This window comes from Streptomyces sp. NPDC017943, assembly GCF_044328425.1.
GTDB classification, from domain to species: domain Bacteria; phylum Actinomycetota; class Actinomycetes; order Streptomycetales; family Streptomycetaceae; genus Streptomyces; species Streptomyces djakartensis_A.
Window position 1 is genome coordinate 115,344 of sequence record NZ_JBIRHH010000006.1, and the last position, 54,674, is coordinate 170,017.

At 70.6% G+C, this 54,674-nt stretch carries 59 protein-coding genes, 1 tRNA gene and 1 riboswitch (2 of these 61 cut by a window edge); of the genes, 35 read left to right on the top strand and 25 right to left on the bottom strand.

All coding sequences use genetic code 11. The features are described 5' to 3' along the window. The 3 genes from ACH4C6_RS20505 to ACH4C6_RS20515 form a co-directional block, all read left to right on the top strand. Positions 1-1,310: the 3' portion of a DEAD/DEAH box helicase gene (locus ACH4C6_RS20505; protein WP_398110017.1), read on the top strand. Its footprint begins 490 nt before the window's first position; only the last 1,310 of its 1,800 coding nucleotides appear in the window; the start codon falls outside the window, past its left edge; its stop codon occupies positions 1,308-1,310. A 302-nt stretch (positions 1,311-1,612) separates the two neighbouring features. Further along, positions 1,613-2,254 (top strand): IclR family transcriptional regulator, encoded by a 642-nt coding sequence (locus ACH4C6_RS20510; RefSeq protein WP_398110018.1) that lies wholly within the window; start codon positions 1,613-1,615, stop codon positions 2,252-2,254. Positions 2,255-2,298: 44 nt separating this feature from the next. Further along, complete coding sequence (locus ACH4C6_RS20515; protein ID WP_398110019.1) at positions 2,299-3,090, top strand: S16 family serine protease; 792 nt, start codon at positions 2,299-2,301, stop codon at positions 3,088-3,090. A gap of 22 nt (positions 3,091-3,112) precedes the next feature. On the opposite strand, the gene ACH4C6_RS20520 is transcribed toward ACH4C6_RS20515, so the two are convergent. The 5 genes from ACH4C6_RS20520 to ACH4C6_RS20540 all read right to left on the bottom strand — a co-directional run bounded on the left by ACH4C6_RS20520 (position 3,113) and on the right by ACH4C6_RS20540 (position 7,243). Next, complete coding sequence (locus ACH4C6_RS20520; protein ID WP_398110020.1) at positions 3,113-4,078, bottom strand: glycine betaine ABC transporter substrate-binding protein; 966 nt, start codon at positions 4,076-4,078, stop codon at positions 3,113-3,115. Further along, positions 4,075-4,803 (bottom strand): ABC transporter permease, encoded by a 729-nt coding sequence (locus ACH4C6_RS20525; RefSeq protein WP_398110427.1) that lies wholly within the window; start codon positions 4,801-4,803, stop codon positions 4,075-4,077. The genes ACH4C6_RS20520 and ACH4C6_RS20525 overlap by 4 nt, the downstream gene beginning before the upstream one ends. 68 nt (positions 4,804-4,871) lie before the next feature. Then, on the bottom strand, positions 4,872-6,113 hold the full coding sequence (locus tag ACH4C6_RS20530) for a betaine/proline/choline family ABC transporter ATP-binding protein (RefSeq protein ID WP_398110021.1): 1,242 nt from the start codon (positions 6,111-6,113) through the stop codon (positions 4,872-4,874). Further along, on the bottom strand, positions 6,106-6,753 hold the full coding sequence (locus ACH4C6_RS20535; protein WP_376333355.1) for an ABC transporter permease: 648 nt from the start codon (positions 6,751-6,753) through the stop codon (positions 6,106-6,108). Before ACH4C6_RS20535 ends, ACH4C6_RS20530 begins: the two co-directional genes overlap by 8 nt. Before the next feature lie 19 nt (positions 6,754-6,772). Continuing rightward, a complete protein-coding gene (locus tag ACH4C6_RS20540) occupies positions 6,773-7,243 on the bottom strand; it encodes an Lrp/AsnC family transcriptional regulator (RefSeq protein WP_398110022.1) in 471 nt (156 codons plus the stop codon). Positions 7,244-7,366: 123 nt separating this feature from the next. On the opposite strand from ACH4C6_RS20540, the gene hppD reads away from it, so the two are divergent. Further along, positions 7,367-8,512 (top strand): 4-hydroxyphenylpyruvate dioxygenase, encoded by a 1,146-nt coding sequence (hppD, locus tag ACH4C6_RS20545; RefSeq protein WP_398110023.1) that lies wholly within the window; start codon positions 7,367-7,369, stop codon positions 8,510-8,512. Positions 8,513-8,651: 139 nt separating this feature from the next. Here hppD and ACH4C6_RS20550 read toward each other — a convergent pair whose 3' ends face one another. After that, the gene (locus ACH4C6_RS20550) at positions 8,652-10,079 is read right to left on the bottom strand and encodes a tetratricopeptide repeat protein (protein WP_398110024.1); all 1,428 of its coding nucleotides are present in this window, start codon (positions 10,077-10,079) and stop codon (positions 8,652-8,654) included. Between the two features lie 98 nt (positions 10,080-10,177). Between ACH4C6_RS20550 and ACH4C6_RS20555 the strand changes: the two genes are divergently transcribed. After that, the gene (locus ACH4C6_RS20555) at positions 10,178-11,578 is read left to right on the top strand and encodes an FAD-binding oxidoreductase (protein WP_398110025.1); all 1,401 of its coding nucleotides are present in this window, start codon (positions 10,178-10,180) and stop codon (positions 11,576-11,578) included. A 7-nt stretch (positions 11,579-11,585) separates the two neighbouring features. On the opposite strand, the gene ACH4C6_RS20560 is transcribed toward ACH4C6_RS20555, so the two are convergent. Continuing rightward, positions 11,586-11,996, bottom strand: a complete 411-nt coding sequence (locus ACH4C6_RS20560; protein ID WP_398110026.1) for an SsgA family sporulation/cell division regulator — start codon at positions 11,994-11,996, stop codon at positions 11,586-11,588. A gap of 244 nt (positions 11,997-12,240) precedes the next feature. Between ACH4C6_RS20560 and ACH4C6_RS20565 the strand changes: the two genes are divergently transcribed. Both ACH4C6_RS20565 and ACH4C6_RS20570 read left to right on the top strand, forming a co-directional pair. Then, positions 12,241-14,046, top strand: coding sequence for an RDD family protein (locus ACH4C6_RS20565; RefSeq protein ID WP_398110027.1), 1,806 nt, complete (start codon positions 12,241-12,243; stop codon positions 14,044-14,046). A gap of 106 nt (positions 14,047-14,152) precedes the next feature. Next, complete coding sequence (locus ACH4C6_RS20570) at positions 14,153-14,932, top strand: RDD family protein (RefSeq protein WP_398110028.1); 780 nt, start codon at positions 14,153-14,155, stop codon at positions 14,930-14,932. A gap of 17 nt (positions 14,933-14,949) precedes the next feature. Here the strand turns inward: ACH4C6_RS20570 and ACH4C6_RS20575 are convergent, their stop codons facing one another. Then, on the bottom strand, positions 14,950-15,225 hold the full coding sequence (locus ACH4C6_RS20575; RefSeq protein WP_369196468.1) for a hypothetical protein: 276 nt from the start codon (positions 15,223-15,225) through the stop codon (positions 14,950-14,952). 413 nt (positions 15,226-15,638) lie between these two features. Here ACH4C6_RS20575 and ACH4C6_RS20580 point away from each other — a divergent pair, with 413 nt between their 5' ends. Together ACH4C6_RS20580 and ACH4C6_RS20585 are read left to right on the top strand one after the other, a co-directional pair. Next, positions 15,639-17,993, top strand: coding sequence for an immune inhibitor A domain-containing protein (locus ACH4C6_RS20580; RefSeq protein WP_398110029.1), 2,355 nt, complete (start codon positions 15,639-15,641; stop codon positions 17,991-17,993). Positions 17,994-18,115: 122 nt separating this feature from the next. Continuing rightward, complete coding sequence (locus ACH4C6_RS20585) at positions 18,116-18,460, top strand: hypothetical protein (RefSeq protein WP_398110030.1); 345 nt, start codon at positions 18,116-18,118, stop codon at positions 18,458-18,460. A 27-nt stretch (positions 18,461-18,487) separates the two neighbouring features. Here the strand turns inward: ACH4C6_RS20585 and ACH4C6_RS20590 are convergent, their stop codons facing one another. Both ACH4C6_RS20590 and ACH4C6_RS20595 read right to left on the bottom strand, forming a co-directional pair. Beyond that, positions 18,488-19,078, bottom strand: a complete 591-nt coding sequence (locus tag ACH4C6_RS20590) for a nicotinamidase (RefSeq protein WP_398110031.1) — start codon at positions 19,076-19,078, stop codon at positions 18,488-18,490. 112 nt (positions 19,079-19,190) lie between these two features. Further along, complete coding sequence (locus tag ACH4C6_RS20595; protein ID WP_398110032.1) at positions 19,191-20,540, bottom strand: nicotinate phosphoribosyltransferase; 1,350 nt, start codon at positions 20,538-20,540, stop codon at positions 19,191-19,193. A gap of 107 nt (positions 20,541-20,647) precedes the next feature. On the opposite strand from ACH4C6_RS20595, the gene clpS reads away from it, so the two are divergent. The 7 genes from clpS to ACH4C6_RS20630 all read left to right on the top strand — a co-directional run bounded on the left by clpS (position 20,648) and on the right by ACH4C6_RS20630 (position 25,504). Continuing rightward, complete coding sequence (gene clpS / locus ACH4C6_RS20600) at positions 20,648-20,965, top strand: ATP-dependent Clp protease adapter ClpS (RefSeq protein ID WP_020270284.1); 318 nt, start codon at positions 20,648-20,650, stop codon at positions 20,963-20,965. Between the two features lie 32 nt (positions 20,966-20,997). Next, on the top strand, positions 20,998-21,606 hold the full coding sequence (locus tag ACH4C6_RS20605; protein WP_398110033.1) for a DUF2017 domain-containing protein: 609 nt from the start codon (positions 20,998-21,000) through the stop codon (positions 21,604-21,606). Positions 21,607-21,971: 365 nt separating this feature from the next. Beyond that, complete coding sequence (locus tag ACH4C6_RS20610) at positions 21,972-23,396, top strand: amino acid permease (protein ID WP_398110034.1); 1,425 nt, start codon at positions 21,972-21,974, stop codon at positions 23,394-23,396. Between the two features lie 132 nt (positions 23,397-23,528). After that, positions 23,529-23,951 carry a Mov34/MPN/PAD-1 family protein gene (locus ACH4C6_RS20615; protein ID WP_398110035.1) on the top strand — a complete coding sequence of 141 codons (423 nt, stop codon included), beginning with the start codon at positions 23,529-23,531 and terminating at the stop codon, positions 23,949-23,951. 100 nt (positions 23,952-24,051) lie between these two features. Continuing rightward, positions 24,052-24,147, top strand: a complete 96-nt coding sequence (locus ACH4C6_RS20620) for a putative leader peptide (RefSeq protein ID WP_349362267.1) — start codon at positions 24,052-24,054, stop codon at positions 24,145-24,147. 121 nt (positions 24,148-24,268) lie between these two features. Continuing rightward, complete coding sequence (locus ACH4C6_RS20625) at positions 24,269-24,547, top strand: MoaD/ThiS family protein (RefSeq protein WP_398110036.1); 279 nt, start codon at positions 24,269-24,271, stop codon at positions 24,545-24,547. Between the two features lie 6 nt (positions 24,548-24,553). Next, on the top strand, positions 24,554-25,504 hold the full coding sequence (locus tag ACH4C6_RS20630) for a PLP-dependent cysteine synthase family protein (protein ID WP_398110037.1): 951 nt from the start codon (positions 24,554-24,556) through the stop codon (positions 25,502-25,504). 76 nt (positions 25,505-25,580) lie between these two features. Here ACH4C6_RS20630 and ACH4C6_RS20635 read toward each other — a convergent pair whose 3' ends face one another. After that, complete coding sequence (locus ACH4C6_RS20635; protein WP_398110038.1) at positions 25,581-26,030, bottom strand: type II toxin-antitoxin system PemK/MazF family toxin; 450 nt, start codon at positions 26,028-26,030, stop codon at positions 25,581-25,583. A gap of 212 nt (positions 26,031-26,242) precedes the next feature. Here ACH4C6_RS20635 and ACH4C6_RS20640 point away from each other — a divergent pair, with 212 nt between their 5' ends. Further along, the gene (locus tag ACH4C6_RS20640; protein WP_398110039.1) at positions 26,243-26,995 is read left to right on the top strand and encodes an MBL fold metallo-hydrolase; all 753 of its coding nucleotides are present in this window, start codon (positions 26,243-26,245) and stop codon (positions 26,993-26,995) included. 65 nt (positions 26,996-27,060) lie between these two features. Here the strand turns inward: ACH4C6_RS20640 and ACH4C6_RS20645 are convergent, their stop codons facing one another. Continuing rightward, positions 27,061-28,323: a PTS transporter subunit EIIC gene (locus tag ACH4C6_RS20645; protein WP_398110040.1), complete on the bottom strand. Its 1,263-nt coding sequence runs from the start codon at positions 28,321-28,323 to the stop codon at positions 27,061-27,063. Between the two features lie 176 nt (positions 28,324-28,499). Then, positions 28,500-29,813, bottom strand: a complete 1,314-nt coding sequence (locus ACH4C6_RS20650) for a PTS transporter subunit EIIC (protein WP_398110041.1) — start codon at positions 29,811-29,813, stop codon at positions 28,500-28,502. A 176-nt stretch (positions 29,814-29,989) separates the two neighbouring features. Between ACH4C6_RS20650 and ACH4C6_RS20655 the strand changes: the two genes are divergently transcribed. The 4 genes from ACH4C6_RS20655 (at position 29,990) to rdgB (ending at position 32,331) form a co-directional block, all read left to right on the top strand. Next, positions 29,990-30,223 carry a glucose PTS transporter subunit EIIB gene (locus ACH4C6_RS20655; RefSeq protein ID WP_398110042.1) on the top strand — a complete coding sequence of 78 codons (234 nt, stop codon included), beginning with the start codon at positions 29,990-29,992 and terminating at the stop codon, positions 30,221-30,223. A 102-nt stretch (positions 30,224-30,325) separates the two neighbouring features. Beyond that, positions 30,326-31,063, top strand: coding sequence for a ribonuclease PH (gene rph, locus ACH4C6_RS20660; RefSeq protein WP_398110043.1), 738 nt, complete (start codon positions 30,326-30,328; stop codon positions 31,061-31,063). 141 nt (positions 31,064-31,204) lie between these two features. Further along, complete coding sequence (locus ACH4C6_RS20665; protein ID WP_398110044.1) at positions 31,205-31,603, top strand: hypothetical protein; 399 nt, start codon at positions 31,205-31,207, stop codon at positions 31,601-31,603. A gap of 125 nt (positions 31,604-31,728) precedes the next feature. After that, positions 31,729-32,331 (top strand): RdgB/HAM1 family non-canonical purine NTP pyrophosphatase, encoded by a 603-nt coding sequence (rdgB, locus tag ACH4C6_RS20670; RefSeq protein WP_398110045.1) that lies wholly within the window; start codon positions 31,729-31,731, stop codon positions 32,329-32,331. Positions 32,332-32,374: 43 nt separating this feature from the next. Here the strand turns inward: rdgB and ACH4C6_RS20675 are convergent. The 4 genes from ACH4C6_RS20675 to bcp form a co-directional block, all read right to left on the bottom strand. Further along, positions 32,375-32,449, bottom strand: a tRNA-Leu gene (locus ACH4C6_RS20675). A gap of 15 nt (positions 32,450-32,464) precedes the next feature. Next, entirely contained in the window at positions 32,465-32,959 is a 495-nt protein-coding gene (locus tag ACH4C6_RS20680; RefSeq protein WP_398110046.1) for an HNH endonuclease, read from the bottom strand. Continuing rightward, the gene (locus ACH4C6_RS20685) at positions 32,956-33,618 is read right to left on the bottom strand and encodes an HNH endonuclease signature motif containing protein (RefSeq protein WP_398110047.1); all 663 of its coding nucleotides are present in this window, start codon (positions 33,616-33,618) and stop codon (positions 32,956-32,958) included. Before ACH4C6_RS20685 ends, ACH4C6_RS20680 begins: the two co-directional genes overlap by 4 nt. Before the next feature lie 143 nt (positions 33,619-33,761). Next, positions 33,762-34,229: a thioredoxin-dependent thiol peroxidase gene (bcp, locus tag ACH4C6_RS20690; protein ID WP_398110048.1), complete on the bottom strand. Its 468-nt coding sequence runs from the start codon at positions 34,227-34,229 to the stop codon at positions 33,762-33,764. A gap of 105 nt (positions 34,230-34,334) precedes the next feature. On the opposite strand from bcp, the gene ACH4C6_RS20695 reads away from it, so the two are divergent. From ACH4C6_RS20695 to ACH4C6_RS20705, 3 genes are all read left to right on the top strand, one after another. Next, the gene (locus ACH4C6_RS20695; protein WP_369196487.1) at positions 34,335-34,664 is read left to right on the top strand and encodes a DUF3618 domain-containing protein; all 330 of its coding nucleotides are present in this window, start codon (positions 34,335-34,337) and stop codon (positions 34,662-34,664) included. Positions 34,665-34,708: 44 nt separating this feature from the next. After that, positions 34,709-35,065: a co-chaperone GroES gene (locus tag ACH4C6_RS20700; RefSeq protein WP_369196488.1), complete on the top strand. Its 357-nt coding sequence runs from the start codon at positions 34,709-34,711 to the stop codon at positions 35,063-35,065. Positions 35,066-35,118: 53 nt separating this feature from the next. After that, positions 35,119-35,192, top strand: a riboswitch (guanidine-III (ykkC-III) riboswitch). A 35-nt stretch (positions 35,193-35,227) separates the two neighbouring features. Then, a complete protein-coding gene (locus tag ACH4C6_RS20705; RefSeq protein ID WP_333933570.1) occupies positions 35,228-35,548 on the top strand; it encodes a multidrug efflux SMR transporter in 321 nt (106 codons plus the stop codon). A gap of 34 nt (positions 35,549-35,582) precedes the next feature. Here ACH4C6_RS20705 and ACH4C6_RS20710 read toward each other — a convergent pair whose 3' ends face one another. Then, on the bottom strand, positions 35,583-37,973 hold the full coding sequence (locus ACH4C6_RS20710) for a transglycosylase domain-containing protein (protein WP_398110049.1): 2,391 nt from the start codon (positions 37,971-37,973) through the stop codon (positions 35,583-35,585). A 469-nt stretch (positions 37,974-38,442) separates the two neighbouring features. Between ACH4C6_RS20710 and ACH4C6_RS20715 the strand changes: the two genes are divergently transcribed. Genes ACH4C6_RS20715 through ACH4C6_RS20730 form a run of 4 tightly spaced genes read left to right on the top strand, consistent with a single transcriptional unit; the run spans position 38,443 to position 41,825 of the window. Then, positions 38,443-39,243 carry an ABC transporter permease gene (locus ACH4C6_RS20715; RefSeq protein WP_398110428.1) on the top strand — a complete coding sequence of 267 codons (801 nt, stop codon included), beginning with the start codon at positions 38,443-38,445 and terminating at the stop codon, positions 39,241-39,243. Next, positions 39,236-40,057 (top strand): ABC transporter permease, encoded by an 822-nt coding sequence (locus ACH4C6_RS20720; protein ID WP_398110050.1) that lies wholly within the window; start codon positions 39,236-39,238, stop codon positions 40,055-40,057. The genes ACH4C6_RS20715 and ACH4C6_RS20720 overlap by 8 nt, the downstream gene beginning before the upstream one ends. 1 nt (position 40,058) lies before the next feature. Then, on the top strand, positions 40,059-41,066 hold the full coding sequence (locus tag ACH4C6_RS20725) for an ATP-binding cassette domain-containing protein (protein WP_398110051.1): 1,008 nt from the start codon (positions 40,059-40,061) through the stop codon (positions 41,064-41,066). 33 nt (positions 41,067-41,099) lie between these two features. Continuing rightward, positions 41,100-41,825: a DUF1707 domain-containing protein gene (locus tag ACH4C6_RS20730; protein ID WP_398110052.1), complete on the top strand. Its 726-nt coding sequence runs from the start codon at positions 41,100-41,102 to the stop codon at positions 41,823-41,825. A gap of 120 nt (positions 41,826-41,945) precedes the next feature. On the opposite strand, the gene ACH4C6_RS20735 is transcribed toward ACH4C6_RS20730, so the two are convergent. Beyond that, positions 41,946-43,280, bottom strand: coding sequence for a GDSL-type esterase/lipase family protein (locus tag ACH4C6_RS20735; RefSeq protein ID WP_398110053.1), 1,335 nt, complete (start codon positions 43,278-43,280; stop codon positions 41,946-41,948). Positions 43,281-43,476: 196 nt separating this feature from the next. On the opposite strand from ACH4C6_RS20735, the gene ACH4C6_RS20740 reads away from it, so the two are divergent. Together ACH4C6_RS20740 and ACH4C6_RS20745 are read left to right on the top strand one after the other, a co-directional pair. Continuing rightward, positions 43,477-44,817, top strand: coding sequence for a DUF445 domain-containing protein (locus ACH4C6_RS20740; RefSeq protein ID WP_398110054.1), 1,341 nt, complete (start codon positions 43,477-43,479; stop codon positions 44,815-44,817). A 53-nt stretch (positions 44,818-44,870) separates the two neighbouring features. After that, positions 44,871-46,403 carry an MFS transporter gene (locus ACH4C6_RS20745; protein WP_398110055.1) on the top strand — a complete coding sequence of 511 codons (1,533 nt, stop codon included), beginning with the start codon at positions 44,871-44,873 and terminating at the stop codon, positions 46,401-46,403. An 801-nt stretch (positions 46,404-47,204) separates the two neighbouring features. On the opposite strand, the gene ACH4C6_RS20750 is transcribed toward ACH4C6_RS20745, so the two are convergent. Next, positions 47,205-47,519, bottom strand: coding sequence for a hypothetical protein (locus tag ACH4C6_RS20750; protein WP_398110056.1), 315 nt, complete (start codon positions 47,517-47,519; stop codon positions 47,205-47,207). A gap of 212 nt (positions 47,520-47,731) precedes the next feature. Here ACH4C6_RS20750 and ACH4C6_RS20755 point away from each other — a divergent pair, with 212 nt between their 5' ends. From ACH4C6_RS20755 to ACH4C6_RS20765, 3 genes are all read left to right on the top strand, one after another. Further along, complete coding sequence (locus tag ACH4C6_RS20755; protein WP_398110057.1) at positions 47,732-48,154, top strand: Hsp20/alpha crystallin family protein; 423 nt, start codon at positions 47,732-47,734, stop codon at positions 48,152-48,154. 193 nt (positions 48,155-48,347) lie between these two features. Then, positions 48,348-48,806, top strand: coding sequence for a DUF2267 domain-containing protein (locus tag ACH4C6_RS20760; protein WP_398110058.1), 459 nt, complete (start codon positions 48,348-48,350; stop codon positions 48,804-48,806). A 303-nt stretch (positions 48,807-49,109) separates the two neighbouring features. After that, complete coding sequence (locus ACH4C6_RS20765; protein WP_398110059.1) at positions 49,110-49,526, top strand: VOC family protein; 417 nt, start codon at positions 49,110-49,112, stop codon at positions 49,524-49,526. Positions 49,527-49,586: 60 nt separating this feature from the next. On the opposite strand, the gene ACH4C6_RS20770 is transcribed toward ACH4C6_RS20765, so the two are convergent. Then, a complete protein-coding gene (locus ACH4C6_RS20770; RefSeq protein ID WP_398110060.1) occupies positions 49,587-49,793 on the bottom strand; it encodes a DUF397 domain-containing protein in 207 nt (68 codons plus the stop codon). After that, positions 49,790-50,638, bottom strand: coding sequence for a helix-turn-helix domain-containing protein (locus tag ACH4C6_RS20775; RefSeq protein WP_398110061.1), 849 nt, complete (start codon positions 50,636-50,638; stop codon positions 49,790-49,792). Before ACH4C6_RS20775 ends, ACH4C6_RS20770 begins: the two co-directional genes overlap by 4 nt. A 205-nt stretch (positions 50,639-50,843) precedes the next feature. On the opposite strand from ACH4C6_RS20775, the gene ACH4C6_RS20780 reads away from it, so the two are divergent. After that, positions 50,844-51,494: an ATP-binding protein gene (locus ACH4C6_RS20780; protein WP_398110062.1), complete on the top strand. Its 651-nt coding sequence runs from the start codon at positions 50,844-50,846 to the stop codon at positions 51,492-51,494. Here the strand turns inward: ACH4C6_RS20780 and ACH4C6_RS20785 are convergent. After that, the gene (locus tag ACH4C6_RS20785; RefSeq protein ID WP_398110063.1) at positions 51,491-51,979 is read right to left on the bottom strand and encodes a very short patch repair endonuclease; all 489 of its coding nucleotides are present in this window, start codon (positions 51,977-51,979) and stop codon (positions 51,491-51,493) included. The genes ACH4C6_RS20780 and ACH4C6_RS20785 overlap by 4 nt on opposite strands. An 81-nt stretch (positions 51,980-52,060) precedes the next feature. Between ACH4C6_RS20785 and ACH4C6_RS20790 the strand changes: the two genes are divergently transcribed. Then, positions 52,061-53,323 carry a DNA cytosine methyltransferase gene (locus ACH4C6_RS20790; protein WP_398110064.1) on the top strand — a complete coding sequence of 421 codons (1,263 nt, stop codon included), beginning with the start codon at positions 52,061-52,063 and terminating at the stop codon, positions 53,321-53,323. Between the two features lie 34 nt (positions 53,324-53,357). Here the strand turns inward: ACH4C6_RS20790 and ACH4C6_RS20795 are convergent, their stop codons facing one another. Together ACH4C6_RS20795 and ACH4C6_RS20800 are read right to left on the bottom strand one after the other, a co-directional pair. Next, complete coding sequence (locus ACH4C6_RS20795; RefSeq protein ID WP_398110065.1) at positions 53,358-54,221, bottom strand: NgoMIV family type II restriction endonuclease; 864 nt, start codon at positions 54,219-54,221, stop codon at positions 53,358-53,360. 13 nt (positions 54,222-54,234) lie between these two features. Further along, positions 54,235-54,674: the 3' portion of an HNH endonuclease gene (locus tag ACH4C6_RS20800; RefSeq protein ID WP_398110066.1), read on the bottom strand. It continues 358 nt past the right edge of the window; the window shows 440 of its 798 coding nt (coding positions 359-798); its start codon lies off the right edge, out of view; it ends in the stop codon at positions 54,235-54,237.

A 54,674-nucleotide genomic window follows, 5' to 3' on the forward strand; every position in this document is an offset into this window, starting at 1 on the left:
AGGCGTTCGAGCCCGCCACCCGGCGGCTGGCCCTGACCGGTACGCCCTTCCGGTCGGACACCAATCCCATCCCCTTCGTCACGTACGAGGAGGGCGACGACGGCATCCGGCGCTCCGCCGCCGACTACACCTACGGCTACGGCAACGCCCTCGCCGACAACGTCGTCCGGCCCGTCATCTTCCTCTCCTACAGCGGCAACATGCGCTGGCGCACCAAGGCCGGTGACGAGGTCGCCGCCCGCCTCGGCGAGCCCATGACCAAGGACGCCATCAGCCAGGCCTGGCGGACGGCGCTGGACCCGCGCGGCGAGTGGATGCCGTCGGTGCTGCGCGCCGCCGACCAGCGGCTGACCGAGGTCAGGAAGGCCATCCCGGACGCGGGCGCGCTCGTCATCGCCTCCGACCAGGACTCGGCGCGCGCCTACGCCAAGCTCATCCGCGAGATCACCGGCACCGGTGCGACCCTCGTGCTGTCCGACGACTCCGGGGCCTCCGCGCGGATCGACGAGTTCAGCGCCGGCACCGACCGGTGGATGGTCGCGGTGCGCATGGTGTCCGAGGGCGTCGACGTGCCGCGTCTCGCGGTCGGGGTCTACGCCACCACCATCTCCACGCCGCTGTTCTTCGCCCAGGCCGTGGGGCGTTTCGTGCGGTCCCGGCGGCGCGGCGAGACCGCCTCGGTCTTCCTGCCGACCGTGCCCGACCTGCTCTCCTTCGCCAACGAGATGGAGCGCGAGCGCGACCACGTCCTCGACAAGCCGAAAAAGGCCGGCGAGGAGGACCCGTACGCCGAGTCCGAGAAGGAGATGGACGAGGCGAACCGGGAGCAGGACGAGGACACCGGCGAGCAGGACATGCTGCCCTTCGAGGCGCTGGAGTCCGACGCCGTCTTCGACCGGGTCATGTACAACGGCGCCGAGTTCGGCATGCAGGCGCACCCGGGCAGCGAGGAGGAGCAGGACTACCTGGGAATCCCGGGGCTCCTGGAGCCCGACCAGGTGCAGCTGCTGCTGCAGAAGCGGCAGGCCCGGCAGATCGCGCACAGCCGCAAGAAGCCGGACGAGGAGGCCGACCTGCTCGAACTGCCCGCCGAGCGCCGGCCGGTGGTCTCCCACAAGGAGATGATGGAGCTGCGGCGCCGGCTCAACACCATGGTCGGTGCGTACGTCCACCAGAGCGGCAAGCCGCACGGGGTCGTCCACACCGAGCTGCGGCGGGTGTGCGGGGGGCCTCCGGCGGCGGAGGCGACGGCGGGGCAGCTGCGGCAGCGCATCGCCAAGGTGCAGGAGTGGGCCACGCGCATGAAGTGACGGCCTCACGGGGCCTTCACCATCCTGGGGGGCGTGCATACCGGGCCAAACGACAGCAGGACACCCCGGGCCGTGACCGGATTCTGGACGGAGCCTTCCGCTCAGCGAACCGGCTTCGCTACTGTCCCGCTACGCACACGCCCCGTGGCAGCGCCGCCGCGGAGCGCAGCCGTGAAGCGACGCGGCCCGGACAGGCCGGGCCGCCGGCCGATCGGCGGCCTCTGTAGCGCGTCGCCGACGGGACCCGGTGACGCATCCGCCGACCGGAGGGCCGCCGACCTCACCACTAAGGAGTGGGCGTCGTGACCGCGGAGACCTCTCAGACGCTCGACCGGGGACTGCGCGTCCTCAAGCTGCTCGCCGACACGGACCACGGACTGACCGTGACCGAGCTCTCCCTGCGCCTGGGCGTGAACCGGACCGTCGTGTACCGGTTGCTCGCGACCCTCGAACAGCACGCGCTGATACGCCGTGACCTGGGCGGACGGGCCCGGGTGGGGCTCGGGGTGCTGCGGCTCGGGCGGCAGGTGCATCCCCTGGTGCGGGAGGCCGCGATGCCGGCGCTGCGGTCGCTGGCCGAGGACATCGGCGCGACGGCGCACCTGACGCTGGTCGACGGGGCGGACGCGCTCGCCGTGGCCGTGGTCGAGCCGACGTGGACGGACTACCACGTCGCCTACCGGGCCGGGTTCCGCCACCCCCTGGACCGGGGCGCCGCCGGCAAGGCGATCCTCTCGGCCCGGCAGCACCCGGCGGCCGGTCCGGGCTACACCCTGACCCACGGGGAGCTGGAGGCCGGTGCCTGCGGTGCGGCGGCCCCGCTGCTGGGCGTGACGGGCGTCGAGGGCAGTGTGGGCGTGGTGATGCTGGCGGACGTGGTCCCGGAGCGGGTGGGGCCGCGGGTGATGGAAGCGGCGCGCGAGGTCGCCGAGGCCCTGCGCTGACGCCCGCCCCGGGCGGACGGGGCGCCGCGCGTTAGATTGACCCCGTGCTCTCTCGCCTCACACGCCCCCGGGCCCTCGCCGTCTGCGCCCTGCCCGTCGTCGGCCTGCTCGCCACGGCGGTGTTCGCGCCGCTGCCGTTCTCGGTGGCGCAGCCGGGCATGACGGCGAACGTGCTCGGCGAGAACAAGGGCGCCGAGGTCATCACCATCTCGGGAGCGCCCGTCCGCACGACCAGCGGGCAGCTGCGGATGACCACCATCGAGGCCACCTCCCCGGACACCCGCGTGTCGCTCCCCGACGTCGTCGACAGCTGGTTCCGCACCGACCAGGCGGTCATGCCGCGCGACTCGGTCTACCCGGGCGGCGGCGACGTGCGGGAGATCGAGCGGCACAACGAGGAGCAGATGAAGCAGTCCCAGGACGCGGCGACCGAGGCCGCGCTGGACTACCTGGGCCTCGACGACGAGGACGTGCGCGTCACCCTGAAGCTCGCGGACGTCGGCGGGCCGAGCGCGGGGCTGCTGTTCTCCCTCGGCATCATCGACAAGCTCGACGGCGACGGCACGGGCGGGGACCTCACCGGCGGCCGGGTCATCGCCGGTACGGGCACGATCGACGCGGCCGGCAAGGTCGGTGCGGTGGGGGGCGTCGCCCTCAAGACGCAGGCCGCCCGGCGGGACGGTGCGACGGTGTTCCTGGTGCCGAAGGCGGAGTGCGGGGACGCCCGCGCCGAGCTGCCCGAGGGCCTGCGGCTGATCCCCGTGACCACGCTGAAGGGCACGGTGGCCGCCCTGGAGGCCCTGGAAACGGGCAAGGGATCCGTCCCCCGCTGCTAATGGGCGGGGACCGCCCGGGGCGTCATCCCTCCTTGACGAACCCCTCCTTCACCAGCCAGTCCAGGGCCACCTGGTGGGGGTCCTCGCCGTCGACGTCGACCTTCGCGTTCAGCTCCTGCGCCACCGCGTTGTTCAGCTTCGCCGTCACCGGGTTCAGGACCTCGGCGATCGCCGGCCACTCCTTGAGCGTCTTGGCGTTGACCATCGGCGCGGCGTTGTAGTTGGGGAAGAACTTCTTGTCGTCGTCCATCACCACCAGGTTCATCGACTTGATGCGCCCGTCCGTGGTGAACACCTCCCCGTACGTGCAACTCCCCTTCGCCGTCTGGGTGTAGATGATCCCGGTGTCCATCTGCGTGATGTCGCGCGCCGGTACGGCCATCCCGTACCGCTTCTGCATGCCCGGCAGGCCGTCCGCCCGGTTGGCGAACTCCACCTCCACGCACAGCTTCACCGCGCCCGGGTCGGACTTCGCCAGCTTCGCCACCTCGGACATGGTCCTCGTGCCGTACTTCTCGGCGTTCTGCTGGTTCATGGCGAGCGCGTACGTGTTGTCGAGCTTCGACGGCGGCAGCCACACCAGGCCGTTCCCGGCGTCCTCCTTCTTCACCGCCTCCCACTGCTCGGTCGGGTCGGTGATCGGCCGGTTGTGCCCGAGGTAGGTGATCCACGCGGTGCCCGTGTACTCGTACCCGGCGTCCGCGTCGCCCTTGCGGACCGCCTCGCGGCTGCCGATGGAGCCCTGGATGCCCGTGCGGTCGATGACGTCCGCGCCCGCCGCCTCGAACGCGATGCCCATGATCGAGCCCAGGATCAGCTGCTCGGTGAACGACTTCGACGTCACCGTCAGCTGTGCGCCCTTCAGCGGTTCGCCCTTGCCGATCGACCCGGGCTCCACGTCGTCGGTCAGGGGCGAGCCGCTGGTCAGGCCGCAGCCGGCCGCCGCCGTCAGCAGGCCCGCCGCCAGCAGGCACCCGCGCCGGGTCACGGCTGGAGCCCCTTCGGCCGCAGCAGCAGTTCCGCCAGCGAGGCCAGCCAGTCGACCAGCAGCGCCAGCACCACCGTGAGGACCGAGCCCAGCACCAGTACCGGCATCCGCTGGTTGGTGATGCCGGTGGTGATCAGCACGCCCAGGCCGCCGCCCCCGCCGAACACCGCCAGCGTCGCCGTGCCCACGTTGAGGACGAGGGCCGTCCGCACGCCCGCCAGGATCAGCGGGACGGCCAGCGGGAGTTCGACCCGGGTCAGCACGCCCGTCGGGGACATCCCGATGCCGCGGGCCGCCTCCAGCAGGGTCGGGTCGTTGGCCTTCAGCCCGGCGATGGTGTTCGACAGCACGGGCAGGATGGCGTAGATGATCATGCCGATCAGGGCGGCCCTGCGGCCGATGCCCAGCCAGATGACCAGCAGGGCCAGCAGGCCGATCGCCGGGGTCGCCTGGCCCGTGTTGGCGAACGCCATCGCCACCGGCGTGGCCCGGCGGGCCGGACCCCGGGTGAGCAGGATGCCCAGCGGGATCGCGATGATCAGCACGAAGAACGTGGAGATCGCGGTGAGCTGGATGTGCTGCCACAGCGCCTTGGTGACCTGGCCGCCGGAGAGCGCGTTGCGGGTCAGCGCGTCCAGGTCGGCCTGCTGGAACCACAGCCAGGTGGCCAGCAGCACGGCGATCAGGGCCACGGGCAGGAACGTCAGCTTCTGCCAGGTCACCAGGGACGGCCGGCGCGGCGGCGGCGGCGACTGCCCGGCCGTCCCGGAGGTCTCCTCGGCCTCGGTGACCGTCACCGCACCGCTCCCGGGCCGCCCGCGCCCTCTTGCTCGGCCTGGGTCTGCGAGGCCCGCGACGACTCCAGTTCGTGCTGGTGCTCCATCGCCTCCAGGCGGTCGGCCTCCAGCATCTCGTGCACGGAGTTCATCAGCGTCTCCATGTCGACGACGCCCGTGTACTCCCCGCGCCGCCCGGTGACCGCCACCCGCCCGGCGTTGTCGGTGAGCACCGCCTCCAGCGCGTCCCGCAGGGTCGCGTCCCGGGTGACCGTGTCGTGCACCAGCGTCCCGGCCCGGGCCAACGAGCCCTTCGCCCGCATCAGGTCCCCGCGCCGCAGCCACTTGTAGGGGCGGCCCCGCCGGTCGAGCAGCAGGATCTCGTTGGTGCCGCTGCCGCGCAGCCGGGTGAAGATCTGCTGGAGCGGGTCGTCCAGCGTGACCGTCGGGTAGTCGGTGATCTCCACGTCCCGCACCCGGGTCAGGTTCAGCCGCTTCAGCGCCGCCCCGGCGCCCACGAACCCCGAGACGAAGTCGTCGGCCGGGTTGGTCAGGATCGCCTCGGGGGTGTCGAACTGGGCGATGTGCGAACGCTCGCGCAGCACCGCGATGCGGTCGCCGATCTTGATGGCCTCGTCGAAGTCGTGGGTGACGAAGACGATCGTCTTGTGCAGCTCGTGCTGGAGCCGGATCAGCTCGTCCTGGAGGTGGTCCCGGGTGATCGGGTCGACCGCCCCGAACGGCTCGTCCATCAGCAGCACCGGGGGATCGGCCGCCAGCGCCCGGGCCACGCCCACGCGCTGCTGCTGACCGCCGGAGAGCTGGCGCGGGTAGCGGCCGTGGAACTCGCCCGGGTCCAGGCCGACCAGGTCGAGCAGCTCCTCCGTCCGCTCCTTGATGCGGGCCTTCGGCCAGCCGATCATCCTCGGCACCAGGGCGATGTTCTGCGCGACCGTCATGTGCGGGAAGAGGCCGGCGGACTGGATCGCGTACCCGACCTTGCGGCGCAGCTTCACCGGGTCGATGTCGGTGACGTCCTCGCCGCCCATGCGGATCCGGCCGCCGGTCGGCTCGATCAGCCGGTTGATCATCTTGAGCGTGGTCGACTTGCCGCAGCCCGAGGGCCCGACGAACACCACGACCTCGCCCGCCTTGATCTCCATGCTCACGTTGTCCACGGCGGGCTGCGCACTGCCCGGGAAGCGCTTGGTCAGGCTCTCCAGCTCGATCGAGGCACCGTGGTCGCCGGTCTCAGGCACGGATCCCCCTGGGAATGGTCAGCCGTCCGATCAGGACGTACGCGGCGTCGAAGAGCAGGGCGAGGACGATGATGCCGAGCGTGCCGGCCAGGACCTGGTTGAGCGCGTTGGCGCTGCCCAGGGAGGCCAGCCCGCGGAAGATGACGTTGCCCAGGCCCGGCCCCGAGGCGTACGCGGCGATGGCGGCGATGCCCATCAGCATCTGCGTGGAGACCCGGATGCCGGTCAGGATCGGCGGCCAGGCCAGCGGTAGCTCGATCCGCAGCAGCCGGGCCGGACGGGACATGCCGATGCCGGTGGCCGCGTCCACCAGGGACGGGTCGACCCCGCGCAGCCCCACGATGGCGTTGCGGACCACCGGCAGCAGCCCGTACAGGGTCAGCGCCACCACCGTCGGCGGCACGCCCAGCCCCACGACGGGGATGAGCAGACCGATCAGCGCGAGCGCCGGCACGGTCAGGATGGTGGCGGTGGTGGTGGTCGCGAGGTTGCCGGCCCACTCGCTGCGGTAGGTCGCGACGGCGATCAGCACCCCGAGCGCCGTCGCGACGACCATGCACTGGAAGACGGCGCTCGCATGCTGGTAGGCGTCCGTGAGCAACTGCTGGTGCCGGTTGACCAGGTACTCCCAGAAGTTCACACGTGCTCACCCCTCCACGTCAGGTCTCCTCCGCGGCCTGCTCCACGAGCGGGATGATCCGCGGCGGAACGGGGTTCTCCATGACGATCGCCGTGGAGGCCCGGACGATGCCATCAAAACCGACGACCCGGTCGATCACACGCTGGAGATCGGCGTTGGAGCGCGCCACCAGCCGGCACAGCATGTCCCCGCTGCCGGTCGTGGTGTGCAGCTCCAGCACCTCCGGCACCCCGGTCAAGTGGGCGCGCACATCCGCGCCTTGGCCCTGGCGGATCTGCAGCGTGGCGAACGCCGTGACCGGGTAGCCGAGGGCCGCCGGATCCACCTCGGGTCCGAAGCCGCGGATGACTCCGTTCGACTGAAGTCGGTCCAGCCGGGCCTGTGCCGTGCCCCGGGCCACGCCGAGGCGCCGGGACATCTCCAACACCCCGATGCGCGGCTCGCGCGCCAGCAGCAGCAGGATCCGGCCGTCCAGATGATCGATCGCCACAGCAGCCTCCCGGCATGGTCATCCTGTACAGAAATGCCGTCGATACGCCCGTATTGCTGAACAGATTGCCCAGTCGAAACGCAAACTATTGCGCACCTTGCCGACTGGGGAGACCCTGCGCCTATGACGCAGACCACACACCACACTCCCGACACCGCCCGGCAGGCCGACCCCTTCCCGGTCAAGGGAATGGACGCGGTCGTCTTCGCCGTGGGCAACGCCAAGCAGGCCGCGCACTACTACTCCACCGCCTTCGGCATGAAGCTCGTCGCCTACTCCGGACCGGAGAACGGCAGCCGCGAGACCGCGAGTTACGTCCTGGAGAACGGCTCCGCCCGGTTCGTCCTCACCTCGGTCGTCAAGCCCACCACCGACTGGGGCCACTTCCTCGCCCGGCACGTGGCCGAGCACGGCGACGGCGTGGTCGACCTCGCCATCGAGGTCCCGGACGCCCGCGCCGCGTACGCCTACGCGCTGGAGCACGGCGCCCGCTCCGTGGCCGAGCCGTACGAGCAGAAGGACGAGAACGGCACGGTCGTGCTGGCCGCCATCGCCACCTACGGCGAGACCCGCCACACCCTCGTCGAGCGCTCCGGCTACGACGGCCCCTACCTGCCCGGTTACGTGGCGGCCAAGCCGATCGTCGAGCCGCCCGCGCAGCGCACCTTCCAGGCGATCGACCACTGCGTCGGCAACGTCGAGCTCGGCAAGATGAACGAGTGGGTCGGGTTCTACAACAAGGTCATGGGCTTCACGAACATGAAGGAGTTCGTGGGCGACGACATCGCCACCGAGTACAGCGCGCTGATGTCGAAGGTCGTCGCGGACGGGACCCTCAAGGTCAAGTTCCCGATCAACGAGCCGGCCATCGCCAAGAAGAAGTCCCAGATCGACGAGTACCTGGAGTTCTACGGCGGCGCCGGTGTGCAGCACATCGCGCTCAACACCAACGACATCGTGCAGACGGTCCGCACGATGCGCGCGGCCGGCGTGGAGTTCCTCAACACGCCCGACTCCTACTACGACACGCTGGGGGAGTGGGTCGGCGAGACGCGCGTGCCGATCGACACCCTGCGCGAGCTGAAGATCCTCGCCGACCGCGACGAGGACGGCTACCTGCTGCAGATCTTCACCAAGCCGGTCCAGGACCGTCCGACGGTCTTCTTCGAGATCATCGAACGCCACGGCTCGATGGGCTTCGGCAAGGGCAACTTCAAGGCCCTGTTCGAGGCGATCGAGCGCGAGCAGGCGCGCCGCGGCAACCTGTAGCCCCCGGCGGCTCACGGACCGTGCGGGTGTCACGGGGCACCCGCACGGTCCAGCCGGCTCCGCCACCGCCACCTGCGCCTGGCGCCGGCTCCGCCACCGGCGCCGGCTCCCCGGTGGGGCCCGGCGCGGGTCCCGCTTCTCAGCCGGACAGCTCCGGCGGCCGCACGTCCGGTGGATCGCCCAGGGCCCGTGCCGCCGCGCGGGCCCTCGGCGCGTGCAGCGGGGAGAAGTGCGGGTTGACGCGCAGCGCTTCCGCCAGGTGCCGGCGGGCGGCGCCGTACCGCTTCAGCTCCCGCTCGATCATGCCCCGGTGGTACATGAACACGGCGCTGCGCACGCCGCCCCCGCGCTCCCCGTCCGTCGCCCGCACCGCGTACCGCAGGCCCTCACCGGAGCGCCCGGCCCGGTGCAGCGCCCAGCCGAGCGCGTCGGCCACCTCGGTGCCCGGCTGCCGGGCGAACTCCGCCCGCAACCGCCGCACCGCGTCCTCGGGATCGCCGTGGTCGGCCTCGTACCGCCCGAGAACCAGGTCCTCGTCCGCCCCGGCCGCGGCGGCGGCCCGCACCCGCTCGCGCAGCAGGTCGTACTGCTCCTTCGCCGCCTCGGGCATCCCCAGCGACTCGTACAACTCGCCCAGCTCCAGCGCGTGACCCGGCAGCGGCTGCCGGGCGAGCGCCGCCCGGTAAGCGTTCAGCGCCTCCGTCGTCCGGCCCAGCGCGGCGAGGGTCCGGCCCTGACCGATCTGCGCGGACGGCAGGTCCGCGTCCAGGCGCAGCGCCTCCCGGAAGTGCCGCAGCGCCACCCGAAGATCCCCGCGTTCCCAGGCCAGCTGCCCGGCCCGCTCCACATAGGCCGCCCGCTCGGCCGGCTGCCGCGCGCCCGCCGCCGCGTCCGCCAGCGAGGCCGCCGCGTCCTCGCGCCAGCCGCGGTCCCGGTAGACCCCCGCGGCCCGCGCCAGCACCGCGGGCCCGGAGCGCAACTCGCCGAGCCGGTCCAGCATCCGCTTCGCCGCCGCGTGCTCGCCCAGCCCGGTGCAGGCGTCGATGAGCAGCGGGTACGTCGTCCACCGCCGCGGCTCCAGCTCGCGCGCCTGCTCGGCCCAGCGCCGCGCGGCGGGGAAGTCCCGCCGCGCGTTGGCCAGCGCGGCCAGCCCGGTCAGCGCCCGCACGTTGCCCTGCGGCCGCACGGACAGCGACGTGCGCAGGGCCCGCTCGGCCCGCGGGTAGAACGCCGGGTCGCCCAGCCGCCGCGCCTGCTCCACGTACGCCGTCCCCAGCACCGCCCAGGACGTCGCGTCCCGCGGACGCGCCCGTACGTGCCTCTCCCGCTCGTCGATCAGCTCCGCCAGGCCCGCCGCGTCGGCCGGCACCCCGGCCCCGACCGCCGCCATCGCCAGCGCCCCGGGCGACGGCCCGGCCGGCTCGGCGGGCCGCCCCCACGGCAGCGCCCACAGCACCCCGCCGAGCACGGCGCACCCCGCCGCGGAGCCGATCAGCACCCGCCGCGCGCGGGCGCGGCGCCAGAGGCCGCGCTCCCGCCGCCGGGGACCCTCCTCCTGGTTCTCCATGGCGCTCACTGTGCGTCACCCCGGCGAGCGCGGCCGGGCAGGTGAAGGCTGCCGCCGACGGGGTTCACACCGATGGCCCCGGGTGCGAACCTGTGATCATGAGCCGTATCGAAGCGCCTCGCGACGACCGGACCGGCAACCTCGTCGACCTGCTGCTCGGCGGCCTGCCCGCCGAGGCGGTCCTCACCGACCCCGACGTCATGGCCTCCTACGCCCACGACATGGCGAGCTTCTGCCCGGCCGGCACCCCGGCCGCGGTCGTCCTGCCGCGCACGGTCGAAGAGGTCCAGCACGTGATGCGCACCGCCACCGCCCTGCGCGTCCCCGTCGTGCCGCAGGGCGCCCGCACCGGGCTGTCCGGCGCCGCCAACGCCTCCGAGGGCTGCATCGTGCTGTCCCTCGTGAAGATGGACCGGATCCTGGAGATCAGCCCGGTCGACCGGATCGCCGTCGTCGAGCCCGGGGTGGTCAACGCCGCCCTGTCCCGGGCCGTCGGCGAACACGGCCTCTCCTATCCGCCGGACCCCTCCAGCTGGGAGATGTGCACCATCGGCGGCAACATCGGCACCGCGTCCGGCGGCCTGTGCTGCGTGAAGTACGGCGTCACCGCCGAGTACGTCCTCGGCCTCGACGTGGTCCTCGCCGACGGCCGTCTGATGTCCACCGGCCGCCGCACCGCCAAGGGCGTCGCCGGCTACGACCTGACCCGCCTGTTCGTCGGCTCCGAGGGCTCCCTCGGCATCGTCGTCCGCGCCGTCCTCGCCCTGCGCCCCGCACCGCCCGCCCAGCTGGTGCTGGCCGCCGAGTTCGCCTCCGGCGCCGCCGCCTGCGACGCCGTCTGCCGGATCATGGAGGGCGGCCACGTGCCGTCCCTGCTCGAACTCATGGACCGCACGACGGTCAAGGCCGTCAACGACCTGGCGCGGATGGGCCTGCCCGAGTCCACCGAGGCCCTGCTCCTGGCCGCCTTCGACACCACCGACCCGGCGGCCGACCTGGGCGCCGTCGCCGCGCTGTGCCAGGCGGCCGGGGCCACCCAGGTGGTGCCCGCCGAGGACGCCGCCGAGTCCGAACTGCTCCTCCAGGCGCGCCGGCTGTCCCTCACCGCCCTGGAGGCGGTCAAGGGCGTGACGATGATCGACGACGTGTGCGTGCCGCGGTCCCGGCTCGCCGAGATGCTCGCCGGGGTCGACCGGATCTCGGCGAAGCACGGGCTCACCATCGGCGTCGTGGCCCACGCGGGAGACGGCAACACCCACCCGACGGTCTGCTTCGACCCCGCCGACCCCGAGGAGTCCCGGCGGGCCCGCGAGTCCTTCGACGAGATCATGGCGCTCGGTCTCGAACTGGGCGGCACCATCACCGGCGAACACGGCGTCGGCGTCCTGAAGAAGGAGTGGCTCGCCCGCGAGATCGGCCCCGTGGGGCTGGAGATGCAGCGGGCCGTCAAGCAGGCCTTCGACCCGCTGAACATCCTGAACCCCGGCAAGCTGTTCTGACCAGGCCTCACTGCGCGAGCAGTTCGGCCAGTTCGTCGTCGAGGCCGAGCCGCTCCGCCTCGGTCCCGGGCGGGACCACGCGCAGCGTGCGCTCCAGCCAGGCCGACACCTGCGCCGCCGGGGCCTCCAGCAGGGCGTCCCCGTCGGGTGAGCTCAGCGCCATCAGCACGACGCCGCGTCCCTCGGTCTTGGTCGGCCACACCCGCACGTCCCCCTGGCCACAGGGCCGGAACACGCCCTCCACCAGCAGGTCCCGGGCGAACGTCCAGTGCACCGGCTGCTCGCAGTCGACGTGGAAGGTGACGTGGACGGCGTAGGGATCGCCGGTCAGGTAGCCCAGCCGGGCCGGCACCGCGATCCGGTGTTCCGGCGACAGGACGAGGTTCAGTTCGAGTTCCCGCTCCACCACGCTGTGCATGACGTGTTCCCTTCCGTCCGACGGCCGGCCGCTAGGGCCGTTCACCCGGTGGAGAGCGGGGCAGGGGGGCGGCATTACGCGGGTCGCGGAAGTTTTTTCGCCGGGGGATCAGCCGAGTGGCGGGCGGCGTAGCACATCGGTGCTCGAAAGGGGCGGGTCCGGTGGGAGCGGCCGTGGGGGTGGCGCGGGTCTGATAGATGTGGAGGCCCCCCTTTGGCCCCCGAGCAGATACGGGACGACGGACATGAGCGCCCCAACCCCGGCCCCCGGTGACGACAGGCCCCGCGAAGGGTTCTACCCGGACCCGTCCATCCCCGGATACGTCCGGTACTGGAACGGAGCGTCCTGGGTGCCCGGCACCAGCCGCCCGGCGCCGCGGGACGGCGAGTCGCTCGCGCCGCCGCCCGGTGCGGGGGCGGCCCCCGCCGCCTCGGTCGAGGAGACCGGCCCGCACTTCTTCGACGAGGACCCGGTCGACGGGCCGTCCCCCGCCGACGCCCAGCACGGCAGCCGGCCCGAACCGGCCTCCGCCTGGGGCGCGGACCGTGCGCGCCAGTCCGGCTTCGGGGGCGAGCAGGACCGCCGGGTGTCGTGGGGGGCACCGCAGGGCGGGACCCCGCAGGGTGCGGCCGCCCGGCCGGGGGCCGATCCGAGGGTGGCGCGGGCCGACGGCGGTTCCGCGGGTGACGCGACCGCCCCGGCCGACGGCACGGCGTCCGCCGCGGACCGGAACGCCGCCGGTGACGGCACGTTCGTCTTCCGCCGCCCGGCGGCCGAGCCGGGCGCACCGTCCGCCGCCGGAGCGCCCGACGACGGAACGATGACGTTCCGCGCGGTCGGACCCCGGGCAGCCGGGTCCGCCGCCCCCGCCCCGGGCACGCCGTCCGGCGGGCAGTCCCCGTCCACACCCCCGGGTGGCGCCCCGTCAGGCCCCGCCTTCCGCGGGCAGGCCGGCTCCTCGCCCGCACCCGCCTTCGGTGGCGCCCCGGGCGGTTCTGCGGCGCCGGGTGGCGCTGTGTCAGGGCCTGCGTTCGGCGGGCAGGGCGGGGCCGCGGCATCCGGTGGTCCGGTCGGGGGAGTGGGCTCCGGTGCGCCGGGGCAGGGCGGTTCCTCGTCCGCGTCGGCCTTCGGTGGCGTCGCGGGCGGTTCTGCGGCGCCGGGTGGCGCTGTGTCAGGGCCTGCGTTCGGCGGGCAGGGCGGGGCCGCGGCATCCGGCGACCACGCCGGGGCGGCCGGGGGCGGCGGGGCCGGCAACGGGCCCGGTTTCGCCGCCGGGAAGGCCGCCGCCGCCCGGGCCGCCGCCGCGCAGGCCGGGGCCGCCGCTCCCGCTCCCACGGCCCTGTCCGGCCCTCAGGCGAGCCCCACCGTGCCACCGCAGTCCGCCGGCCCCGGCGGCAGCACCCCGCCCGCCGCCGCCCCGCTCAGCCCGGGCCCCGGCGGCGGCCAGTCCTCCTGGGCGCAGCAGGTGCACCGGCTCGCCGGCGGCGCGGCCGGGGACGAACAGCCCGTCGCCCCCTGGAAGCCCCCGGTCGAGGACGTGTTCCAGGCGGCCGCCCGGCGCCAGGCCTCCGCCCGCCCCGCGGGACTGGGCAAGCGGCTGGCCGCCCGGCTGCTGGACACCGTCGTCCTCGCCGCGCTCACCGCGGTCGCCGCCGTCCCGCTCGGCACGAGAGCCGTCGACCACGTCACCGGGAAGATCGACGCCGCCAGGCTCTCCGGCGAGACCGTCACGGTCTGGCTGCTCGACGGCACCACCTCCGTCTACCTCGGCATCGTCCTGGCCGTCCTGCTGCTCGCCGGCGTCGTGTGCGAGGTGCTGCCCACCGCCAAGTGGGGCCGCACGCTCGGCAAGAGACTGATGGGCCTGGAGGTGCGGGACATCGAGGGCCACGAGCCACCCGCGTTCGGCGCGGCCCTGCGGCGCTGGCTGGTCTACAGCGTGCCCGGGCTGCTGGGCATCGGGATCGTCGGGGTCGCCTGGTGCCTGTTCGACCGGCCCTGGCACCAGTGCTGGCACGACAAGGCGGCCCACACCTTCGTGGCGGGCTGACCGGCGGGACCCGGCGGCAGGCCCGCTCCACCAGCGCGGCGGAGCGGGTACCCCGGACGGCCGTCCGCCGGGTGCGGAGCGGGGACGTTCGCGGTCGACTCGGGCCATGAGCAGCGAACCGCCTCCCGGCTCCGGTCAGCAGCCCCCGGAAGACGACCCGTTCAGGAAGCGCCCGCCGGGCGAGCAGCCCGGCGGGGGGACGGGCTCGCCCTACGGCAGTGAGCCCCCGCCGTCCTACCCGGGTGGCGGGCCCGGCGGCCCGGGGAGCCCCGGCGGCGGCTCCGGGGGCCCGTACGGCGACCCTCCGGGCGGTGGCGGCGGCCCGTACGGCGGCGGCCCTCCCGGGGGCGGTGGCGGCCCCTACGGCGGCCCTCCGGGCGGTGGTGGCCCCTACGGCGGCGACCCCTACGGCGGTGGCCCCGCCGACCCCCTCGCCGGCATGCCGCCGCTCGCCGACAGCGGCAAACGCACCCTCGCCCGCATCATCGACATGATCCTGGTCGGGGTCGTCGTCTGGCTGCTCACCTGGGGCTTCGGGGTCAGCGAGTACGACGTGGACAGCGACCGCATCGAAGTCGGCAAGTCCTTCTGGCAGTCGGCGGTCGCCGCCGTGCTGTACATCGCCTACGACACCATCATGACCGTCCGGACCGGCCAGACGCTGGGCAAGAGGCTGCTGCACCTGCGTGTGGCCAACCTGGACAACGGCGCCACGCCCTCCGTGCAGAACGCGCTGATGCGCGCGGCGGTGCTGTGGATCCCCTTCGCCTTCTGCTGCGCCTGCGTGTGGACCGCCATCGCGGGCGGCTGGAGCTTCTTCGACCGGCCCTACAAGCAGGGCCTGCACGACAAGGCGGCCAAGACGGTCGTCGTCAGCACCAAGTGAGGTCGCGGGCGGGCCGCTCAGGCCGCCCGCTCGCGCACCGGCTCCTGGGCCGGCGCCGTCCTCGACGCCCGTACGGGTTCCCGCGGCGCGGGCTGCTCGACGGCGGCCTGGCGCCGCTGGGGCAGCGGTACCGTCATGGCGACCAGCAGCCCCAGGGCCAGGGCCGCGACGGCGATGACGGCGATCCAGGCACCCGAACTCGTCTGCGACAGCAGCAGCATGGCGAGGGTCGAGAAGATCACGGTGCACGCGCCGTAGGCGAGCTGTGCGGCAGTCGGACGGGGCATGGCCATCATGTCCTCGGAAGTGGGGGTCCACGGGGGTGTCGTCCTGGCATCGCGCCGGCTTCCGGGCGTCTGCCGACCGACATTCTCTCCCGCAGGGTGCCCGAGCGGAACGCGCGGTAAGCGTGACCTGCTCAACAAGGGCGGTGCACGGGGGGCGCACGGAGTCATGACGTCCACGGAGTGGACGGGGGCACGCGCCCGAGGGCCCGGCCCCGGAGCTTCGGGACAACCGTTTGGTTGTTCGTAAAACGAACGTCGACTCCGCATAGTGCACTTGACTTGTCCAAGTCAAGGTCTGTCTTTTCCGGTGAACCTCTAGTCAAATGTCGTCACTTGACTACACGCGTTGATCACGCGCGCTTGCGGACCGCACCTACCCCCTTCCCTTCCGCACGCGCGAACGCGGGGGAGGAAAGCAAGTGACCAGTAGACCCTGGACGTTCAGAGCAGCCGCCATCTCAGTGGCGCTCGCGGCGGCCACCGCCACCGTCACCGCCTCGACGTACGCGGTGGCCGACGACGCCTCCGCACCCCGGTCCACCACCGTGGACCGGCACGACCCGGCGGACCGTCACCACGACGGGCACGACCTCGAAGGCCCTCTGAGCAAGACCCAGGAGGCGCAGCGCCAGGAAGCCCTCAAGCAGGTCATATCCGGCAAGACCAAGGTCAAGAACCGCGAGGGTTCCAAGGTCGTCCAGCTCGCGAGCAAGAAGGGCGACGACAAGTACGTCGAGCTCGGCCGCGAGAAGACCGACAAGATATTCACGATCCTGGTCGAGTTCGGCGACCAGGTCGACAGCCGCTACGGCGGCACCCCGGGACCGCTGCACAACACGATCCCCAAGCCCGACCGCAAGAAGGACAACTCCACGGCCTGGCGGGCCGACTACGACCAGGAGTACTTCCAGGACCTGTACTTCGGGTCCGGCAAGGGCGTCGACTCCGTCAAGACGTACTACGAGAAGCAGTCCTCGGGCCGCTACTCGGTCGCCGGTGAGGTCTCCGACTGGGTCAAGGTGCCCTACAACGAGGCCCGTTACGGCAACAACGCCTGCGGCGACACCAACTGCCCGAGCGTGTGGAACGTCGTCAGCGACGGCCTGAACGCCTGGGTCGCCCAGCAGAAGGCGGCCGGCCGCACCGACGCCCAGATCAAGGCGGACGTGGCGCGGTTCGACGAGTGGGACCGCTACGACTTCGACGGCGACGGCGACTTCAACGAGCCCGACGGCTACATCGACCACTTCCAGATCGTGCACGCGGGCGAGGACGAGTCCGCGGGCGGCGGCGCCCAGGGCACCGACGCGATCTGGGCGCACCGCTGGTACGCCTTCGGCACCGACGCCGGCGCCACCGGCCCGGCGAACAACAAGCTCGGCGGCGCGAAGATCGGCGACACCGGCATCTGGGTCGGCGACTACACCGTCCAGCCGGAGAACGGCGGACTCGGCGTCTACGCCCACGAGTACGGCCACGACCTCGGTCTGCCGGACCACTACGACACCGCGGGCGGCGAGAACTCCACGGGCTTCTGGACGCTGATGTCGTCCGGTTCCTGGCTCGGCACCGGCAAGAACGAGATCGGCGACCTGCCCGGCGACATGACCGCCTGGGACAAGCTGCAGCTCGGCTGGCTGAACTACGACAAGGCCAAGGCCGGCGTCAACTCCTGGCACAAGCTGGGCGTGGCGGAGTACAACACCAAGCACAAGCAGGCCCTGGTCGTCGACCTGCCCAAGAAGGCGGTCACCACCGAGATCGTCACGCCCGCCGAGGGCAAGACGCAGTGGTGGAGCGGCAGCGGTGACAACCTCAAGAACACCCTGACGCGTCCGGTCGACCTCACCGGCAAGTCCAAGGCGCAGCTGACCCTCGACGGCTGGTACGACATCGAGGCCAACTACGACTACCTCTACACCGAGGTCTCGACCGACGGCGGCGCCAACTGGACCGCCCTCGACGGCACGGTGGACGGCCAGCCGATCCCGCGCGACGGCAGCGACAAGCCGGTCCTGACCGGCACGGTCGACGGCTACAAGAAGCTCGCCTTCTCGCTGGACGCCTACGCGGGCAAGAAGATCGACCTGCGCTTCCGCTACCAGACCGACGGCGGCGTGGCCCAGAAGGGCTTCGCGGCCGACTCGATCACGGTGACCGCCGACGGCACGCCGGTCTTCTCCGACAACGCCGAGAGCGCGGACGCCGCGTGGAAGGCCACCGGCTTCTCCCGCATCGGCGCGTCCTTCACCAAGGACTACGCGCAGTACTACATCGCCGAGAACCGCCAGTACGTGTCGTACGACAAGACGCTGAAGACGGGTCCGTACAACTTCGGCTTCACGGCGCGTCCCGACTGGGTGGAGCACTACGCGTACCAGAACGGCCTGCTGATCTGGAAGTGGGACACCTCCCAGGCGGACAACAACACCAGCCAGCACAAGGGCACCGGTCTGGTCCTGCCGATCGACTCGCACCCGGACGCGCTGAAGTGGGCCGACGGCACGCTGATGCGCAACCGCATCCAGGCCTACGACTCGCCGTTCAGCCTCTACCGCACCGACGGCATGACGCTGCACAAGGCGGACGTGGCGAAGTACATCCCGGGCTCGAAGGGCGTCTCGGTCTTCAACGACCGCAAGAACGACTACTACGACGAGTCGAACCCGACCGCGGGTGTCAAGATCACTGACACCAACACGAAGATCAAGATCCTCAAGGAGGCCAAGAACGGCTCGACCATCGAGCTGGAGGTCGGCCCCGCAGGTAGGTAATCCGCATCCTTGCAGGTCAGAACATGATCGGCGGTGACCCCCTGGCGGGTCACCGCCGATCCGTGTTTAGGTGCGTCCTGTGGCTCTCTTATTGACACCGACCGACACGGGGGGATGAGCGCATGGCCGCAGGAGGCTTCTGCAAGCTGCCGAACGGCACGGTGGTGGTGGCGCTGAACCTGCCCAGCCCCGCCGCCGACGGCCCCGGGGCCGTCCGCGTCCTCGTCCACTCCGTGAACCGCGCGCGGGCCCTGACCAGGCTCCGCAACCTCGGTCTGCGGTCGGTCTACCTGCGCGGCAACGCCGCCCCGCCCACCCCGGACGAGATCACGGCCGTGCTGCACCACCCCGACGGCCTCATATGGCGCACGGCCCCCGACAACGGTGTCGCGACGGCCCCGGAGCTGGTCCAGGAGCTGTGGCGCCCGATCAGGTCCCTGCTGCGGCGTCCGCCGGCCCGGACCTGACCCGGCCCGGGCCCGCCGAGGCCCGGACTACTGCACCACCGGCTTGCCCGACAGCTCCACGCCCGCCGCGCGCAGCTCCTCCAGCGCCCGGTCCGTCGTCTCCTGCGCCACCCCGGCCGTCAGGTCCAGCAGCACCTGGGTGCGGAAGCCCTCGCGGGCGGCGTCCAGGGCCGTGGCCCGTACGCAGTGGTCCGTGGCGATGCCCACCACGTCGACCTCGGTGATCTCGCGCGAGCGCAGCCAGTCGGCCAGCGCGGTGCCGTTCTCGTCGGCGCCCTCGAAGCCGCTGTAGGCGGCCGAGTACGCCCCCTTGTCGAAGACGGCGTCGATGGAGCCGGAGGCGACCGCCGGCGCGAAGTTCGGGTGGAAGCCGACGCCCTCCGTGCCGGCGACGCAGTGCGCGGGCCAGGAGTGCACGAAGTCGGGGCTGGCGGAGAAGTGCCCGCCCGGGGCGATGTGGTGGTCCCGGGTGGCCACGACGTGCCGGTAGCCGGAACCGGCCGCCTGCCCGACCAGCTCGGTGATGGCGGCGGCCACGTCGGCACCGCCGGACACCGCGAGGCTGCCCCCCTCGCAGAAGTCGTTCTGCACGTCTACGACGATCAAGGCGCGGCGCATGGTCGGCATCCTTCGGCTATGGGGTCGGCGGGCCCGGCCGGTGGACGGCCGAGCCGGGGAGCGGGGACGGGAGGAGGGGAGAGGGGACGGGTCGGCGCGTCACGGCACACCGCTATTGGCTACCCGAGGTGCCGTGCACGTACTCCGTGGGAAGCACGGGCTCCCCGCGCGAGAGCTGCGTGGCCGACATCGGCAGGCCCGCGCGCGCGGTGATGTGCCGCTCCCGTGCCGCGTCCAGCGGCTCGCGCGCCACGACCTCGCCGCCCTTGACCAGCTCCACCAGCAGCTGCCGGTCGGCCAGCTCGCCCGGCACGGGACCGGTCCCGACGACCTCGGCCTCCGCGATCCCGTGGGCGTCCAGCCGCCGCGCCGCCCACTTGCGCCCGCCCACCGACGTCTTGCCGCCGCTGGACTTCTTCGCCACCGCCACCAGCGGCGCGTCCGGGGCGTCGGACCCGGCCCGGGCCACCAGCTTGTAGACCATCGAGGACGTGGGGTGGCCGGAGCCGGTGACCAGCTGCGTGCCCACGCCGTAGGCGTCCACCGGCGCCGCTGCCAGGGAGGCGATGGCGTACTCGTCGAGGTCGGAGGTGACGACGATCTTCGTGCCGGTGGCGCCCAGCTCGTCCAGCTGCCGGCGCACCCGGTGCGCCACCAGCAGCAGGTCCCCGGAGTCGATCCGCACCGCGCCCAGCCCGGTCCCGGCGACCTCCACGGCCGTACGGACCGCCTCGGCGACGTCGTAGGTGTCCACCAGCAGCGTCGTGCCCCGGCCCAGCGTCTCCACCTGCGCGCGGAAGGCGTCCCGCTCGCTGTCGTGCAGCAGGGTGAAGGCGTGCGCGGAAGTGCCGACCGTGGGGATCCCGTAGCGGAACCCCGCGGCCAGGTCCGAGGTGGTCGCGAAGCCGCCGACGTAGGCGGCCCGGGAGGCGGCCACCGCGGCCAGCTCGTGGGTGCGCCGGGCGCCCATCTCGATCAGCGGCCGCTCACCCGCGGCGGCCGACATCCGCGAGGCCGCCGCGGCGATCGCCGAGTCGTGGTTGAGGATCGACAGGATCACCGTCTCCAGCAGGACGCACTCGGCGAAGGTGCCCTCGACCCGCATGATCGGCGAGCCCGGGAAGTACACCTCGCCCTCGGGGTAGCCCCAGATGTCCCCGCCGAAGCGGTAGCCGGACAGCCACTCCAGCGTCCGCCCGTCGACGATCTCCCGCTCCTGGAGGAAGCTGAGGACGGCCGGGTCGAAGCGGAAGTTCTCCACCGCGTCCAGCACCCGCCCGGTGCCCGCCACGACGCCGTAGCGGCGCCCCTCCGGCAGCCGCCGGGTGAAGACCTCGAACACGCTGCGCCGCTCGGCCGTGCCCGCCGCCAGGGCGGCGCGCAGCATGGTCAGCTCGTACTGGTCCGTGAAGAGCGCCGTCGACGGGACATCCACCGGCAGCGAAAGGTCCGCTGTGTTCATGGGAAGGAGCGTACCCCCATTTCGTCAATCTGACGATTGCAGGTCCGCGGTCGCCGATCGCCTTGCGGCCAGGCCCGTTTGTGCGACCACCCCCCTCGGGTGGCAGCATGGGCAGTGTGACGTCACCCGCGCCCCTGGAGATCGAACGCACCGAGTCGGCGGAGGAGGTCTTCGCCGTACCCGAGCCGGACCTCCCGTGGGTCACGATCGTCCACAACGACCCGGTCAACCTCATGAGCTACGTGACGTACGTGTTCCAGACGTACTTCGGCTACTCCAAGGACAAGGCCACCAAGCTCATGCTCGACGTCCACCACAAGGGCCGGGCGGTCGTCTCCAGCGGCAGCCGCGAGGAGATGGAGCGCGACGTGCAGGCCATGCACGGCTACGGCCTGTGGGCCACCCTCCAGCAGGACCGCAAGTAGCCAGCACCCCGCCCAGCAGCGAAAAGGCGTTCATGCCCGGAACCTTCGAACCGCTCCCCGGCGGCGGCGCGGCCGTCGCCCTCGACGACGTCGAGATCTCCATCATCCGGTCCCTGGCCGTCCAGCTCCTGGAGCTGATCGGCCCCGGCCCCGCCGAGGACGCCTCCGCCGATCCGCTCGCCGGGCTGTTCGCCGAGGGCCCGAGCGAGCCGCCCTCGGACCCGGTGCTCAGGCGCCTGTTCCCGGACGCCTACGGCGACCCCGAGCAGTCCGCCTCGCCGCGCGACGCCGAGGAGCAGCGCGCGTACTCCGCCGAGTTCCGCCGCTACACGGAGAACGACCTGCGCGCCGGCAAGCGGGACAACGCCCTCGCCGTGGTGCGCTCGCTGGACGCGCTGTCCTCCGCCTCGGCCGGCGAGGGCGGGGCGGTGCTGAAGCTGTCCCCGCAGGAGTCGCAGCAGTGGCTGGGCGCCCTGAACGACCTGCGGCTGGCCATCGGCTCGCGCCTGGAGATCACCGACGAGGAGGACAGCGACCTCCTCTTCCGCCTCCCGGACGAGGACCCGCGCAAGCCCATGGTCATGGCCTATCTGTGGCTGGGCGGACTGCAGGAAACGCTGGTCACGACGCTGATGCCCTGATGCGTGCGGGTTCGGTGACCGTCGGGTGACGGCGCGGTGTTCGCTCAGAGGACACTCAAATCCGGATAACGATCGCGTCACCGCACCCGCCCTCTATGACCCCATCGGGTGTTCTTTGTCCGGTTCTCCCTGTGCAGTGCGCCACATCGCCCACCTGTGATCAGTGTTGCGGCCGTGATAAATCTTCACGACCGCCCGGCGAGCACCACCCGAATGTTCGGCCGGGTGCGCCACCGAGCCGGCGACCGCCGGCCAGGCACGAGCGGGCTCGCGGGCTCGCTCAACTCCATCATTTCCGGGGGGATCGAAACCCGATCCGAGGCCGACGAGAGGCCCGGGTCGGCATGGAGAAAGGCGCACCACACATGACCTCTGCGAAGGTCGACACGGAAAACGTGCCCGAAGAGGGGTACGAGCGGGGACTCGGCAGTCGCCAGGTCCAGATGATCGCGATCGGCGGCGCCATCGGCGTCGGCCTGTTCATGGGTGCCGGAGCGAACATCGCCAAGGCGGGACCCAGCATCATCCTCATGTACGCCCTCGCGGGCGTCGTGATCTTCTTCATCATGCGGGCCCTGGGCGAGCTGCTCCTCTACCGGCCCGTCTCCGGCTCCTTCGCCGAGTACGCGCGCGAGTTCCTCGGCCCGTTCTTCGGATACGTCACGGGCTGGACCTACTGGCTCATGTGGGTGGTCACCGGCATGGCCGAGCTCACGGCCGCCGCCATCTACATCCACTTCTGGTTCCCGGAGATCCCGCAGTGGGTCAGCGCCCTGGTGTTCCTGGTGGTGCTCTTCGGCGTCAACCTGATCTCCGTCAAGATCTTCGGCGAGGTCGAGTTCTGGTTCTCGATGATCAAGGTCACGGCCATCATCGGCATGATCGTCATCGGCCTCGGCGTGCTCACCCTCGGCTTCTCCGACGCCGGTGACACCGCCACCGTCTCGAACCTCTGGTCGCACGGCGGCTTCTTCCCCAACGGCATCGGCTCCAGCCTGATGACCCTCCAGGGCGTCATGTTCGCCTACCTCGCCGTCGAGCTCGTCGGCGTCACCGCGGGCGAGTCCGAGAACCCCGAGAAGACCCTGCCCAAGGCCATCAACACCCTGCCCTGGCGCATCATCGTCTTCTACGTCGGCGCCCTGCTGGTCATCCTCTCCGTCGTGAAGTGGACCGAGTTCTCCGCCGGCGAGAGCCCCTTCGTGCACGCCTTCGGCAAGATCGGCATCCCGCTCGCCGCGGGCATCGTCAACTTCGTCGTCCTCACCGCGGCCCTGTCGTCCTGCAACTCGGGCATGTACTCCACCGGCCGCATGCTGCGCGACCTGGCCGCCAACAGCGAGGCCCCGCAGGCGTTCGGCAGGCTCAACGCCCGCAAGACGCCCGCCGTCGGCATCACCGTCTCCGTGGCCCTCATGGGCATCGGCGTCGTGCTGAACTACGTCGTCCCCGAGAAGGCGTTCCTCTACGTCACCTCCGTCGCCACCGCGGCCGGCATCTGGACCTGGATGATGATCCTCGTCAGCCACATCCGCTACCGCGCGGCGGTCGACGCGGGCCGGCTGCGCGCCTCGGCCTTCCCGGCCCCCGGCGGCGCCCTGTTCAGCTGGGTCGCGCTCCTCTTCCTCATCGGCGTGACCTGCATGATCGCCTACGACAAGGACGCCCGGGTCTGCCTGTACGTCGCCGCCGGCTGGGCCGTCGCCCTCGGCATCGGCTGGGCGGTCCTCAAGCGCCGCAACCCGCAGCTCACCGAGCGCCGCGACCCGGAGTTCGAGCAGGTCGGCTGACCACCTGGCAGGACGCCCGCCGCAGGGAGTACTCGTGGCACTCCCTGCGGCCGCCGCTCAGGGTGTCCGGCATACGGGCCGTTCCGTACCAACCCTCGGTACGGAACGGCCCTTCTGCTTATCCTTGCCCGCATGCTGACCATCACCCAGGCCCTCGTCGACCAGATCGTCGCCCACGCGCGCAAGGACCACCCCGACGAGGCGTGCGGCGTCGTCGCGGGACCGGCCGGCTCCGACCGCCCGGAGCGCTTCATCCCCATGCTGAACGCGGCCATGTCGCCCACGTTCTACGAGTTCGACTCCGGTGATCTGCTCAGGCTCTACCGCGACATGGACGACCGCGACGAGGAGCCGGTGGTGATCTACCACTCCCACACCGCCACCGAGGCCTACCCCTCGCGCACCGACATCTCCTACGCCAACGAGCCCGGCGCCCACTACGTCCTGGTCTCCACCGCCGACACCGACGGGGCCGTCCCGTTCCAGTTCCGCTCCTTCCGGATCGTCGAGGGCCAGGTCACCGAGGAGGACGTCGAGATCGTCGAGGCCTACTGATCCCGGCCCAGGAAGCGCTGATCTCGACATGTGGATGAATAGCGTCCGAAGAGTGGGATCACACTCCGGAAGCCGGACCGGGAATCGATACGATGAGCCCATGGTTCTCCACGACGTGAGCGAAAAGACGCCGGGCGATCTGCTCGTGGCGCGGCTGCACGTCGACCTGTGCAGGCTCGCCAGCGCCATCTGTTGACGCACCCTGACGCCGTACGGCCGTGAGCCGCGGCGAAACGCTCCGCCCGCGTACGACCACGCACCCCCGCGCCGCCGCGCGCCACTCACCCGACGACACCTTCCGACAGGAGCCCCAGGCCATGGCCATCGAGGTCCGCATCCCGACCATCCTCCGCACCTACACCGACGGCCAGAAGGCGGTGGAGGGCACCGGGGACACCCTCGCCGAGCTGTTCAACGACCTCGAGACCCGGCACACGGGCATCCAGGCCCGCATCGTGGACGGCGACCAGCTGCGCCGCTTCGTCAACGTCTACCTCAACGACGAGGACGTCCGCTTCCTCGACGGCATCAACACCAAGCTGTCGGACGGCGACAACGTCACGATCCTGCCGGCCGTCGCCGGCGGCATGGCCTGATCGACGATGCGCTACGACTCCCCCCTGGCCGCGGTCGGCAACACCCCCTTGGTGCGCCTGCCGCGGCTGTCGCCGTCCGCCGACGTCCGCATCTGGGCGAAGCTGGAGGACCGCAACCCGACCGGCTCGGTCAAGGACCGCCCCGCCCTGCACATGATCGAGCAGGCGGAGAAGGACGGCCGGCTGACCCCGGGCTGCACCATCCTCGAGCCGACGTCGGGCAACACCGGCATCTCCCTGGCCATGGCGGCCAAGCTCAAGGGCTACCGCATCGTGTGCGTGATGCCGGAGAACACCTCGCAGGAACGCCGGGACCTGCTGGGGATGTGGGGCGCGGAGATCATCTCCTCCCCGGCCGCGGGCGGCTCCAACACCGCCGTGCGCGTCGCCAAGGAGCTCTCGGCCGAGCACCCCGACTGGGTGATGCTCTACCAGTACGGCAACCCGGACAACGCCGGCGCCCACTACGCCACGACCGGCCCGGAGATCCTCACCGACCTGCCGTCCGTCACCCACTTCGTCGCCGGACTCGGCACCACCGGCACCCTCATGGGCGTCGGCCGCTACCTGCGCGAGCACAAGCCGGACGTCCGGATCATCGCCGCCGAACCGCGCTACGACGACCTGGTCTACGGCCTGCGCAACCTCGACGAGGGCTTCGTCCCCGAGCTCTACGACGAGTCCGTCCTCACCAGCCGCTTCTCCGTCGGCTCCGCCGACGCGGTCACCCGCACCCGCGAGCTGCTCCAGCAGGAGGGCATCTTCGCCGGCGTCTCCACCGGCGCCGCGCTGCACGCCGCGATCGGCGTCGGCAGGAAGGCCGTCAAGGCCGGCGAACCGGCCGACATCGTCTTCGTCGTCGCCGACGGCGGCTGGAAGTACCTCTCGACCGGTGTCTACACCGCGGCCACCACCGAGGAAGCCATCGACACCCTCCAGGGCCAGCTCTGGGCGTAGCACGGCTGCCCGAGGGCCGGAGCCGTCAGCGGCTCCGGCCCTTTGCGCTCCTCATCCGGCCAGGTAGCGCACCCGCTCACTTCGCCAGATAGCGCACCCGGTCCCACAGCGCCGGGTCCACCACGCCGACCCGGCGGCGAAAACCCCGCACCGGCACCTCGCGCAGCTCGTCCGTCTCCAGGAAACTCGCCCGGCCCCGCGCGTCACCGACCGAGCCGGGCGGCAACGGGATCACCCCCGCACGCTCGTCGCGGAACCGCGTGGTGATCTTCACGACCGTGGCCCGCTGACCGCGCACCGCCAGCACCAGGCAGGGCCGGTCCTTGCTGCGCGGCTCGTCCTCGTAGGGCACCTCGGCCCACCAGATCTCCGCCGGCCGCGGCCGGCCCGCCGGCGCGGTGCCCGGTCGCCTCGTGCGGTCCCGCCGCTTCGGCGGCCGCCGGCTGCGCCCCCAGCCGTCGACGAGCGTGGCGACGAGCGCGAGCAGTACCACCGCGGCGAGCGCCAGCCACCAGGACGTGTCCATACTGAGACGTTACCGGCGCCATGCCTGTCGCGCGCCCCCCTCACCAGGATCACCTCCGGCCCTGCCAGCCGAACCGGTGACAGCACAGGTGAGTTCGCCCACAACAGGCCTTGGCGGAGGAGCTGCCGGAGGATTCGCGCCTTACGCTCGACGGACCGCACGACCCCCGACGCCCCTCACCGAATCGTCCCGCCAGCGGAGGTTTCTGCTTCATGAAGCTCACCGTCGTCGGCTGCTCGGGGTCGTTCCCGTCCGCGGAATCGGCCTGCTCGAGCTACCTCGTCGAGGCCGACGGCTTCCGGCTGCTTCTCGACATGGGCAACGGTGCCCTCGGCGAGCTGCAGCGCCACTGCGGTCTCTACGACCTCGACGCGATCTTCCTCAGCCACCTGCACGCCGACCACTGCATCGACATGTGCGCGTACTTCGTCGCGCGCTACTACCGCCACGACGGCGGCCGCTGCGATCCGCTCCCCGTCTTCGGGCCCGAGGGCACGGAACACCGGCTGACCACCGCCTACGCGGACACCCCCTCCGCCTCCTCGATGAGCGAGGTCTTCGACTTCCACACGGTCAAGCCGTCCACGTTCGAGATCGGCCCCTTCACGGTGCACACCGAGCGGGTGGCCCACCCCGTGGAGGCGTACGGCATCCGCATCGAGCACGGCGGCCGGGTCCTGACGTACTCCGGCGACACCGGCGTGAGCCCCGCCCTGGACGAACTGGCCCGGGACAGCGACCTGTTCCTGTGCGAGGCGGCGTTCACGCACGGCAAGGAGAACATCCCCGACCTGCACCTCAACGGCCGCGAGGCGGGGGAGACGGCGGCCCGGGCCGGCGCCCGCCGCCTGGTCCTCACCCACGTCCCGCCGTGGACGGACCCCCAGGTCAACCTCGCCGACGCCCGCGAGGTGTACGACGGCCCGGTGAGCCTCGCCGCACCCGGGCGGACGTACGAGATCTGAGGGCCCGGCGCACGCGAAAGGCCCCGGAACCCGCTCGGGTTCCGGGGCCTTCAGCCGTCGGCGGGCTACTTCGCCTCGGCCTTCTGCAGCTCGGCGAGTTCCTCGTCCGACTCCCGGCCCGGCGTCGGCAGGTTGAACTTGACGATCGCGAAGCGGAAGACCACGTAGTAGAGCGCCGCGAAGCACAGTCCGACCAGGGCCAGGCCCCAGGGGTTGGTCGCGATGCCGAGGTTGAGGAAGTAGTCCACCGCACCGGCCGAGAAGCCGAAACCGTCCTTCATGCCGAGGGCCCAGGTCAGGGCCATCGAGACACCGGTGAGCACGGCGTGGATCGCGTACAGCACCGGCGCGATGAACATGAAGGTGAACTCGATCGGCTCGGTGACACCGGTGACGAACGAGGTCAGCGCCAGGGAGAACATCATGCCGCCGACGACCTTGCGGCGCTCGGGCCGGGCGCAGTGCACGATCGCCAGGCAGGCGGCCGGCAGGGCGAACATCATGATCGGGAAGAAGCCGGTCATGAACTGCCCGGCGGTCGGGTCACCGGCGAGGAAGCGCGCGATGTCGCCGCTCTTGCCCTCGTAGGTACCGGCCTGGAACCAGGGGAAGGAGTTCAGCAGGTGGTGCATGCCGATCGGGATCAGCGCTCGGTTGGCGACACCGAAGATGCCCGCGCCGACGGCACCGGAACCGACCAGCCACTCACCGAAGTTGTGCAGACCCGTGCCGAGGACCGGCCAGATGTAGCCGAAGACGATGCCGATGATCAGACCCGCGAAGGCCGACAGGATCGGCACCAGGCGGCGGCCACCGAAGAAGCCGGCCCAGTCGGGCAGCTTCGTGCGGTAGAAGCGCTGGTAGAGCAGGGCCACCACGAGGCCCATGACCACACCGCCCAGGACCTTGGCGTCCACCGGCGCGTCCGTCATCACGACCTTGCCGTCGACGACCTTCGCGACCTGGGGCAGGTTCTTGTCGGTGAAGGTGGCCAGCACGTTCTTGAAGACCAGGTAACCGACCACGGCGGCCAGCGCTGTCGAGCCGTCCGACTTCTTGGCGAAGCCGATCGCGATGCCCACGGCGAACAGCAGCGCCATGTTGTCGAGGATCGCGTTGCCGCCGGCCGCCATGAAGCCGGCGATCTTCGTGATGAAGGCGGGGAACGACTCGCGCCCGAGCATGTCGGTGTTGCCGAGCCGGACCAGCAGGGCGGCGGCGGGCAGCACGGCGACCGGCAGCATGAGGCTGCGGCCGATGCGCTGCATGACGGCCATCACGGCCGAGCCCTTGCTCGGGCTCGCGGGCGCGGCTGTGTCTGTGGACATGAACTTCCTCCAGGGGGCACGGCGCCGCCCAGGAAGCATGAGAAGGGGGACGGCGGCGTCTCAAAGAAAGGGTGACGCGGTGACCACCGCGCGACCTCCACCAGTGAGTGGTGTAGACCAGTTGTAGCACGGTAGGCCGAACGAGTGGAACCCGCCAATTCCGCCCGCTGCGGGGATCACGCCTTGGCGCTGTCCTCCACGTCCTCCTCGGGCTCCCGCCCCGGGGTCCTCAAGTCGAACTTCGTGATCGCGAACCGGAAGATCACGTAGTAGACCAGCGCGAACGCCAGCCCGATCGGAACGATCAGCCACGGCCGCGTGGCCAGATTCCAGTTGATGACGTAGTCGATCAGCCCCGCCGAGAAGCTGAACCCGTCGTGCACACCCAGCCCCCACGTCACCGCCATCGACACACCCGTCAGCAGCGCGTGCACCACGTACAGCACCGGCGCGACGAACAGGAACGAGTACTCGATCGGCTCCGTGATGCCCGTGACGAACGACGTCAGCGCCACCGACAGCATCAGACCGCCGACCTCCTTGCGCCGCGCCGGCCGCGCGCAGTGCGTGATCGCCAGAGCCGCCGCCGGCAGCGCGAACATCATGATCGGGAAGAACCCCGACGTGAACTGACCCGCATCCGGGTCACCCGCCAGGAACATGTTGATGTCACCGTGCACCACCGTCCCGTCCGGCTTCGTGAACGAACCGAACTGGAACCAGATGGGCACGTTCAGGAACTGGTGCAGCCCCACCACCAGCAACGCCCGGTTCGCCACCCCGAACACGCCCGCACCCCACGCGTCCAGGCCGTCCATCCAGTCGCTGAAGCTCTCCAGCGCGTCACCGATCGGCGGCCACACCCACAGGCACAGCGCCGCGAACGCGATCGCGACGAACGCCATGATGATCGGCACCAGCCGCCGCCCGTTGAAGAACCCCAGCCAGTCCACCAGCCGCGTCCGATGGAAACGCGCCCAGAAGAACGCCGCCAGCAACCCCATGACGATCCCGCCGAACACCCCCGGATTCTGGAACGCGAACGCCGTCACCTCGCGGCCGCCGTCCGTCACCTGGCACCCCACGTTGGGCACCGCGACCGACCCTTCCGGACAGTCCTCCGGGAACTGCCGCAGCACCGTGAAGTACACGAGGAACCCGGCCACCGCCGCCAGCGCCGTCGAACCGTCCGACTTCTTCGCCATCCCGATCGCGACACCCACACAGAACAGCAGCGGCAGACCCAGCGCACTGTCCAACAGCGCACCGCCCGCCCCCACCATCACCTTCGAGACGTTCGTCCAGCCCAGCCCGTCGTCCCCGAACACGTCCGGCTGCCCCAGCCGGTTGAGGATGCCCGCCGCCGGCAGCACCGCGATCGGCAGCTGCAGACTCCGGCCCATCTTCTGCAACCCCTGGAACAACCGGTTCCAGCGAGCACGCCCCGGACTCACCGCCGCCTCCGAAGCGGCCGGGCTGTCGGCACTCATTCCGCTCCCCTTCGCCGAGAGACTTTTGTCGAGAGACGCACTCGTGGTGTAGACCAGTCGAACGGACGGTCGCGCAGACGTGACGCCATCCTTCGGCACACACGACACGACCGCTCGCGAAGATGGGCCAACTGTGGGTTACTGCGACAAAGCGGTTCGGATCAGGGAGAACGAAGATGGCCAGCAAGGCTGAGAAGATCGTTGCCGGGCTCGGCGGCATCGACAACATCGAGGAAGTCGAAGGCTGCATCACGCGCCTGCGCACCGAGGTCGTGGACCCCACCAAGGTCGACGAGACCGCCCTGAAGGCCGCCGGCGCCCACGGCGTCGTCAAGATGGGCAGCGCCATCCAGGTCGTCATCGGCACCGACGCCGACCCCATCGCGGCGGAGATCGAAGACATGATGTGACACACGGGCCGCCGTCCCGGCAACGCCCCCGGCAGCCACACCCAAGAGGCCCCTCCCACCGCGGGAAGGGCCTCTTCCGCACCTCCCGATAGGCTCAGCCGCATGTCTCGAATCGACGGCCGCACCCCCCAGCAGCTCCGCCCCATCACCATCGAGCGCGGCTGGAGCAAGCACGCCGAAGGCTCCGTCCTGGTCTCCTTCGGCGACACCAAGGTCTTCTGCACCGCCTCCGTCACCGAAGGCGTCCCCCGCTGGCGCAAGGGCAGCGGAGAAGGCTGGGTCACCGCCGAATACTCCATGCTGCCCCGCGCCACCAACACCCGCGGCGACCGCGAATCCGTCCGCGGCAAGATCGGCGGCCGCACCCACGAGATCAGCCGCCTCATCGGCCGCTCCCTGCGCGCCGTCATCGACTACAAGGCCCTCGGCGAGAACACCATCGTCCTCGACTGCGACGTCCTCCAGGCCGACGGCGGCACCCGCACCGCCGCCATCACCGGCGCCTACGTCGCCCTCGCCGACGCCGTCGCCTGGGCCCAGCGCAAGAAGCTCGTCAAAGCCGGCCGCCGGCCCCTCACCGGCACCGTCTCCGCCGTCTCCGTCGGCATCGTCGGCGGCATCCCCCTCCTCGACCTCTGCTACGAGGAAGACGTCAAGGCCGACACCGACATGAACGTCGTCTGCACCGGCGACGGCCGCTTCGTCGAGGTCCAGGGCACCGCCGAAGCCGAACCCTTCGCCCGCGACGAACTCAACGCCCTCCTCGACCTCGCCGTCACCGGCTGCACCGAGCTCGCCGCACACCAGCGCACCGCGCTCGACACCCTCCTCGAAAAGTAAAGGACGCGCCAAGAACGGTGCTCGGCCCGGGCAACCAGGCCGAGCACACCCGCGTCTGAAGGAGTACGGGCGCACGGCTCACCCTGTGCGCCCGGCCAGCCACCGGGCCCGACCGGCCCGTCGAACGAGAGGGACCGTTCCATGGCCGCGAGCCGCCGACGCCGCACCGCAGCCGTCGCCGCCACCCTGGCGGCCGTCGCGCTGACCGCCGGACTCACCACCGGCTGCGCCGCCGTCGACAAGGCACTGGACTGCGTCCAGACCGCCGACGCCATCGCCGACAGCGTCACGGAACTCCAGCAGGCCGTCGACAACGCCGCGAACGACCCGGCCCAGCTCGACGCATCCCTCGACTCCATCGACAAGAACCTCGGCCGCATCGGCGACAAGACCGACAACGCCGACGTCGGCAAGGCCGTGGACGACCTGAACAAGGCCGTCGACAACGTCCGCACCTCCATCGGCAACGGCGACGAGACCCCGGACATCAGCCCGGTCACCGACGCCGCGGGCGAGCTGACGAAGGTGTGCACGCCGTGAGCCGCGCCGGCTGAACCCACTGCGGCCCCCCGTGTGCCGGGTATCCGTCGTCGGGCGGGCGCGGGTCCGCGGGGGCCGGTCACGCAGTTCCCACGCCCCTGACGGCGCGCAATAGTCTGGGGCCCATGAGCCGCCTGATCCTCGCCACCCGCAACGCCGGGAAGATCACCGAACTGCACGCGATCCTCGCCGAAGCCGGACTGCCCCACGAACTCGTCGGCGCCGACGCCTACCCGGACATCCCCGACGTCAAGGAAACCGGCGTCACCTTCGCCGAGAACGCCCTCCTCAAGGCCCACGCCCTGGCCCGGGCCACCGGCCTGCCGGCCGTCGCCGACGACTCGGGCCTGTGCGTCGACGTCCTCAACGGCGCCCCCGGCATCTTCTCCGCCCGCTGGGCCGGCCGCCACGGCGACGACAAGGCCAACCTCGACCTGCTCCTCGCCCAGCTCTCGGACATCGCCGACGAACACCGCCAGGCCCACTTCGCCTGCGCCGCGGCCCTGGCCCTGCCCGACGGCACGGAGCGGGTCGTCGAGGGCCAGCTGCGCGGCGTGCTCCGCCACGCACCGGCGGGCTCGGGCGGCTTCGGCTACGACCCGATCCTCCAGCCGGACGGCGAGACCCGCACCTGCGCGGAACTGACCCCCCAGGAGAAGAACGCGATCAGCCACCGCGGCAAGGCGTTCCGGGCGCTGGTACCGGTGGTGCGTGAGCTGGTGGGCTGACGCATGGAGAAGGGCGCCCACTCACGTGGTGCGCCCTTCCGGATGGGCCCGGTGGGACTCGAACCCACGACACACCGGACCTAAACCGGCGCCCTCTGGCCAGCTGGGGTACGGGCCCACAGCGGTGCCCACTCTACTGGGCTCCGGAGCTCGTCCGACGGCCTCCCCGGCACCATGTGGTGGTGATCGCATGGCAATTCGGACACAGCAGCCGCAGGTTCTGCCGCCGGTCGTCGCTCCAGTCCCCGTTGATGTGATCAACCTCGAGCGTCATGGGATTGCCGAGCCACTCGGGACCGGTGCCGCACCGTGCGCACACCTCCGGGACACCGACAGCTCGAAGCGCGCGGCGCAGCAGTGAGGTCCCGGTCCGGCGCCGACCCTCGTGCCGGACCAGGATCTGCTCGGGCGGCTTGACCGGAACCGTTCCCGGCCTGCCCCGGGCGTGTGCCTGCCCGAGGAAGTGCGTCGTGTCGAGGCGCTCTTGGGCGATCCAGCGCCGCAGCGTCGTCCGCTGCCCGCCGTTGTCCGGCCGGCTCAGGCGGCGCAGCACCTGGGCAAGGGAGGTGGACTTGGCGACCGCGGCCCTCAGTTGTTCGGAGGTGGGACGGGCCCGTCGTCCGCTCATGCGGGACGGCCTTGCGGGCGTCGGGCGCCCCGTCCCCGGTACCTGTCGGTCGTCGCATGGCAGTTGGGGCACAGGAACCGGACGTTGTCGATCCTGTTGTTCCGCCAGTCGCCGTCGATGTGGTCGACCTCCAGGGACAGTGGTTCCCCCAGCCAGAGCGCCCCGGTGCCGCACAAGGCGCAGCGCTCCTCCACGCCCAGCTCCCGCATCGCCCTCCTGAGGCGGGCGCTGGGTACGCGGCAGGCGCGTGGCGAGGTGTCCTGGACGAGGATCTCCTCCGCGGTTCGACGACGCTGGTTGTACCTCATCCGCTCCGTGCGGACCACGGGCACGAAATGCGACGTGTCGATCCCGTACGCCTTGATCCGGCGGCTGATGTGCGTGTGATGTCCGCCCACCACATCGAGTCCGAGATGCCGCAGCACCTCGCACATGTTCGTCGACGCCCCCACCGCCCGCTCGAGGACGGCCCTCGTCCACCGCACCCCCTCCCGCTCGAAGTGCGACACGTCCACGCCGAGCCTTCTCATCCGCTCGGACACGTATCGTCGCGTCGCACTCCGCGGATCCACCCCCAGCCTCTCCAGCGCCTCCGACAACGACCGAGCCCCCCGAGCCGCTTCCTCCAGCCGCTCCCTGGTGTACGCACTGGCCCCCACGAAACACCCCTCCGTCCCCGACCACCCGTTCGTGGTCTCGCACGGAGCAACGAACCGCTTATCGGACAGTCACGCCCGAAATGCGGAGCGGCTCGCACCGGGGATCTCCGGTACGAGCCGCTCTCGGAACGATCGGTGGGGTCTCAGACGCCCAGGTCCTTGATGATCTTGGCCACGTGGCCGGTCGCCTTGACGTTGTACAGGGCGCGTTCGACCTTGCCCTCCTCGTCCACGATCACCGTGGAGCGGATGACGCCGACGACCGTCTTGCCGTACAGCTTCTTCTCGCCGAAGGCGCCGTAGGACTCCAGGACCTGCTTGTCCGGGTCGGCGAGGAGCGTGACCTTCAGGGACTCCTTGTCGCGGAACTTCGCGAGCTTCTCCGGCTTGTCGGGGGAGATGCCGATGACGTCGTACCCCGCGCCGGCCAGCAGCTCCAGATTGTCCGTGAAGTCGCAGGCCTGCTTCGTGCAGCCGGGGGTGAGGGCGGCCGGGTAGAAGTAGACGATGACCTTGCGGCCCTTGTGGTCCGACAGGGACACCTCGGTGCCGTCGGCGTCGGGGAGGGTGAAGGCGGGGGCCACGTCCCCCGGCTGGAGTCGCTCGCTCATCGGACCAGGGTAACCGGGGGTCCTGACAGTGCGGCGAGCCGTGGAGCTGACAGACTGTCCGGCACAGGCTTGCACAGGCTTCATACCGACTTCGGAGGCGACACGGTGGCGGACACGGCGGACACCAGGACCCCGGCGCAGATCGAGGCGGACATCAGGCGCCGCCGCGCGACCCTGGCCGAGACGCTCGACGAGATCGGGGTGCGGGTGCACCCGAAGACGATCGTCGGGGATGCCAAGGCCAAGGTCGCGTCGAACATCGACCACACCCTCGGGCGGGCCTACGTGGGGGTCAACAAGGCCGTCACCGACGTGCGCGCCCGGTTCGTGGACGAGGACGGGGCGCCCCGCCTGGAGCGCGTGGTGCCCGTCGCGCTCGTCGTGGTGGGTGTGGTGGGGCTGCTCGCGCTGGGCACGCGGCGGCGCAAGGGCTGACCCGACTGCCGACGCGGACCGGGAAGACAGGTAGGTTTCAGGGCGTGAGCGCCAAGAGAAACGAGCACAGCACCCACCCGGACAAGCTGCCCATCCGGATGCTGCACGACCGCGTACTCGTGCGGCAGGAGACCGGTGAGGGCGAGCGGCGTTCCGGTGGCGGCATCCTGATCCCCGCCACGGCGGCGGTGGGCCGGCGGCTGGCCTGGGCCGAGGTCGTCGCGGTGGGGCAGAACGTACGGACGGTGGAGCCGGGCGACCGGGTCCTGTTCGACCCGGAGGACCGGGCCGAGGTCGAGGTGCGGGGCATCGCGTACGTGCTGATGCGCGAGCGTGATCTGCACGCCGTGGCCGCGGACCGGTTCGAGGGGTCGGAGGACTCGACGGGCCTGTACCTGTAGGCCGGCCGGCGGGGCCGTGAAGGGGCCGGTGACCATGGTCACCGGCCCCTTCGGCGTGCCGTTTGCTAGCGTGGAGGGACCCCCGACGAGACGCGCCGTACCGGGCTCAAGGCAAAGACGACGCACCGATTCCGTCAGCCCGTCTCCCGGAAGGTGCCCGTCATGGCCTGGGTTCTGCTCGTCGTCGCCGGTCTGCTCGAGGTGGCGTGGTCCGTCGGCATGAAGTACACCGACGGTTTCACGCGTCCCGTTCCGAGTGTGCTCACCGGCGCCGGGATCGTCGTCAGCATGCTGCTGCTGTCGCAGGCGGCCAAGACCCTGCCCATCGGTACCGCCTACGGCGTGTGGGTGGGGATCGGTGCGGCCGGGGCGGCGGTGTTCGGCATGGCGGTGCTGGGGGAGCCGGCGACCGCCGCCCGGATCTTCTTCGTGTGTCTGCTGCTGGTCGCCGTGGTGGGGCTGAAGGCGACCTCGGGTCACTGACCGCTCGCGCGGGTGACCGGCCCTTCGTGGGGCCCTATTCGCGGCGGACGGTCTGCGGGACGACGCCCCAGCCGGGGCCGGTCGGGCCGCCGGTGGCGCCGCCGTCGTCCGTGTCGCCGCCGGTCGTGCCGCCGTCGGTGGTGCCGGCGTCGCCGCCGGTGGCCCCGCCGTCGCCGGTGCCGCCGTCCGTGGCACCGCCGGTGGGGGACTCGCCGCCGGTGGTGCCGTCGGTGGTGCCGCCGGTCTGGCCCTCGTTCTGCCCCTCGGGGGCGCTCGGGCTCTGCTCGGGCGTCTGGCTGCCCTCGTCCTCGCCGCCGGTGGTGCCGTTGTCGTCGGGCTCGCCGGTGGCCGGGTCGGAGGGGGCCGTGGTGCGGGGGATCTCGGTGACGTCGGAGCCGGCCTGGAGGTCGAGGTCGAAGGCCTTGACCGGCTTGCCCTTGAGGGCGTCGCGGGTGAACTGGGCCCAGATCTCGGCGGGCGGTCCGCCCCCGTTGATGCGGGGCAGGCCGAGCGCGCCGTACAGCGGCTTCTGGGCGGCGGTGACGGGGTCCTGGCCCATGACGGAGACGACCACGGCGAGGTCGGGCGTGTAGCCGGCGAACCAGGCGGCCTTGTCCTTCTCGGCGGTGCCGGTCTTGCCGGCGACGGGGCGGCCGGTGGCCTGCGCGGCGGAGGCCGTGCCGTTCTGCACGACGCTCTGGAGGACCTTGGTGGTGGTGTCGGCGGCCTGGCGGCTGACGGCCTGCCGGGTGCGCCGGTCGGGCAGGTCGACGGGGACGCCTCCCTTGGTGACCTTCTCGACGATCGTGTAGGTGCCGTGGCGGCCGTGGTTGGCCAGGGTGGCGTAGGCCTCGGCCATGTCCAGGACGCTGGCGGTGGCCGTGCCGAGCGCGATGGCGGGGCCGTCGGCGAGGTCGGGGGTGGTCTCGGGGATGCCGAGGTCGATGGCGGTCTGCTTGACCTTCTGGGGGCCGACGTCGGCGGCCATCTGCGCGTACACCGAGTTGACGGACTTGTCGGTGGCCTCGGTGACGGTGATGTCGCCGTAGGAGACCTGGTCCTCGTTCTCCGGGGCGTACGGCTGGCCGGTCCAGCCCTGGACGGGGCGCTGGTTGGTGCCGTCGTAGACGGTGTTGGGGGTGATCGTGCGGCCGTCCTGCGTCCGGGAGCCGTTCTCGACGGCCGCGGTGAAGACGAATGGCTTGAAGGTGGAGCCGACCTGGAAGTCCCGGCGGGTGGCGTTGGGGGTGTACTGCTTGACGTAGTCGATGCCGTTGTACATCGCCACGACCTTGCCGGTCTTGGGGTCGACGGCGGCGCCGCCGGCGCGTACGGAGCGGTCGACCTTGTTCTTCTTGTCGAGCTTGCTCATGAGCTTGTCGTCGACGGCCTTGACGAAGGCGTCCTGCTTGGGCTTCTGCAGGGTCGTCGTGATGCGGTAGCCGCCGGCGTCGAGCCTGCTCTCTTCGACGATCTTGTTCTGGACGAGGTGGTCCTTGACGATCCGGACGATGTAGCCGCGCTGGCCGGACATGCCGGTGGAGAGGGTGGACTCCTTCGGCACGGGGAACTTCATGCCGGTCCGCTCCGACTGGCTGAGCCAGCCCTTCTTGACCATGCCGTCCAGGGTGTAGTTCCAGCGGGCCTCGGCGGCCTTGCGGTTCTCGGGGTGGGCGACGACGTCGTACTGGCTGGGGGCGTTGACGAGGGCGGCGAGGTAGGCGGCGCGGGCGGGGTCGAGGTCCTTGGCGTCCATGCCGTAGTAGGCCTGGGCGGCGGCCTGGATGCCGTAGGCGTTGCGGCCGAAGTAGCTGGTGTTGAGGTAGCCCTCGAGGATGTGGTCCTTGCTGACCTCGCGGTCCAGCTTGATCGCGATGAAGAACTCCTTGGCCTTGCGCGTGACGGTCTGTTCCTGGCGCAGGTAGTAGTTCTTCACGTACTGCTGGGTGATGGTGGAGCCGGACTGCTTGCCCTTGCCGAGGGCGGTGTTCCAGGCGGCGCGGACCATGGCCTTGGGGTCGACGGCGGACTCGGTGTAGAAGTCGCGGTCCTCGGCGGCCAGGATGGCGTGCTGGGCGTCCTTGGAGATCTGCCCGAGGGTGACGTTCTCCCGGTTGACCTCGCCGTCGCGGGCGATGACGGAGCCGTCCGCGTAGAGGTAGACGTTGGCCTGCTTGGTGGCGAGCGCGTTGGCCGGGGGGATCTTCACCAGCGAGTAGCCCAGGAAGAACGCGCCGATGAGCAGCAGGGCCGCGACGAGGAAGGTGCCCAGGGTCATGCGCCAGGTCGGGATCAGCCGGCGCCATCCGGTCCGCTTGCGCTTCCCGGCGGCCTGGCCCTCGGGCGCGCCCGGGTCGCCGCCGGCGTCCGCCTGCGGCTCTCGCGGTGCCCAGCCCTGACTCGGCTGCTGAGACTCGTCACTCATGTCGTGCACGGACTCCTGTGTCGCGTCGTACGTCGTTGCCGTACGTCTCTGCTCGCTCTTGCGCCCCTGTGATGAAGACTGTCGCATCCGGCGATCAGTTCCCTGATCGAGGGCCGTGTCGTGGGGCGGTGGCCGGTCGGGGCCGGGCGGGTGGACGTACAGGCGGGTGCGGGGTGGCTCCCCGCCCGGTACGCCTGTTCGTCACCGTCCTGCTCGTGCCGGGTCCCCCGAAGGGGGCACGGCCGACGGTGCGAGCGGGTCGCGCGCCCCGCTCCGGCCGGTCCCGCTGCCGCACTGCTCGTCCCGGCCGTGGGCGCCCCGGCCCGCGCGGACGTGTCGGATCGTACCGCCTGGCCCGGCCCGGCCCGTCGTGCGCGCCCGGGGCCGCGGTGAAAACCCGTGGCGGGCGCCGTGGGCGCGCCACTAGGCTCCTGCGCTTCGGTGCCCGGTGGCGAGGAGGGTGGTGGAGGTGGGTTCGTGGCGGTTGTACGCGGCCGTCGCGGCGGGCGGCTTCCGGCGGTTCGCGACCTATCGGGCGGCCACGCTGGCCGGGGTGTTCACCAACACGGTCTTCGGGGTCATCCTCGTGTACACCTACCTGGCGCTGTGGGAGGAGAGGCCGCACCTCGGCGGGTACGGCCAGGCGCAAGCGGTGACCTACGTGTGGCTCGGGCAGTGCCTGTACGCGACGCTGGCCATCCAGGGCGGCGGGGCGGAGAAGGACCTGATGGGGCGGATCCGCACCGGTGAGATCGCCGTCGACCTGTACCGTCCGGCCGATCTCCAGCTGTGGTGGATGGCCGGTGACCTGGGCCGGGCGCTGTTCCAGCTGCTGGGGCGCGGGGTGGTGCCGTTCCTGTTCGGTGCGCTGTTCTTCCCCATGGCGCTGCCGTCGGACGTGGGCCGCTGGGCGGCGTTCGCGGTGACGCTGCTGCTGGCGGCGGTGGTCAGCTTCGCGCTGCGGCATCTGGCGGCCCTGAGCGTGTTCTGGCTGATGGACGGCATGGGGGTCAGCCAGGTGCTGGCGGTCACGGGGATCTTCTTCTCGGGCATGGTGCTGCCGCTGAACGCCTTCCCGGGCGTGCTCGGCGAGGTGGTGCGGGTGCTGCCGTGGGCGGCGCAGATCCAGATGCCGGCCGATGTGCTGATGGGGGAGACGGGGGTGCTCGGGGCGCTCGCCTTCCAGGCGGGCTGGGCGGTGGTGCTGCTGGCGGCGGGCCGGGCGGTGGAGTCGGCGGCGACGCGGCGGGTGGTGGTGCAGGGTGGGTGAGCGCGGTGCCCTGCGGGAGGGGGTGCGGGCCTACCGGCTGATCGCGGCGATGTGGGTCCGCTCCAGCATGACCTACCGCGCGTCGTTCGCCGTCACGCTGTGCGGCAACCTCGTGCTGACGGGCCTGGACTTCGTGGGGATCCTGCTGATGTTCTCGCAGGTCGACTCGCTGGGCGGCTGGTCGCTGCCGGAGGTGGCGTTCCTGTACGGGCTGTCGGTGACGGCTTTCGGCTTCGCGGACCTGGCGCTCGGGTCGATGGACGTGCTGGGTGCCCGGATGCGCGACGGGTCGTTCGACACGCTGCTGGTGCGGCCCGCGCCGGTGCTGGCGCAGGTCGGTGCCGACCGGTTCGCGCTGCGGCGGCTGGGCCGGATCACGCAGGGCGTGGTGGTGCTGGGCTGGGCGCTGGTGTCGGTGGACGTCGACTGGAGCCCGGGGAAGGTGCTGCTGGTGCCGGTGATGGTGGTGAGCGGGGCGGTGATCTTCTCGTCGGTGTTCGTGGCCGGCGCGGCCTTCCAGATCTTCGCGCAGGACGCCGCCGAGGTGCAGAACGCCTTCACCTACGGCGGGACGACGCTGTTGCAGTACCCGCCCGGCGTGTTCGGGAAGGACCTGGTGCGGGGGGTGACCTTCGTGCTGCCGCTGGCCTTCGTGAACTGGGTGCCCGCCGCCCATGTGCTGGGCCGGCCGTATCCGGTCGGTCTGCCGCAGGGGGCGGCCTACGCCTCGCCGCTGGTGGCGGTGGTCTGCTCCGTCCTGGCCGGGCTGGCCTGGCGGACGGGGCTTCGCTCGTACCGGAGTACAGGGAGCTGAGTTGACCGGGTCGGACAGTGACTTCATCGAACTCGACGGTGTGGAGAAGGTCTTCGAGGTGCGCCGCAGGACCGGCTTCCTGAAGCGCGAGCGGCGGCTGGTGCGGGCGGTCGACTCGATCTCCTTCCGGGTGCGGCGCGGTGAGATGGTCGGCTACATCGGTCCCAACGGCGCCGGGAAGTCGACCACGATCAAGATGCTGACGGGCATCCTGACGCCCAGCGCGGGCCGGCTCCGGGTGGCCGGGATCGACCCCTCGGCGCAGCGCACGCGGCTCGCGCACCGCATCGGGGTGGTGTTCGGGCAGCGCACCACCTTGTGGTGGGACCTGCCCCTGGTCGACTCCTACCGGCTGATGCACCGCATGTACCGCATCCCGGACGCCCGTTACCGGGAGAACCTGGACCGCCTGGTCGAACTTCTGGACCTTTCGAGCCTGCTGGACGTGCCGGTGCGGCAACTCAGCCTGGGCCAGCGGATGCGCGGGGACATCGTGGCGGCGCTGCTGCACGACCCGGACGTGCTGTACCTGGACGAGCCGACCATCGGCCTGGACGTCGTCTCCAAGGCGAAGGTGCGGGAGTTCCTGCGGGAGGTGAACGCCGAGCGCGGCACGACGGTGCTGCTGACCACCCACGACCTGCAGGACATCGAGCAGTTGTGCCAGCGGGTGATGGTCATCGACCACGGGCGCCTGATGTACGACGGGGCGCTTGCCGGGCTGCACTCGGTGGGGGAGAGCGAGCGGACCCTGGTGGTGGACCTGGAGCGGGAACTGCCGCCGGTGGAGGTGCCGGCGCCGGCGCGGGTGGTGCGGGTGGAGGGGCCGCGGCAGTGGCTGGCGTTCCCCGCCGCCGAGTCGGCGGCGCCGCTCGTGGCGCGGATCGCGGCGCAGTACCCGCTGGTCGACCTGTCGGTGCGGGAGCCGGACATCGAGGCGGTGATCGCGAAGATGCTGCGTTCGCCGGGCGAGGCGCCGGAACCGCCGGCGGAGCGTGCGACCGCATAGTGCCCGGCGCGGTCAACTCGTAGGCTGCTGGGTATGACCGACGACGCTGTGCCGGACCTCCGCGCCTCCGACGCCGACCGTGAGCGGGTCGCCGACATCCTGCGGGACGCCCTCGCCGAGGGCCGGTTGGACATGGAGGAGTTCGAGGAGCGGCTGGACGCGACCTACCGGGCGCGGACGTACGGGGAGCTGGCGCCGATCACCCGGGACCTGCCCGCCACGGGTGTCACGGCGCCGGTCGTGTCGCTGGACAAGGAGCCGGCCGCCGGGCCGGACTGGCGGGGGCGGATCGTCGGCGGCGAGGGTTCCTCCACGTGGGCCGTGGCCGTGATGTCCGGCTTCCAGCGCAAGGGGCGCTGGACGATGCCTCGCCGGTTCACCTGCTTCGCCTTCTGGGGCGGCGGCGAGATCGACCTGCGCGAGGCGAACTTCACCGACCGCGAGGTGGAGATCAACGCGATCGCGGTCATGGGCGGTGTGGACGTCGTCGTCCCGCCCGGCGTCGAGGTCGTCGTCCGCGGCGTCGGCATCATGGGCGGCTTCGACCACCGCGAGGAGGGCGTGCCGGGTGAGCCGGGAGCGCCGCGGGTGATCGTGACCGGGTTCGCCCTGTGGGGCGGTGTCGGGGTGCAGCGCAAGCTGACCCGGGCGGAGAAGCTGCGCATCCGTGAGGAGCGGCGCCGCGAGAAGCTGGAGCGCAAGGAGGGCCGGCGGGAGCTGGACTCCTCGCGCCGCCGGGACTCGCACTGGGAGCACTGAGCGCCTGAGCGGGGCGTCGGCGCTGGCCGCGGTCGGCGTGGGGCGCCGGCGGAGGGTCCGGGTGCGGCCCGCGGGGTGTGGGCGCCCGCCCTGTCGGGGCCGGGCGGGCGCGCGGCGGACCTACAGTTTCGCGGGCGCGGAGCCCGTCAGCGTCCGCAGGTCGAAGGAGTGCGCCATCCGCGCGTAGCCCTGGTCGCTGGGGTGCAGGTGGTCGCCCGAGTCGTACACCGGGCGCAGCCGGAGCGGGTCGTACGGGTCGCGCAGTGCCTGGTCGAAGTCGACCACGGCGTCGAAGACGCGGCCGGCCCGGATCCGGGCGTTGATCTCCTGCCGTACCGCCTCGCGCGCCGGGGTGTAGCCGCGGTGGCCGCGGAACGGCATGAGGGTGGCGCCGACGACCTTCACACCGCGCGCGTGGGCCTGGTCGACCATCGTGCGCAGGCCCGCGAGGATGGCGTTCGGGTCGGCGAGGCGGGGGTTGCGCAGGATGTCGTTGACGCCGAGGTCGACGACGACGACCTTGACGTTGGTCCGCTCCAGTACGTCCCGCCGGAAGCGGTTCAGGCCGCTGGGGTTGTCCGCCGGGCGGCCGAGGCCGTCGGCGAGGACCTGGTTGCCGCTGATGCCCTGGTTGACGACGCTGTAGCGGGGCAGGTCCCGCCCGGCCGCGATCTCCTCGCGCAGCCGGTCGGCCAGCACGTCGGTCCACCGGCTGTTGGCGCCGACGGTGGAGGTGACGCCGTCGGTCAGCGAGTCGCCGAGGGCGACGACGGTGCCCTCGGACTCGTTGCTGAGCACGTCCAGCGCGGTCAGGTAGCGCCAGGAGCCGGTCCGCTCGGTGTAGGGGACGCCGGTGGCGTCCCGGGTGTGGTCGCCCGGGGCGGCGTAGGAGACCTGCCGGGCGTGCCGGTGGTAGGTCACCGGCCCGGAGGCGGCCGGGGTGTAGGTGGTGACCAGGACGTCCGTGTCGGCCGGGACGGTGAGGCGCACCGCGTCGCTGAGGACCTGCCGGCCGGGCGGGATGACGACCGCGGGGCCGCCGTTGAAGGTCAGCTGCCGCATGGTGTCGGCGACCGCCGCGGGCGTGCCGCTGCCGGCGGCGAGCGCGATCGAGGCCTGGGTGATGTTCAGCGGCGACTGGCCGTAGAGATTGGACAGCGTGACGCGGGCACTCGTACCACCGACGCTGGTGTGGACGACGTTGCGCACGGATCGGTCCGCCATGCCGGTCACCTCGGTGCCGGGCTCGGCGGCGGAGGGAGAGGTGGACCAGGTGCCGACCCAGGTGCCGGTGGAGGCGGGCGCGGCGGAGTTGCGGGGGGCGCGGCCGTCGCCGAGGGCGCTGCGGCCGCGGGTGCCGTCGTCGGACGCCGCACCGGCGTACAGGGCGGCGGAAAGGGCCATGATCGCTGTGACGACGACGGCCAGGAGGGCGTAACCACGTCCTCGGGTCATGCTGTGCAGTTCTCCTCGGGCGATGGGAGCCCAAGGCTCCGATCTGATGTGCCCATGATGCGTCATGGGCCGGGGGAAGCTCACAGGGCCCCGTGGCAAAGCCCCCTTCCGACAGACGCCGGGAACTCCTGTTCCGTTCCAGGAGTCGGTCAGGAAGGGACAATGTGTGTGCGGGATCACCGAGCGGGTGGAGCGGATGGATCGGACGAAGAGCGAACAGACGGGCGAGGTCGATAACCGGCATGCCCGCCCCGGCGCCGGGGTGAACCGTGCGATGACGACCTTCAGCCCGGCGGACGAGGAGAAGCGGCGCGGCGTACGCCGTATGAAGCTCACCGCCACAGGACTGCTGCTCTTCGTCGCCGTGGTCTACGTGCTCGCCAAGTGGGCCCAGAACTCGGGGGCCGGTGCCTGGGCGGGCTATGTCGCCGCCGCCTCGGAGGCCGGCATGGTCGGTGCCCTGGCGGACTGGTTCGCCGTCACCGCCCTCTTCCGCCACCCCCTGGGCATCCCCATCCCGCACACCGCGATCATCCCCAAGAAGAAGGACCAGCTCGGCGTCTCCCTGGGCGAGTTCGTGGGGGAGAACTTCCTCTCCGAGGACGTCGTGCGCCAGCGGCTGCGGGCCGTCGGCATCGGCAGCCGCCTCGGCGCCTGGCTCGCCGTCCCCGAGAACGCCGACCGGGTCACGGCCGAGCTGTCCGCCGCCCTGCGCGGCGCCCTGACCGTGCTGCGCGACTCCGACGTCCAGGCCGTCGTCGGGGAGGCGATCACCCGCCGGGCGGGCGCCCAGGAGATAGGGCCCGGCCTCGGCAAGATGCTGGAGAAGGTGGTCGCCGACGGCGGCCACAGACGCGTCGTCGACCTGGTCGTCACCCGCGCGCACGACTGGCTCGTGCTGCACGGCGACTCCGTGATGGACGCCGTGCAGGGCGGCGCCCCCGGCTGGACCCCGAAGTTCGTCGACCGGAAGGTCGGCGAGCGCGTCTACAAGGAGCTGCTGCGCTTCGTCACCGAGATGCGCGACATGCCCGCGCACCCCGCCCGCGGCGCCCTCGACCGCTTCCTCACCGACTTCGCCTCCGACCTCCAGTCCGACACGGACACCCGCGCCCGTGTCGAGCGGCTCAAGGGCGAGGTCCTCGGCCGCGGCGAGGTCCAGGACCTCATCGCCAGCGCGTGGACGGCCGTACGATCCATGATCGTCGCGGCCGCGGAGGACGAGCGCAGCGAGCTGCGGCTGCGCGTGCGGGCCTCCCTGCTCTCGCTCGGCTCCCGGATGGCGGCCGAGCGCAAGGTGCAGGACAAGGTCGACAAGTGGGTGGAGGACGCCGCCGTCTACGTCGTCACCACCTACCGCAAGGAGATCACCTCCCTGATCACCGACACCGTGGCGAGCTGGGACGCCGAGCACACCACCAAGAAGATCGAGGCGAACATCGGCCGCGATCTGCAGTTCATCCGCATCAACGGCACGGTCGTCGGCTCCCTGGCCGGCCTGCTGATCTACACGGTGACGCACGCGCTCGGGGCGTAAGCGGATCGGGTCAGGGCACTTGGAGAACGTTCTTCTCGCTGAGGAGGGAGCCCATGACCACCACGCAGGCCGGGACCGGCCGAACCGTGACGACCAGCATCCCCGCCCGCCTCGACCGCCTCCCCTGGTCGCGCTGGCACTGGACCATCGTCATCGGTCTCGGCACCGTGTGGATCCTCGACGGTCTCGAAGTCACCGTCGTCGGCAACATCGCAGGCCGCCTGTCCGAACCGGGCAGCGGCCTGCCCATCACCTCGGGCGAGGTCACCGGCCTGGCGGCCGCCCTCTACGTGGCGGGCGCCTGCATCGGCGCCCTGTTCTGGGGCCGCCTGACGGACAAATGGGGGCGCAAGAAACTCTTCATGATCACCCTCGCGGTGTACCTGGCGGCCACCGCCCTCACCGCGATCTCCTTCGACACGTGGTGGTTCCTCCTCTTCCGCTTCCTCACCGGCTTCGGCATCGGCGGCGAGTACGCGGCCATCAACTCCGCGATTGACGAGCTGATCCCCAAGGAGTACCGCGGCCGCGTCGACCTGATGATCAACGGCAGCTTCTGGCTGGGCGCGGTCTTCGGCTCCCTGCTGTCGATCGTCGCCCTGGACACCGACATCTTCGCGGCGAACGTCGGCTGGCGCCTGACCTTCGCCCTCGGCGCGGTCCTGGCCCTGGTCATCCTCCTCGTCCGGCGGCACGTCCCGGAGAGCCCGCGATGGCTGCTGATCCACGGCCGCGACGACGAGGCGGAACGCATCGTCTCCTCCATCGAGCAGGAGATCGAACGGGAGAACGGCAAGCCGCTGCCGCCCGCCGAGGGTGAGATCACCATCCACCAGCGCCGCAGCGTCTCCTTCCTGGAGATCGGCCGCACGGTCTTCTCCGACTACCGCAAGCGGGCCGTCCTCGGCTTCTCCCTCTTCATCGGCCAGGCCTTCCTCTACAACGCCATCACCTTCGGCTTCGGCGCGATCCTCACGAAGTTCTTCGACGTCCCGAGCGGCAACACCGGCTACTACTTCGCCGTCATCGCCGTGGGCAACTTCTTCGGCCCGCTGCTCCTCGGCAAGCTCTTCGACACCGTCGGCCGCCGCATCATGATCTCCGGCACCTACCTCCTGTCCGGCGTGCTCCTGTTCGGCACGGCCTGGCTGTTCGACCAGGGCTCGCTGAGCGCCACCACGATGACGGCCTGCTGGTGCGCCGTCCTCTTCTTCGCCTCGGCCGGTGCGTCCAGCGCCTACCTGACGGTCTCCGAGGTCTTCCCGATGGAGACCAGGGCCATGTCCATCGCCTTCTTCTACGCCATCGGCACGGCGGCCGGCGGCATCAGCGGCCCGCTGCTGTTCGCCTCGCTGACGGAGAGCGGGGTCGTCGGCGACGCGGTCCTCGCCTTCTGCATCGGCGCGACGCTGATGTGCCTGGCGGGCCTGGTGGCGGTGTTCCTGGCCGTCAACGCGGAGCAGCGCTCCCTGGAGGACATCGCCAAGCCGCTCACCGCGGCGGCCGGCAAGGTCAAGCGCGGGGGCGGAGGCGGGAGCGACCCCGACGGCCCCGGCGCGGGGGGCTCCACGCCGGCGACGGCCTGAGTGTGAGCGGTGAGGACGGACGGGCCTCTGGCGCCGCCCGTCCTCGGCCACTCTCGTCCCCCTGACTTCCCGGCCGGCGAGCGGCACGCCGGAACTGCGCTATAGTTGATCTGCGTCCAGTCGCCGGAACTCCGGTCGGCGGACAGTGCGTTGGTGGTCCAAGGAAAGACGCCCCACTTCCTGTGGGGAGATGCAGGTGCAAGGCCTGCCCGGCGCTCCAGAACAAGAACCCGGCCCTGGGATTCAGGGCCGGGTTCTTTGCTGTGTGCGGGTGCGGGTGTGTGGGCGTGTGCATGGGTGGTTGGGTCGGCTGTACGGGCCTGGCCTGCCGTGAGCCGGTCGCGCCTTGGGGGAGGGCGATCGGCGGGCGTCAGGCGCCTGGCCGGTAGGCACGGGATGCCCTATGGGCGGTCCGCCGAGCCCGGTCGCGGGCCGGTATACGCGCGGTCGGCGGTCCGCCGGGCGGAGTCCGGCGGACTGGGCGGAGTCCGGCGGACCGGGCGGAGTCCGACGGGCCGGGCGGAGTCCGGCGGACCGGGCGGAGTCCAGCGGACCGGGGCGCGGTCCGACGGACAGGCGGCCGAACGCCGCGGCGCGCAGCCGCACCAGTCCGACCGCGTGCCACACACGCGACCGCCCCTGCCCACGGAGTACCGGCGTACGGGCCTGTGGCGTACTGGCTTGCAGGTCGATCGCGTACGCGGGGCCTTTGACGCACCGGCGCGGGGCCAACGGCGTATGGGCCCCGGGGCCAACGGCATGCGGGCCCGAGGTCTACGGCGTACCGGCGGCCCGGGGCGACTACGCGTCGCCGCGCCCCCGTCGGTCCGCCACCGCCCAGGACGCGAGCGCCACGGCCCCGGCGACGCCGAACACGGCCGGCCAGGCACCCACCTTCTTGGCCAGCGGATGCGATCCCGCGAACGCGGCGACGTACGCGGCGGACAACGCGCCCGCGGCCACCCCACCCGCCTGCTGCCGCCACTGCCGGGCTGCCACCGCCCCGGCGGCGGCCAGCACGACCCCGCCGAGCGGCCGCTGCCTGGTCCAGCGGGCCGCCCCGTATCCGCCCACGAGCCCGCTCGCGGCGACCACCGCGCTGGGAACCTTCGCCATTACCTGCCTCCTGCGTGCCGCGTCCTCGCCGGGAAGAACGCTCCGAGCCCGAGGCTAACCCGCATGCACCCGGGCACCTCAGCCAGGGCAGGGCAGGACACCTCACTCCAACATGAGTCGAGGCTTGTCAACTTTCCTCGTCCGAGCTATATAAGAAGACGCAGACCGTTGGGCATCGCACCTACTGCGCCTGAAGAGAGGAGTGACCCGTGATGCTCATGCGCACGGACCCCTTCCGTGAACTCGACCGTCTCACCCAGCAGGTCCTCGGCTCCGCCGCCCGCCCGTCCGCGATGGCGATGGACGCCTACCGCACCGGGGACGACTTCTTCGTCCACTTCGACCTGCCCGGCATCGACCCCGAGACGATCGAACTGGACGTGGAGCGCAACGTCCTCAACGTCCGGGCCGAGCGCCGCTCGCCGGCCCCCGAGGGTGCGGAACCGCTGGTCGCGGAGCGTCCCACCGGCACGTTCACCCGCCAGCTGTTCCTCGGCGACACGCTCGACACGGAGCGCATCGACGCGTCCTACGAGGCCGGCGTGCTGACCCTGCGCATCCCGGTGGCCGAGCAGGCCAAGCCCCGCCGCATCCAGATCACCGGCGGCGACGCGCGCAGGCAGATCAGCGGCTGACCCGGCCGACCGCACCCACGCAGATGCGGAGGCCGTCCCCCGCCGTCCCCCGGGGACGGCCCCCGCGCACCCCACCCACGCCCCGTGCCGCCGGTGTCGCAGGATCCCGGCGGCACGGAAGGCGGCAGCACCGGATCCGGAGGAAGACCCGCAGATGAGCGTGACGACGGTGCCCAGTGTGACGATGACACCCATGGCTCCGAAGACCCTGATCCCCAGCCCGCCCCGGCACCGCGGGCCCCGGGACGACGACAGCGCCTGGACCCGACTGGTCGACGCCGTACGCGACTCGGGCCAGTACCCCACCAGGCCGGAGGCCGAGCGGATCACCCGTATCGTCCTGTCCGCCCTCGGCGGTCACGTCGTCGGTGACGAACGGGTCGACCTCGCACGCGCCCTGCCGGAGGAGGCGGCCCGGGTCGTCGCCTCACAGATCCCGGCCACGCGCCGGCTCACCGCCGCGGAGTTCGTCGACTCCGTCGCGGCCCGCGTCGAAGGGGCGACCCCCGCGACGGCCCGCTGGGACGTCAGCTCCGTCCTCAGCGTGCTGCCGCCCCTGATCGGCGACGACCTGGTGACCCGCATCCTGGCTCAACTCCCGCCCGGTTACGCCCTCCTGTTCGGCCGAGCGGACCTGAGCCCGGCATCGTAGGCTCCCGGTGCCCCGCGCGACGGCCACTCCGGCAAGGCCCGGAGGGTGGCCGTCGCGCCCGGGGCTCCGCCCCACATGCCAGGAGCCCCATCACGCGAACAGGGCCCACAACCCTCACCACCCCCGACGGCACCGGCCGCGACTGAACGCGAGGCCCTGACGTCGTCGCGACCGAACCCACGGAGCGCCGACTTCGCGAGGCGGTCCACCCGTCCCCGCCAAATGGTTCGACAGCACCCGCCCCTGCCGAGGATGCTGCGGAGCGCACGGCACCTCTGCCAACCGACGGGACGGAAACGACCCTTGAACCCCACCCTGCGCCACATCACCTTCGACTGCACGGGCGAGCCCTACGAACTGGCCCGCTTCTGGTCCGAGTTCCTCGGCCACCCCCTCTCGGAGACCGACAAGCCCGGCGACGACGAAGTCCTCGTCGAACTCCCGGCCGGCACGCCCGGCCTGCTTTTCGTGAGGGTCGAGGAGCCGAAGACGGCCAAGAACCGCATCCACTTCGACATCGCCCCGACGGGCCGCACCCGCGCGGAAGAGGTGGACCGAGCAGTGTCGCTGGGCGCCCGCATCGAGGCGGACCGCACCCTCCCGAACGGCCGGGGCTGGGTCGTGCTGACGGACCCGGAGGGGAACGAGTTCTGCATCGAACGGGGTGTGATGGACAAGGTGGACGATCAGCATCACCCAGAATCCGCAGACGCGTTTTAGGTGTGACACGGGTCGGCTCTCGACCAACCGTCGAGCTCCGGATCCGGCTGGCTCCCGAAGTTACGGGCACAACTGCAAGCTACGGACGAAGGAGCGCCAGGCCGTGTTTCCCACTGCGATCACAGGCGGTTCCGGGACCTTCGAGTCCCGGACTAGGGCGCCGTCCTCGGTGAGGGCGCACTCGACGCACTCACCGCCAGCACCATTGCTGTAGGACGATGTGAACCATATGGAACTGCTGCTGTCGCGGGTTCTAGGCGATATCACTGTGCGTAATCCTTCAGGATCGACTCGATCAACAGGGCCGAGCGTTGAGGGCTGGACGCTGCGGCGCGCAGCCCGTCGAACGCCCTGGTGTACTCACGCACATGATGCTCACCTTCCAGGTACACGGCATCAGTGATGCCATCCCGATACACCACGTCCGGGTCTTCCGGCGCTGGGAAGCCCAGCATGGTGAACGAACCTGTAGTCGGGTACGTCCCAGAGTCAAAGGGGAGGACCTGCAGGGTCACTGACGGCAGATGGGCCATTTCCAGCACGTGCCTCAACTGCTTCTGCATCAGGAGGCGGTCGCCGATGACATGCCGCAGAGCGCTCTCGTTCACGATGAACCATGCGTCTGGGGCGTCGGGCTGCCGCAGCATGGCTTGACGTTCCATGCGTACACGTACCGCTTTCGCTGTGTCCTCAGCGGACATGTGCCCACCTGCCTGGTGGAGTTCAGCGGCGTACGCCTCTGTCTGCATCAGCCCCGGTACCAACTCGCTCTGGTACTGGCGGAAGGTGGTGGCCTCCTGTTCCAGGCCAATGTAGATGTTGAACCACTCGGGCACACCCGAGCCGTGGACCTGCCACCAACCCCGCAGCTTCGCCTGCCGAGCCAGTGACTTGAGGAACTCGCGCAGCTCATCGCTTGTGCCGTAGAAGCGACACAGAGCGTCGATGTCCGACGGCTGGACGCGCCCGCTCCCCGTCTCCATCCGATTGACCTTGGAGCCGCTCCAGTCCAGGGCTTCGCCAACCTGCGCACAGGTGAGGGTGCTCGTCTCGCGGAGCTTCTTCAACTCGATGGAGAGGCGCCGCCGGCGTGCCGTGGGTGATCCGGCCATCACAACCCTCTTTCAATTAGCGGGTGTTCAGTCTTGCGGCAAGCGGTGTGCCTGCCAATCACTCAGAAGTGGGAATCCCTTCCTGCACATTGCATCTCGGGATGTGCGGACCGCATCCTGGTTTCGAGAACAACGCTCAGTAAATGCCCGTGACGTTGCGTCGCCGTCTGATGTCAGAGGGGTCTTCGTGTGCCAGGAAGCCTGCATGCCGTGCAAGCCGTGGGACATCGCCTTCACGGCCGAACCCTCGGAGGTGGCCGCCCTCCGCCGGCTCATGCGAATGCGCCTGGTCGTCTGGGGACTGGATGGCCTCGTGGACGAGGCCCAGTTGTGCCTCAGCGAACTGGTCACCAACGTCATCACACACGTCGGCCCCGGCACTCCGGCGACCTTGGCCGTCTCCCTCAACGGTACGCATCTACGCATCGAAGTACACGACCCGGACACCCGCGTCCTGCCCGTTCTCAGCGAAGCTGGCCTGGACTCCGAGAGCGGGAGAGGGATGACTCTCGTGGACGCCATCGCCGTTCGCTGGGGTGTACTGCTCCACCCGGACCGAAAGGTCACATGGTGCGAACTGGCGGCGAACCTGACTGTGCACAACGGTCACATGGCGGCTCCCGGTGTGACGCGAGCCGAAGCCCTCCTCGGTTTCTACGCCACGATGCAGGTACCTCGTAGAGGTGAGATGAGCAGGGTGGGCTCGGCTGTGGCAGAGGAGGCGGCGATTGCGGCGATCACCGACTTCCTTCACTGGTTTCGAGCCCACGGCCGAGACGCGGACGACATGCTCGAACGGGCACAGATGCGTTTTGACTCGGAGCAGGTACTGCTGCCACTGCACTACCGCTGCTAGGTCGTGTTGTCAGAGGCTCCAACGGATGTGCGAATCTTGGTGTGGTGCCTGTCAACCGCGTCGAGTATGCCGATGATGCGTGCTGCGGCCTTGTCCGGCTCTTCGTGCTCCCAAACACGCACAACCGTCCAGCCAGCGGCCTCAAGCGCCTCGTCAGCGGCCCGGTCGCGGGCGACATTGCGTTCAAGCTTCGGGCCCCAGTACCCGCCATTGACACCAGGCTGGCGTCCGTGGTCTGGGCAGCAGTGCCAGAAGCAGCCATCAACGAACACAGCGACTCGCGCACGCGTGAACACGATGTCAGGTCGCGGGTGGGCCCCTTGCAACTTGAGGCGGAGATCAACGCGGTACCGCTTGCCGGCGGCGTGGAGCAGTGACCGGATGGTCCGCTCGGGTTTGGTGTCCCGCCGCTTGATCGCGGCCATGTTTCGTGAGCGCCCCGGAGTGGGCGGTGTCGTCGGCGCGGGGTCAGTGCTGGGGGTCATCGCGTACACGGTAGCTCGACTGTCAGACCCACAGTGTTTGATGGGTCAGGATGGTAGACCTGTGCAAGAAGACATGGAGGTATGAGCGTGGCTGATCTGTCCGCCGTGGAGATCTGCGCGGGCGCTGGAGGCCAGTCGCTCGGCCTTGAGCTGGCAGGTTTCGACCACGCCCTCGCCGTTGAGCTCGACGAGAACGCCGTCAACACCCTTCGCGAGAACCGCGACTGGAAAGTGGTGCACGGCGACGTGGCTAATGAAGACCTGTGGAAACCGGGCGAATACGTCGGTATCGACCTTCTCGCTGGTGGGGTGCCATGCCCTCCGTTCTCGATCGCCGGTAAACAGCTTGGCGCGACCGATGAACGCGATCTCTTCGCTTGGGCCGTCGAACTGGCTGGCAAGATGAATCCGCGGGCGCTTCTGCTGGAGAACGTCCGGGGCCTCTCCATGCCTCGCTTCTCTGCCTATCGGCAGCATGTTAAAGATCGTCTAAGGGACCTTGGCTACTGGTCTGACTGGAAGCTCTTGCATGCAAATAACTTCGGCGTCCCCCAGTTGCGTCCTCGCTTTGTCCTGGTAGCCATGCGCCATGAGGATGCTCAATGGTTCGAGTGGCCAGAAGAAAGGCCAACTACGGAAACCGTTGGGTCTGCACTGCAGGACATGATGGCATCCGAAGGGTGGCTGGGAGCCGAAGCGTGGGTTAAGAAGGCGAACGACATCGCTCCCACTATCGTTGGCGGCTCAAAAAAGCATGGTGGCGCCGATCTTGGGCCAACCCGAGCCAAAGCGGCCTGGCGTAACCTCGGGGTGGACGCAATGGGGGTAGCTGATGCGCCGCCGAATTCATCCACTCCTATCGATTTCTCGCCAAGACTGACTACGGAGATGGTGGCCCGAATCCAAGGTTGGGGTCGGCATCCTGACTATGAGTGGAATTTCACTGGCCGCAAGACAACCAAGTACCGGCAAATCGGGAATGCGTTCCCACCGCCCGTAGCCCGGGCGATTGGGACCTCGATCGCTAACGCCCTGAACCGCAAGGGTGAGCCGAAGCGGCTAGCCGAGGTAGAGAGTGAAGTCATGCACGACGCGCTCTACTTGGCCTTGAAGAGTGCTTCGACGGCGCTGACAGAGAAGGAGCTGGTGCAGCTCGCCGGCGAGAAGATGGATTCTCTGACCTTCGAGCGCAGAATTGCCATGCTCGCCCGGGATTTCGTAATCGACGAAGATGATCAGCTTGGGGGGCGTGCCTACCGGCTCGTGGGCTTCAAGGGATTCGTTGGGCAAGAAGACCATGACCGGCACGCACGCTTCGCGGAGCTGCGATCCCGGATCAGCTAACTGCAAGTTGGCTAAGGTGACCTGCGACCCGCCGTTAGATCGCCAGGTCGAGCGGCAGGTCGCTGATGTCACGGAGACGTTTTCCGGTGACAAGGGTGTTCAGCATGCTGATGGCCTCATCGTTATCAGTGTTCTGGACTGCCGCTATCAACTCCGGCAGGGCGAAGTGGTACACGGTGTCAATATCACCTGTGCCGAGAGCTAGGGATGCCAACCGGGATGGCGAGGGTTCACCGGTGACGACCGCGATGTGGGGAGTCCGCCCCTTCCGATTTCGGATGACGTTGAGAGCCTCCGAACGTGCATTCTGGGCTCGGTCACTGCGGAGTGTCCACTTGCAAGAAACTATGGCGTGAACGATTGGGCGTTGCTGATTAGCCATCCTGATTACGGCATATCGCCCTGCCTCTGCGTCCACAAGATTAGAGACATTGTTGACGACATCGTCTGACTCCGGCTTTCGGAGTACCAGAATGTCCGGACTGATTTCGTAGGAGTTTCCCAGTACCGCGGCCAGGTTTCGGTCGGCCTGAATAGCGGTAGCGAGGTCCGCAAGGTGCGTGTAAGGCTCATACCTGGAAATCTGATATTCGGCTCGTGAGCCGCCGACATTTTCGATTGCCCAGTTCCCTGGACGGAGTGACTGGAATAGAGGAAAGGTGCCAGATAGGAATCGCTCGACAGCCTCCTCGAACTGCTTCCCGACTCGTTGACCGGTGAGCTTCTTGGGGATGGTCTCCGCGTGGAGATCCTTCGCGATGCTGAGGGCGATGCTTACGCTGGTCCTCTGGCTGCTGTCGGCGTTTGAGGCAACTCCATCCGGCGACAGTGAGAGAGTATGTTTCTCGGTAAGATCATCGTGGAACCTCTTCCTGGCCGTTGTCAGTGCCGCTGTCACTTGACGAAAACTCCTAATCCGGGCTGCCAGAGCTGGTCAGCAAGTAGGCGATGAGCGCCTCCTGCTCGCTGTGCGGGAGGACGCGAGCTAGATCGTAGACGCGGTCAAGTTGTGAGCGAGTCCGTTCCGCTCGCTTCAGCCAACTGAGGAGCGTTTGCTTGTTTCCCCGGCTCAGCCGCCTGACCTGTGCTAGTACCTCGTCGTACTGCAACGGATCGGGAACCTCGTCTCGAACAGGCTCGTTGCACCGCGCGCACTCAGTGCGCCAGTTGTCGATCTCGTCGGCTGCTCCGCGGGTCCTCAAGCGTTCCTGGGGCACTCGGTGCCCGATGGTGAGCCGGGCCTTGCTGTCGGGTTCGCCTGGATAGGACTCTCCGGCCGCGGTTCCGCACACGACACATCGGCCGCCGTCCCGGTCGAAGACGTCGCGTCGTATGCGAGCTGACGGTGCGA

Coding starts and splice junctions, on each gene's coding strand:
- ACH4C6_RS20565 (WP_398110027.1), top strand. CDS start 12,241: ATGAGCGCCCCAACCCCGGCCCCCGGTGACGACAGGCCCCGCGAAGGG.
- hppD (WP_398110023.1), top strand. CDS start 7,367: ATGACGCAGACCACACACCACACTCCCGACACCGCCCGGCAGGCCGAC.
- ACH4C6_RS20625 (WP_398110036.1), top strand. CDS start 24,269: ATGGCCATCGAGGTCCGCATCCCGACCATCCTCCGCACCTACACCGAC.
- ACH4C6_RS20620 (WP_349362267.1), top strand. CDS start 24,052: ATGGTTCTCCACGACGTGAGCGAAAAGACGCCGGGCGATCTGCTCGTG.
- clpS (WP_020270284.1), top strand. CDS start 20,648: ATGGGCAGTGTGACGTCACCCGCGCCCCTGGAGATCGAACGCACCGAG.
- ACH4C6_RS20735 (WP_398110053.1), bottom strand. CDS start 43,280: ATGACCCGAGGACGTGGTTACGCCCTCCTGGCCGTCGTCGTCACAGCG.
- ACH4C6_RS20605 (WP_398110033.1), top strand. CDS start 20,998: ATGCCCGGAACCTTCGAACCGCTCCCCGGCGGCGGCGCGGCCGTCGCC.
- rph (WP_398110043.1), top strand. CDS start 30,326: ATGTCTCGAATCGACGGCCGCACCCCCCAGCAGCTCCGCCCCATCACC.
- ACH4C6_RS20745 (WP_398110055.1), top strand. CDS start 44,871: ATGACCACCACGCAGGCCGGGACCGGCCGAACCGTGACGACCAGCATC.
- ACH4C6_RS20645 (WP_398110040.1), bottom strand. CDS start 28,323: ATGTCCACAGACACAGCCGCGCCCGCGAGCCCGAGCAAGGGCTCGGCC.
- ACH4C6_RS20775 (WP_398110061.1), bottom strand. CDS start 50,638: ATGGCCGGATCACCCACGGCACGCCGGCGGCGCCTCTCCATCGAGTTG.
- ACH4C6_RS20780 (WP_398110062.1), top strand. CDS start 50,844: ATGCCGTGCAAGCCGTGGGACATCGCCTTCACGGCCGAACCCTCGGAG.
- ACH4C6_RS20560 (WP_398110026.1), bottom strand. CDS start 11,996: ATGCACAGCGTGGTGGAGCGGGAACTCGAACTGAACCTCGTCCTGTCG.
- ACH4C6_RS20590 (WP_398110031.1), bottom strand. CDS start 19,078: ATGCGCCGCGCCTTGATCGTCGTAGACGTGCAGAACGACTTCTGCGAG.
- ACH4C6_RS20785 (WP_398110063.1), bottom strand. CDS start 51,979: ATGACCCCCAGCACTGACCCCGCGCCGACGACACCGCCCACTCCGGGG.
- ACH4C6_RS20730 (WP_398110052.1), top strand. CDS start 41,100: ATGACCGACGACGCTGTGCCGGACCTCCGCGCCTCCGACGCCGACCGT.
- ACH4C6_RS20640 (WP_398110039.1), top strand. CDS start 26,243: ATGAAGCTCACCGTCGTCGGCTGCTCGGGGTCGTTCCCGTCCGCGGAA.
- ACH4C6_RS20630 (WP_398110037.1), top strand. CDS start 24,554: ATGCGCTACGACTCCCCCCTGGCCGCGGTCGGCAACACCCCCTTGGTG.
- ACH4C6_RS20595 (WP_398110032.1), bottom strand. CDS start 20,540: ATGAACACAGCGGACCTTTCGCTGCCGGTGGATGTCCCGTCGACGGCG.
- ACH4C6_RS20740 (WP_398110054.1), top strand. CDS start 43,477: ATGGATCGGACGAAGAGCGAACAGACGGGCGAGGTCGATAACCGGCAT.
- ACH4C6_RS20710 (WP_398110049.1), bottom strand. CDS start 37,973: ATGAGTGACGAGTCTCAGCAGCCGAGTCAGGGCTGGGCACCGCGAGAG.
- ACH4C6_RS20665 (WP_398110044.1), top strand. CDS start 31,205: ATGGCCGCGAGCCGCCGACGCCGCACCGCAGCCGTCGCCGCCACCCTG.
- ACH4C6_RS20760 (WP_398110058.1), top strand. CDS start 48,348: ATGGCTCCGAAGACCCTGATCCCCAGCCCGCCCCGGCACCGCGGGCCC.
- ACH4C6_RS20755 (WP_398110057.1), top strand. CDS start 47,732: ATGCTCATGCGCACGGACCCCTTCCGTGAACTCGACCGTCTCACCCAG.
- ACH4C6_RS20705 (WP_333933570.1), top strand. CDS start 35,228: ATGGCCTGGGTTCTGCTCGTCGTCGCCGGTCTGCTCGAGGTGGCGTGG.
- ACH4C6_RS20575 (WP_369196468.1), bottom strand. CDS start 15,225: ATGGCCATGCCCCGTCCGACTGCCGCACAGCTCGCCTACGGCGCGTGC.
- ACH4C6_RS20650 (WP_398110041.1), bottom strand. CDS start 29,813: ATGAGTGCCGACAGCCCGGCCGCTTCGGAGGCGGCGGTGAGTCCGGGG.
- ACH4C6_RS20555 (WP_398110025.1), top strand. CDS start 10,178: ATGAGCCGTATCGAAGCGCCTCGCGACGACCGGACCGGCAACCTCGTC.
- rdgB (WP_398110045.1), top strand. CDS start 31,729: ATGAGCCGCCTGATCCTCGCCACCCGCAACGCCGGGAAGATCACCGAA.
- ACH4C6_RS20615 (WP_398110035.1), top strand. CDS start 23,529: ATGCTGACCATCACCCAGGCCCTCGTCGACCAGATCGTCGCCCACGCG.
- ACH4C6_RS20680 (WP_398110046.1), bottom strand. CDS start 32,959: ATGAGCGGACGACGGGCCCGTCCCACCTCCGAACAACTGAGGGCCGCG.
- ACH4C6_RS20550 (WP_398110024.1), bottom strand. CDS start 10,079: ATGGAGAACCAGGAGGAGGGTCCCCGGCGGCGGGAGCGCGGCCTCTGG.
- ACH4C6_RS20570 (WP_398110028.1), top strand. CDS start 14,153: ATGAGCAGCGAACCGCCTCCCGGCTCCGGTCAGCAGCCCCCGGAAGAC.
- ACH4C6_RS20635 (WP_398110038.1), bottom strand. CDS start 26,030: ATGGACACGTCCTGGTGGCTGGCGCTCGCCGCGGTGGTACTGCTCGCG.
- ACH4C6_RS20585 (WP_398110030.1), top strand. CDS start 18,116: ATGGCCGCAGGAGGCTTCTGCAAGCTGCCGAACGGCACGGTGGTGGTG.
- bcp (WP_398110048.1), bottom strand. CDS start 34,229: ATGAGCGAGCGACTCCAGCCGGGGGACGTGGCCCCCGCCTTCACCCTC.
- ACH4C6_RS20750 (WP_398110056.1), bottom strand. CDS start 47,519: ATGGCGAAGGTTCCCAGCGCGGTGGTCGCCGCGAGCGGGCTCGTGGGC.
- ACH4C6_RS20610 (WP_398110034.1), top strand. CDS start 21,972: ATGACCTCTGCGAAGGTCGACACGGAAAACGTGCCCGAAGAGGGGTAC.
- ACH4C6_RS20790 (WP_398110064.1), top strand. CDS start 52,061: ATGAGCGTGGCTGATCTGTCCGCCGTGGAGATCTGCGCGGGCGCTGGA.
- ACH4C6_RS20655 (WP_398110042.1), top strand. CDS start 29,990: ATGGCCAGCAAGGCTGAGAAGATCGTTGCCGGGCTCGGCGGCATCGAC.